At 50.1% G+C, this 57,671-nt stretch carries 53 protein-coding genes (1 of these 53 running past the window's edge); 27 read left to right on the top strand and 26 right to left on the bottom strand.

The genetic code is table 11. The annotated features are described in order from the left end of the window. Nucleotides 1-696, top strand: partial view of a PTS transporter subunit EIIC gene (locus D9738_RS00270; RefSeq protein ID WP_130259297.1) — the 3' portion only. Its footprint begins 804 nt before the window's first position; the window shows 696 of its 1,500 coding nt (coding positions 805-1,500); its start codon lies off the left edge, out of view; its stop codon occupies nt 694-696. Nucleotides 697-783: 87 nt separating this feature from the next. Then, nucleotides 784-1,800, top strand: a complete 1,017-nt coding sequence (malI, locus tag D9738_RS00265; protein ID WP_130259296.1) for a Mal regulon transcriptional regulator MalI — start codon at nt 784-786, stop codon at nt 1,798-1,800. A 73-nt stretch (nt 1,801-1,873) separates the two neighbouring features. Here malI and D9738_RS00260 read toward each other — a convergent pair whose 3' ends face one another. Beyond that, a complete protein-coding gene (locus D9738_RS00260) occupies nt 1,874-3,427 on the bottom strand; it encodes a bifunctional UDP-sugar hydrolase/5'-nucleotidase (protein WP_130259295.1) in 1,554 nt (517 codons plus the stop codon). 132 nt (nt 3,428-3,559) lie between these two features. Here D9738_RS00260 and D9738_RS00255 point away from each other — a divergent pair, with 132 nt between their 5' ends. After that, entirely contained in the window at nt 3,560-4,690 is a 1,131-nt protein-coding gene (locus D9738_RS00255; protein ID WP_130259294.1) for a cytoplasmic protein, read from the top strand. On the opposite strand, the gene metL is transcribed toward D9738_RS00255, so the two are convergent. Then, the gene (gene metL, locus D9738_RS00250; RefSeq protein ID WP_130206588.1) at nt 4,654-7,086 is read right to left on the bottom strand and encodes a bifunctional aspartate kinase/homoserine dehydrogenase II; all 2,433 of its coding nucleotides are present in this window, start codon (nt 7,084-7,086) and stop codon (nt 4,654-4,656) included. The genes D9738_RS00255 and metL overlap by 37 nt on opposite strands. 2 nt (nt 7,087-7,088) lie before the next feature. Continuing rightward, nucleotides 7,089-8,249 carry a cystathionine gamma-synthase gene (gene metB, locus D9738_RS00245; RefSeq protein ID WP_001353720.1) on the bottom strand — a complete coding sequence of 387 codons (1,161 nt, stop codon included), beginning with the start codon at nt 8,247-8,249 and terminating at the stop codon, nt 7,089-7,091. Nucleotides 8,250-8,525: 276 nt separating this feature from the next. Here metB and metJ point away from each other — a divergent pair, with 276 nt between their 5' ends. Both metJ and D9738_RS00235 read left to right on the top strand, forming a co-directional pair. Further along, nucleotides 8,526-8,843, top strand: a complete 318-nt coding sequence (metJ, locus tag D9738_RS00240; protein ID WP_000852812.1) for a met regulon transcriptional regulator MetJ — start codon at nt 8,526-8,528, stop codon at nt 8,841-8,843. 59 nt (nt 8,844-8,902) lie between these two features. Beyond that, the gene (locus D9738_RS00235) at nt 8,903-9,511 is read left to right on the top strand and encodes a YiiX family permuted papain-like enzyme (protein ID WP_130206590.1); all 609 of its coding nucleotides are present in this window, start codon (nt 8,903-8,905) and stop codon (nt 9,509-9,511) included. Between the two features lie 163 nt (nt 9,512-9,674). On the opposite strand, the gene D9738_RS00230 is transcribed toward D9738_RS00235, so the two are convergent. Further along, nucleotides 9,675-11,060: an MFS transporter gene (locus D9738_RS00230; RefSeq protein WP_130206592.1), complete on the bottom strand. Its 1,386-nt coding sequence runs from the start codon at nt 11,058-11,060 to the stop codon at nt 9,675-9,677. Between the two features lie 871 nt (nt 11,061-11,931). On the opposite strand from D9738_RS00230, the gene D9738_RS00220 reads away from it, so the two are divergent. The 3 genes from D9738_RS00220 to D9738_RS00210 are packed head-to-tail and all read left to right on the top strand — an operon-like array spanning nt 11,932 to nt 16,393. Further along, entirely contained in the window at nt 11,932-13,164 is a 1,233-nt protein-coding gene (locus tag D9738_RS00220) for an ABC transporter substrate-binding protein (RefSeq protein ID WP_130259292.1), read from the top strand. Further along, nucleotides 13,161-15,128 (top strand): ATP-binding protein, encoded by a 1,968-nt coding sequence (locus D9738_RS00215; protein ID WP_130259291.1) that lies wholly within the window; start codon nt 13,161-13,163, stop codon nt 15,126-15,128. Before D9738_RS00220 ends, D9738_RS00215 begins: the two co-directional genes overlap by 4 nt. A 2-nt stretch (nt 15,129-15,130) precedes the next feature. Continuing rightward, nucleotides 15,131-16,393, top strand: coding sequence for a sigma-54 dependent transcriptional regulator (locus D9738_RS00210; protein ID WP_130259290.1), 1,263 nt, complete (start codon nt 15,131-15,133; stop codon nt 16,391-16,393). Between the two features lie 81 nt (nt 16,394-16,474). Here the strand turns inward: D9738_RS00210 and rpmE are convergent, their stop codons facing one another. After that, the gene (rpmE, locus tag D9738_RS00205; RefSeq protein ID WP_000710769.1) at nt 16,475-16,687 is read right to left on the bottom strand and encodes a 50S ribosomal protein L31; all 213 of its coding nucleotides are present in this window, start codon (nt 16,685-16,687) and stop codon (nt 16,475-16,477) included. Nucleotides 16,688-16,890: 203 nt separating this feature from the next. On the opposite strand from rpmE, the gene priA reads away from it, so the two are divergent. From priA to D9738_RS00165, 8 genes are all read left to right on the top strand, one after another. Beyond that, nucleotides 16,891-19,089 carry a primosomal protein N' gene (gene priA, locus D9738_RS00200; RefSeq protein ID WP_130259289.1) on the top strand — a complete coding sequence of 733 codons (2,199 nt, stop codon included), beginning with the start codon at nt 16,891-16,893 and terminating at the stop codon, nt 19,087-19,089. A 155-nt stretch (nt 19,090-19,244) separates the two neighbouring features. Next, on the top strand, nt 19,245-20,270 hold the full coding sequence (gene cytR, locus D9738_RS00195) for a DNA-binding transcriptional regulator CytR (protein ID WP_130237791.1): 1,026 nt from the start codon (nt 19,245-19,247) through the stop codon (nt 20,268-20,270). 91 nt (nt 20,271-20,361) lie between these two features. Continuing rightward, complete coding sequence (gene ftsN, locus D9738_RS00190; protein ID WP_130259288.1) at nt 20,362-21,321, top strand: cell division protein FtsN; 960 nt, start codon at nt 20,362-20,364, stop codon at nt 21,319-21,321. Between the two features lie 92 nt (nt 21,322-21,413). Beyond that, complete coding sequence (gene hslV / locus D9738_RS00185; RefSeq protein WP_000208242.1) at nt 21,414-21,944, top strand: ATP-dependent protease subunit HslV; 531 nt, start codon at nt 21,414-21,416, stop codon at nt 21,942-21,944. A 9-nt stretch (nt 21,945-21,953) separates the two neighbouring features. Beyond that, a complete protein-coding gene (gene hslU, locus D9738_RS00180) occupies nt 21,954-23,285 on the top strand; it encodes an HslU--HslV peptidase ATPase subunit (RefSeq protein ID WP_001293348.1) in 1,332 nt (443 codons plus the stop codon). Nucleotides 23,286-23,351: 66 nt separating this feature from the next. After that, complete coding sequence (gene menA, locus D9738_RS00175) at nt 23,352-24,278, top strand: 1,4-dihydroxy-2-naphthoate polyprenyltransferase (RefSeq protein ID WP_130259287.1); 927 nt, start codon at nt 23,352-23,354, stop codon at nt 24,276-24,278. Nucleotides 24,279-24,370: 92 nt separating this feature from the next. Next, a complete protein-coding gene (rraA, locus tag D9738_RS00170) occupies nt 24,371-24,856 on the top strand; it encodes a ribonuclease E activity regulator RraA (protein ID WP_000872908.1) in 486 nt (161 codons plus the stop codon). A 59-nt stretch (nt 24,857-24,915) separates the two neighbouring features. Next, the gene (locus tag D9738_RS00165; RefSeq protein ID WP_130259286.1) at nt 24,916-25,590 is read left to right on the top strand and encodes a hypothetical protein; all 675 of its coding nucleotides are present in this window, start codon (nt 24,916-24,918) and stop codon (nt 25,588-25,590) included. Between the two features lie 251 nt (nt 25,591-25,841). Here D9738_RS00165 and zapB read toward each other — a convergent pair whose 3' ends face one another. Then, the gene (zapB, locus tag D9738_RS00160; RefSeq protein ID WP_001296623.1) at nt 25,842-26,087 is read right to left on the bottom strand and encodes a septal ring assembly protein ZapB; all 246 of its coding nucleotides are present in this window, start codon (nt 26,085-26,087) and stop codon (nt 25,842-25,844) included. A gap of 424 nt (nt 26,088-26,511) precedes the next feature. Between zapB and glpF the strand changes: the two genes are divergently transcribed. From glpF to fpr, 4 genes are all read left to right on the top strand, one after another. Further along, nucleotides 26,512-27,357, top strand: a complete 846-nt coding sequence (gene glpF / locus D9738_RS00155) for a glycerol uptake facilitator protein GlpF (RefSeq protein WP_130206614.1) — start codon at nt 26,512-26,514, stop codon at nt 27,355-27,357. Between the two features lie 22 nt (nt 27,358-27,379). Next, nucleotides 27,380-28,888, top strand: a complete 1,509-nt coding sequence (gene glpK / locus D9738_RS00150) for a glycerol kinase GlpK (RefSeq protein ID WP_130206616.1) — start codon at nt 27,380-27,382, stop codon at nt 28,886-28,888. 198 nt (nt 28,889-29,086) lie between these two features. Further along, the gene (gene glpX / locus D9738_RS00145) at nt 29,087-30,097 is read left to right on the top strand and encodes a class II fructose-bisphosphatase (protein ID WP_130206618.1); all 1,011 of its coding nucleotides are present in this window, start codon (nt 29,087-29,089) and stop codon (nt 30,095-30,097) included. Between the two features lie 96 nt (nt 30,098-30,193). Continuing rightward, complete coding sequence (gene fpr / locus D9738_RS00140; RefSeq protein ID WP_130259285.1) at nt 30,194-30,940, top strand: ferredoxin--NADP(+) reductase; 747 nt, start codon at nt 30,194-30,196, stop codon at nt 30,938-30,940. Nucleotides 30,941-30,944: 4 nt separating this feature from the next. Here fpr and uspD read toward each other — a convergent pair whose 3' ends face one another. The 3 genes from uspD to D9738_RS00125 form a co-directional block, all read right to left on the bottom strand. Continuing rightward, on the bottom strand, nt 30,945-31,373 hold the full coding sequence (gene uspD / locus D9738_RS00135) for a universal stress protein UspD (protein ID WP_130259284.1): 429 nt from the start codon (nt 31,371-31,373) through the stop codon (nt 30,945-30,947). A gap of 26 nt (nt 31,374-31,399) precedes the next feature. Continuing rightward, nucleotides 31,400-31,699: a DUF406 domain-containing protein gene (locus D9738_RS00130; RefSeq protein ID WP_032204720.1), complete on the bottom strand. Its 300-nt coding sequence runs from the start codon at nt 31,697-31,699 to the stop codon at nt 31,400-31,402. A gap of 211 nt (nt 31,700-31,910) precedes the next feature. After that, nucleotides 31,911-32,351, bottom strand: a complete 441-nt coding sequence (locus tag D9738_RS00125) for a DUF805 domain-containing protein (protein ID WP_064530283.1) — start codon at nt 32,349-32,351, stop codon at nt 31,911-31,913. A 100-nt stretch (nt 32,352-32,451) separates the two neighbouring features. Between D9738_RS00125 and D9738_RS00120 the strand changes: the two genes are divergently transcribed. Both D9738_RS00120 and tpiA read left to right on the top strand, forming a co-directional pair. Beyond that, nucleotides 32,452-33,051: a YiiQ family protein gene (locus D9738_RS00120; RefSeq protein WP_130259283.1), complete on the top strand. Its 600-nt coding sequence runs from the start codon at nt 32,452-32,454 to the stop codon at nt 33,049-33,051. Nucleotides 33,052-33,158: 107 nt separating this feature from the next. Continuing rightward, nucleotides 33,159-33,926 (top strand): triose-phosphate isomerase, encoded by a 768-nt coding sequence (gene tpiA, locus D9738_RS00115; RefSeq protein ID WP_130206626.1) that lies wholly within the window; start codon nt 33,159-33,161, stop codon nt 33,924-33,926. 58 nt (nt 33,927-33,984) lie between these two features. Here tpiA and cdh read toward each other — a convergent pair whose 3' ends face one another. The 5 genes from cdh to cpxP form a co-directional block, all read right to left on the bottom strand. Beyond that, complete coding sequence (cdh, locus tag D9738_RS00110; RefSeq protein ID WP_130259282.1) at nt 33,985-34,740, bottom strand: CDP-diacylglycerol diphosphatase; 756 nt, start codon at nt 34,738-34,740, stop codon at nt 33,985-33,987. 104 nt (nt 34,741-34,844) lie between these two features. Beyond that, entirely contained in the window at nt 34,845-35,834 is a 990-nt protein-coding gene (gene sbp / locus D9738_RS00105) for a sulfate/thiosulfate ABC transporter substrate-binding protein Sbp (protein ID WP_130206630.1), read from the bottom strand. A 297-nt stretch (nt 35,835-36,131) separates the two neighbouring features. Continuing rightward, the gene (pfkA, locus tag D9738_RS00100) at nt 36,132-37,094 is read right to left on the bottom strand and encodes a 6-phosphofructokinase (protein WP_032185626.1); all 963 of its coding nucleotides are present in this window, start codon (nt 37,092-37,094) and stop codon (nt 36,132-36,134) included. A gap of 180 nt (nt 37,095-37,274) precedes the next feature. Next, nucleotides 37,275-38,177, bottom strand: a complete 903-nt coding sequence (gene fieF / locus D9738_RS00095) for a CDF family cation-efflux transporter FieF (protein ID WP_064530279.1) — start codon at nt 38,175-38,177, stop codon at nt 37,275-37,277. Nucleotides 38,178-38,325: 148 nt separating this feature from the next. Next, entirely contained in the window at nt 38,326-38,826 is a 501-nt protein-coding gene (cpxP, locus tag D9738_RS00090; protein WP_130206850.1) for a cell-envelope stress modulator CpxP, read from the bottom strand. Nucleotides 38,827-38,974: 148 nt separating this feature from the next. On the opposite strand from cpxP, the gene cpxR reads away from it, so the two are divergent. Both cpxR and cpxA read left to right on the top strand, forming a co-directional pair. After that, nucleotides 38,975-39,673 (top strand): envelope stress response regulator transcription factor CpxR, encoded by a 699-nt coding sequence (gene cpxR, locus D9738_RS00085; RefSeq protein ID WP_130206632.1) that lies wholly within the window; start codon nt 38,975-38,977, stop codon nt 39,671-39,673. Then, entirely contained in the window at nt 39,670-41,043 is a 1,374-nt protein-coding gene (gene cpxA, locus D9738_RS00080) for an envelope stress sensor histidine kinase CpxA (RefSeq protein WP_000580414.1), read from the top strand. The genes cpxR and cpxA overlap by 4 nt, the downstream gene beginning before the upstream one ends. Before the next feature lie 214 nt (nt 41,044-41,257). On the opposite strand, the gene yiiM is transcribed toward cpxA, so the two are convergent. After that, nucleotides 41,258-41,932, bottom strand: a complete 675-nt coding sequence (gene yiiM / locus D9738_RS00075; protein ID WP_130259281.1) for a 6-hydroxyaminopurine reductase — start codon at nt 41,930-41,932, stop codon at nt 41,258-41,260. A gap of 153 nt (nt 41,933-42,085) precedes the next feature. Here yiiM and D9738_RS00070 point away from each other — a divergent pair, with 153 nt between their 5' ends. Further along, nucleotides 42,086-42,976 (top strand): dihydrodipicolinate synthase family protein, encoded by an 891-nt coding sequence (locus tag D9738_RS00070; protein WP_130259280.1) that lies wholly within the window; start codon nt 42,086-42,088, stop codon nt 42,974-42,976. Between the two features lie 55 nt (nt 42,977-43,031). On the opposite strand, the gene kdgT is transcribed toward D9738_RS00070, so the two are convergent. From kdgT to D9738_RS00055, 3 genes are all read right to left on the bottom strand, one after another. After that, nucleotides 43,032-44,015, bottom strand: a complete 984-nt coding sequence (kdgT, locus tag D9738_RS00065) for a 2-keto-3-deoxygluconate transporter (RefSeq protein ID WP_130259279.1) — start codon at nt 44,013-44,015, stop codon at nt 43,032-43,034. Nucleotides 44,016-44,274: 259 nt separating this feature from the next. Then, the gene (gene sodA / locus D9738_RS00060; RefSeq protein WP_001361705.1) at nt 44,275-44,895 is read right to left on the bottom strand and encodes a superoxide dismutase [Mn]; all 621 of its coding nucleotides are present in this window, start codon (nt 44,893-44,895) and stop codon (nt 44,275-44,277) included. A 156-nt stretch (nt 44,896-45,051) separates the two neighbouring features. After that, complete coding sequence (locus tag D9738_RS00055; protein WP_130206640.1) at nt 45,052-45,792, bottom strand: MipA/OmpV family protein; 741 nt, start codon at nt 45,790-45,792, stop codon at nt 45,052-45,054. Nucleotides 45,793-45,916: 124 nt separating this feature from the next. On the opposite strand from D9738_RS00055, the gene D9738_RS00050 reads away from it, so the two are divergent. Next, nucleotides 45,917-46,891, top strand: a complete 975-nt coding sequence (locus D9738_RS00050) for a LysR family transcriptional regulator (RefSeq protein ID WP_130206642.1) — start codon at nt 45,917-45,919, stop codon at nt 46,889-46,891. Here the strand turns inward: D9738_RS00050 and D9738_RS00045 are convergent. Together D9738_RS00045 and D9738_RS00040 are read right to left on the bottom strand one after the other, a co-directional pair. Beyond that, nucleotides 46,888-48,024 (bottom strand): HlyD family secretion protein, encoded by a 1,137-nt coding sequence (locus D9738_RS00045; RefSeq protein WP_130259278.1) that lies wholly within the window; start codon nt 48,022-48,024, stop codon nt 46,888-46,890. The genes D9738_RS00050 and D9738_RS00045 overlap by 4 nt on opposite strands. Nucleotides 48,025-48,029: 5 nt before the next feature. Beyond that, nucleotides 48,030-48,353: a DUF3302 domain-containing protein gene (locus D9738_RS00040; RefSeq protein ID WP_130206646.1), complete on the bottom strand. Its 324-nt coding sequence runs from the start codon at nt 48,351-48,353 to the stop codon at nt 48,030-48,032. Between the two features lie 182 nt (nt 48,354-48,535). Between D9738_RS00040 and D9738_RS00035 the strand changes: the two genes are divergently transcribed. Further along, a complete protein-coding gene (locus tag D9738_RS00035; RefSeq protein ID WP_130259277.1) occupies nt 48,536-48,850 on the top strand; it encodes a hypothetical protein in 315 nt (104 codons plus the stop codon). Between the two features lie 232 nt (nt 48,851-49,082). Here D9738_RS00035 and aldB read toward each other — a convergent pair whose 3' ends face one another. The 6 genes from aldB to D9738_RS00005 form a co-directional block, all read right to left on the bottom strand. Next, entirely contained in the window at nt 49,083-50,621 is a 1,539-nt protein-coding gene (gene aldB / locus D9738_RS00030; protein WP_130259276.1) for an aldehyde dehydrogenase AldB, read from the bottom strand. Between the two features lie 107 nt (nt 50,622-50,728). Further along, nucleotides 50,729-52,024: a Fic family protein gene (locus D9738_RS00025; RefSeq protein ID WP_130259275.1), complete on the bottom strand. Its 1,296-nt coding sequence runs from the start codon at nt 52,022-52,024 to the stop codon at nt 50,729-50,731. Nucleotides 52,025-52,143: 119 nt separating this feature from the next. Then, the gene (yiaY, locus tag D9738_RS00020; RefSeq protein ID WP_130259274.1) at nt 52,144-53,295 is read right to left on the bottom strand and encodes an L-threonine dehydrogenase; all 1,152 of its coding nucleotides are present in this window, start codon (nt 53,293-53,295) and stop codon (nt 52,144-52,146) included. A gap of 189 nt (nt 53,296-53,484) precedes the next feature. After that, a complete protein-coding gene (gene selB / locus D9738_RS00015; RefSeq protein WP_130259273.1) occupies nt 53,485-55,329 on the bottom strand; it encodes a selenocysteine-specific translation elongation factor in 1,845 nt (614 codons plus the stop codon). After that, nucleotides 55,326-56,717 (bottom strand): L-seryl-tRNA(Sec) selenium transferase, encoded by a 1,392-nt coding sequence (selA, locus tag D9738_RS00010; protein WP_130206662.1) that lies wholly within the window; start codon nt 56,715-56,717, stop codon nt 55,326-55,328. The genes selB and selA overlap by 4 nt, the downstream gene beginning before the upstream one ends. A gap of 97 nt (nt 56,718-56,814) precedes the next feature. Then, nucleotides 56,815-57,423 carry a glutathione S-transferase gene (locus tag D9738_RS00005; RefSeq protein ID WP_130206664.1) on the bottom strand — a complete coding sequence of 203 codons (609 nt, stop codon included), beginning with the start codon at nt 57,421-57,423 and terminating at the stop codon, nt 56,815-56,817. Nucleotides 57,424-57,671: the final 248 nt, after the last annotated feature.

Raw genomic sequence — 57,671 nt, 5'->3', positions numbered from 1 at the left:
GAATTCCCCCTGATGCTGTTTGCCCTGCCTGCGGCGTGCCTGGCGATGTACCATGAAGCGCACACAAAGAATAAGAAAATTGCCGCCGGTATTCTGTTCTCAGCCGCATTAACCTGTTTTCTGACCGGTATTACAGAACCCGTTGAATTTACATTTATCTTTGTCGCCCCTGTGCTGTATGTCTTCAATGCCATCATGGCAGGCCTTTCCTATATGGCGATGTATCTGCTGCATGCACATATTGCCAAATCCTTCTCTGCAGGGCTTATTGACTATATTTCGTTTGGCATCCTGCCATCCTTTAACGGCTATGAAACCAACTTCCTGAGCGCCATTATCGTCGGCGTGCCAATGGCGGTGATCTACTACTTCACCTTCCGCTTTGTTATTCGTCGTTTTGATGTGAAAACGCCTGGTCGTACTGAAACTACGGTTAGCGCTAATGATAAAACCGATGACGAGCTGGCAACAGAAATCATCACGCTGCTTGGCGGTCAGCAAAACATTAAATCGGTAGGCTCCTGCATCACGCGTTTACGTCTGGAAGTCTCTGATAAAGAAGCGGTGGATCAGGATGGTCTAAATAATATTGGCGCCCGTGGCGTGGTTTATGTTGGCGATAACGGCATTCAGGTCATTTTTGGCGCGCGAGCGCAATTTATCGCGCAAACCATGTCGACGATGATCGGTAAATAGCCTTAAGATTACTCGATGTCAGAGGTTCTGGTCCCTGACCAGAACCTTCTTGCTATTTAAAGAATCAACGTTGTTCAGGGAGTGAGTTTGAAGAAAGTCAGCATAATTGATGTTGCCAAAAGAGCCGGAGTTTCCGTCTCTACCGTGTCGCTAGTGCTGCGCCAGAAAGGGAAAATCTCAGAGGCGACCATCGGGAAAGTTCATGCTGCTATTGACGAACTGGGCTACGTGCATAATGTTGCCGCCGCCAATTTACGTTCCCACACGTCAAATATTATCGGACTGATTTTACGTGATTTTAGCGATAGCTTTTCCATCAAAGTGATGGCCAGTATTGTTCAGGAACTGGAAGCCAGGGGCTATATGGTATTCCTTGGGCAACCACAGAACGAACATGAACATCTTGAACGTTGTTTACTTTCCTTCAAGCAACAAGGTGTTGCCGGAGTGATTTATCTGGCTTCCGATGCGCATCGTGAAACCCTCCCCACGCTAATCCGCCAGTGTTCGCTTCCCCTTGTTGTCGCGTCACAAACGCCTATCAAAGATGAGTGCAACCTGGTGTTGCGTGACAACCAGCAGGCAGCAAGTCTTGCCACACGTTATTTAATTGAGCGCGGCCATCGTTACATTGCCTATCTCGGTGGCAGAGAAAGTGATCTTATCCGTCAGCAGCGACTGGTTGGTTTTCGCCAGACCCTGGCAAAATTTGGCATTGCTTGTCGTGACGAGTTCACGTCAGCCTGTGACGGTGACACCTGGGCTGCCAGCATGGCAACGCGCCAGTTGCTGGAAAATAACAACGCCATTACCGCCCTGCTCTGCCATTCGCCCGAGGCCATGATTGGCAGCATCAACGGCATACATCAGGTGGGGCGCACCGTCGGGAAAGACGTCTTTCTGACCCAGCAGGTAGCGCTAATTGGTTTTGAAGATATGCTGCATATCAACCTGACCTCTCCTGTTTTCACCTGGGTATCTTCCGCCAGTGAAGAAACCGGACGCCAGGCAGCGACCCTGATGATTCGCAAATTAAAAGACCCGGATTTGCAAACCCAAAGAATTGCGCTTTCCGGGCAACTGGTGGTGCGGGAATCGGCGTAATACACATGCCGAATGAGATGTACGTCGATATCGTCATCCGGCAATAAGGTGTAAACCAACTCAATGCGTATGATTACTTGATATCTTTCACACGCATACCGTTGAGCTGTTCATCCGTGATGGTGTTACCCGCTTTGAAGTAATCAACCACGGCGTGATAAACGTAATAACCGCCCGTTGTGTTGCGTGCTTTTCCTTCGGTAAAGGCGGTAAAACCATCTCCACCATCAGCAAGGAAACTCTGGGTGGCAATAGAATAAACCGTCGCATCTTCAATCGGTTTGCCATTCAGAGCCAGTGAGATAACCCGCTGACCAACCGGCTTGCTGCTGTCGTACTTCATTTCCAGGCCTTTCGATACCTGTAAAACGCCATTACTCAAACTTGCGCCGTGTTCCATCAAACTGCGTAATTGTTTACCCGTGAGTTCCATCGTCACCAGTTCGTTGGGGAACGGGAACGTACTGATGACGCCGCCCATCGTAATCGCCCCTGCGGGGATCTCATTGCGGATACCGCCAGAGTTGGTTAAGGCTATTTGGGTGTTTTTACCTGCCGCTGCCAGTAAAGCGTCAGCCGCCAGGTTCCCGAGGGAAGCCGATTCACCATAGGCACGTTTTAATTCAATCGGCGATTGCGCCACCGTTTGTTGCACCACTTCATCCAGCTTTTTATTCCAGCCGTCGATCACCTGTTTTGTTTGCGGATCGGGCTTCCACTCGTCGGCGTAAATGGTTTTAAGCTCGAAGTTTTTCACCGTAAAATCATGCGGCTTCTCTTTGTAGTCGAGAACCAGTTTGCCCACATCAATCCCGCCGCTGTCAGTAGAGAGGATGAGCGTATTGCCGACTTTAATCGGTTCCGGCGTACCCACATGTGCATGTCCGGTGATCAAAATATCCAGTCCTTTCACCTGACTTGCCGTCTGAATATCTTTATCCAACGCGCGACGCACATCTGTGCCTCCCATACTGGACTGGCGGGCCGGAACACCTTCGTGGATCAGGGCGACGGTCAAATCAACCTTGCCTTTGAGTTCATCGATATAACGTTGTAGCCATTTAATTTCATCGCGCGCCTCAATACCCACTCGCGTGGCAGCGGATACCGTGTCATTAAAGGCAAATACTCCGTGCAAACCTATAACGCCTATTTTCACACCGTCTTTTTCGATGATGGTATAGGGCTTATCCCAGAATGATTTACTGCTGTTCTGATAAAAAACATTGCCCTGCACAATCGGGAATTTTGTCTGACTCAACTGTAATAATGTGTTGTCCCAGCCGTGGTCAAATTCATGGTTGCCTATCGTGACAGCATCGAACGGCATAGTATTCATAATATCGATAATAGCCTTACCTTTGGTCAGGCTGCTGATATATGGCCCGGTAAAATAATCACCCGCATCAAAAAACCATGTCGCTTTATTTTTTGCTTTTTCTTGCTTAACCAGCGTAGTGATATTTGCCCAGCCGCCAATATCCCGTTTACCGTCAGCAAGCCACGGCACTTTATAAGGCTCGACATGCGCATGGAGGTCGTTGGTATAAATGATGGTGACATCTTTGGCGCAAGCCCAGAACGGCAATGTTAATGCGATACCCGCAGCAAGTATTTTAATTTTCATAAATAGTCCCTTTCAGTGATTTAAAGGATTGCTACATTACGTTCTGAAAGAGTTATTTATGTGAGAGTAATCACATCCGCAGGGGAGCGTTGCCGGACAAAATCAACGACCTTGTGAAATCGTTGGTGATATATGTCGACTCTGTTTACGATTAATGCCTGCAAGTCGTTTGGTTGCCGTAATTTAGGACGGTCAACATCGACAGATTACAGCTGGCCTGACTATCGACTGGGTTATGCAGCATTGCACTGCCGGGCATGTGGAAGCTATCCACCGTTGTTTGACGAACAACAATTTCGTGACTGGTTGACAGTTCACTTATCTACGTGGGCCTCTGAAAAGGGCCATTTCTGCCCGGTATGTTATGGCACAGAGACAATTTGTTATGGTCACAATCCACAGGGTTCGCAACGCATTCAATGCCGTAACTGCAAAAAAGTCTGGACACCTAAACAATATCAGAAAGAAATAACGCCTCCCGAAATAATCGAAACGGTTGCTCTTCTGGTGCCATTTCAGGGGGGTAGCAGTGGGCAGAGACTGTATGTTTTAATGAGTTTTGATGCTCTTCGCGGTAATATTCTTCATCTTTCTACTAATTATACGCAGCATCAAGCTGGAGAAAGTCTGCATTATCGATACAGAGGAAATGCAGAACCAGAGTTACACAACAATAATATTGTACAACGCGTTGATATGCGCGAAGCACAATTTCTACGCCGCAGTCAGTTTGATGAAATTCAGTATGGCAGTGCAGCGCTCAAGCGCAATGCTAAAGGCGCTATTCTGCGTCCGGTTATCACAGCGCACGGGCATTTCAGGGTACTGAATATTCTATTCCCGACAGTTAAAACACAGGTTATTTCACACGAGTGTTTTTTAAGAGGCGCCATTATTACGGTTTGGGCTGATCTGTTTCGCCAACAGCAAGGTGAAATTTGGTTTATTGAAGAGGAAATAACTGACTGTACCGAAAATACGTCCTGGAGTTTTCAGGGAACAACTTATCACGGCTGGTGGAAAAATCAGTGGCAACTCTGGGTTCAGGGAAAAAATCGTAAAATGGTATGTGCATTAACGGGCGGAAATAACAGCAAAGCTGAAATGCTCTCATTAGCAACCAGCAGACATTTTATCCACTGGCTACATAAACAGGCAGAATTTACTCACAGCGCCCCGCTTTCCGCAGGGCGCGTAACGAAAATACTGCTTTCTCTGGCTCAGGATTACAACAACTGCGCCAGTCGGTTGATATCCGACTGAATCGCCCCGGCGGTGACGTCGCGCCCTGCGCCAGGCCCACGGATCACCAGCGGATTATCGCGATACCAGCGGCTTTCGATGGCAAAGACGTTATCGCACGGCAGCAATGATGCCAGCGGATGGTCTTCACGTACCGCTTCCACGCCTACACGCGCTTTGCCGTTGGCATCGAAACGCGCTACGTAGCGCAGCACCAGCCCCATTTCACGGGCCGCTTCCAGCCGTTGTACCATCTGCTCGTTAAGTTCATCGCCATTTTCAAAGAAGTGGTCGATGCTGCCGCCTTCGCAATGGGCAGGCACCAGCGACTCCACGCGTACCTGATCCGGTTCGATGTTGTAACCTGCTTCACGCGCCAGAATCACCAGCTTGCGCATCACGTCTTTGCCAGAGAGATCGTCACGCGGGTCAGGCTCGGTTAAGCCCTGCTGCCAGGCCTGATCCACCAGCTCGGTAAACGGCACGCTACCGTCGAATTGCAGGAACAGCCAGGAGAGCGTGCCGGAGAAGATCCCGCTGATCGACAAAATAGTATCGCCGCTGTCGATCAGATCGCGCACGGTATGGTTGATCGGCAAGCCCGCACCGACGGTGGCATTGTACAGCCAGTGACGCCCGGTTTTTTCGAAGGCGTCGTGGATCTGGCGATATTTATTGCTGTCGCTGGCTCCCGCCAGTTTGTTGGCACTGATGACGTGGAAACCGTGGCTGGCGAAATCGAGATATTGATCAGCAAGCTGCTGGCTGGCAGTAACATCCAGCACCACTAAATCATCATACGGATGGGCGCGCATCCACAGGAACAACGACTCTTCATCCTGCTCGACCGCTTCATCGTTGAAGAAGGCTAACGCGCGGCTGGCGTCCAGCCCGTCGTAGCTCAACAGGCTGCGACGGCTGTCCACCACGCCTGCCAGCACAAATTCAAAGCCGGTGCGTGCCGAGAGCGTACTCTGCTCGCGGGCGAACAGTTCCAGCCAGCGGGAGCCGATATTGCCCTTGCCGAACAGCACCAGGCCGATGCGTTTTTCTGCACGGAAGACGGACTGATGCAGCCCCTGAATCAGGCTTTCGGTTGGTCCGGTGCGCAGTACTGCCACCAGGCTGATGCCGTCATCCGACTGCCAGGTAAACTCGACCGGCTGGCCTTTCAATTGCTGCCAAAAGCGGTGGCAATGCAGCGGGTTACGGGTGACGCCCGCCCCAACCATCGCCACCAGTGCCAGCCCCTGACGCAGGCGCAGTTCGCCGGGTAATCCCGCTTCGTCGAGGATTTTCAGCGCACTGTCAGCGACTTCTGCGGTGTAGCAAAATTGCAGCAACTGGCGATCGTTATGCACGCCAACTGCCAGTGGACGCACCTGAGCACGTTTCAGGATTTGGTCGATCTCTTTATGCGCCAGTTTGAAATCCTGGCTGGTGGGCACCTGAAACTCAATCAAGCAGACATCATCATGGCTGGTGACAATACGCGCACCAGTACCGGAGGCCAGCACACGTTCAATACGCGTGGAACCTTGGTCTGGCGTGTAACTACAGCGCAGCTGCAGGTCGATTTCGCTACCGGATACTGGCTGTAAAGTACGGGCGTGAAGAACGGGAGCCGCCAGACGCGCCAGTTCGCTGGCTTCATCCAGACGCAGCAACGGCAGCAGACAGGCATCTTTCACTTTACGCGGGTCGGCGCTGTATACCCCAGCGACGTCGCTCCAGATGGTTACGCGAGAAACGCCCGCCAGCGCACCGATTTGTGTCGCGGAATAGTCGGAACCGTTACGCCCCAGCAGCACCGTTTCACCAGCGTTGTTACGGCTGATAAACCCAGTCACCACCAGACGTTTGCCCGGATGTTGTACCAGTAGCTGTTGCAGCAACGGATAAGAAAGCCCTTCATCAACCTGCGGTTGTGCGGCGCGTTCGGCGCGTAAAAACTCGCGGGCATCAAGCCATGCCGCTGGCAGCCCTTGTTGATTAAGCACCGCAGACATTAAGCGTGCTGACCACACTTCCCCGTGGCCCACCACTTCTGCATACACCGCGTCGTTAATACCGCTGTCGAGCAGCGCCGCCAGACGCTCCAGATCGCTGACAAAGGCGCTAATGAGGCTATCGGCTTGTTCGGCGGGTAACAAGCCGCTAATCAGATCGCACTGATAACGACGCAACGTTTGTTGAACCTGATGCGCAGAGAGACGATCGGTCTGGCTTAGTTTCAACCAGTTAATCAACTGGTTAGTGGTGCTACCGGCGGCGGAAACCACCATCATATCGTCGGGCTGGGAGTACTCAGCCATAATGCCCGCGACACGCAAATAACACTTCACATCAGCCAGACTACTGCCACCAAATTTATGCAGTTGACGACCTTTCGCCCCTGCCTGCGCAATCACACTCATTTTTACCCCTTGTTTGCAGCCCGGAAGCCATTTTCCAGGTCGGCAATTAAATCTTCGCCATCTTCAATACCGGTGGAGATACGCAGCAGCGTCTCGGAGATCCCGGCGGCAGCACGCGCTTCTGGCGCCATGCCTGCATGTGTCATGGTTGCGGCGTGAGAGATTAAACTTTCCACTCCCCCTAACGATTCCGCCAGCGTAAACAACGACAGCCCGCCCAGGAAACGACGCAGCGTCTGCTCATCGCCATCCAGTTCAAAACTCAACATTGCGCCAAAGCCTTTTTGCTGGCGCGCGGCAATTTCATGCCCCTGATTTTCCGGCAGCGACGGGTGATACAGTTTTTTCACCAACGGCTGGGTTTGCAGATATTTCACAATCGCCTGCGCGTTGCGCTGGGCCAGCTCCATACGCGGCACCAGAGTACGCAACCCTCGCAGTAGCAGATAGCTGTCAAACGCGCCGCCCGTCACGCCAATATTGTTTGCCCACCAGGCAAGTTCAGTGACAACGTCCGGGTCTTTAGCAATCACCACGCCGGCCACCACGTCAGAGTGGCCGTTCAGATATTTCGTACATGAATGCAACACCAGATCGGCACCCAATGCCAGCGGATTTTGCAATGCCGGGCTTAAGAAGGTGTTATCCACCACGCTCACCGCCCCGACTTCCCTTGCCAGATGGCAGATTTTCGCAATATCCACGACGCGTAACAATGGATTACTTGGGCTTTCTACCAGCACCAGTTTAGGTTTTTCCGCCAGTGCCGCCTGCAATGCCTGCTCATCACCTTGATCAACAAACAACACGCGATAGCAACCGCGTTTCGCCAGGCTGTCAAACAGGCGATAGCTGCCGCCGTAGCAGTCGTGTGGCGCAACCAGTAGATCGCCGGGTTTCAAAAAGACGGTAGTCACCAGGTGGATCGCGGACATGCCGGTATTAGTAAGCACTGCACCAGCACCGCCTTCCAGTTCTGCCAGCGCACGCTGAACCACATCGCGCGTTGGATTGCCGCGACGCGAGTAATCATGCGCGCGCGGCTCGTTAAATCCGGTAAAGTTATAGGTGCTGGAAAGATGGATTGGAGGGACAACGCAACCATACTGTTCGTCGTCATTTAACCCACTACGCACTGCGATGGTGGCCTGTTTACGCGTCATGTGATGAAGTTCCCTGGGCTTTGTCGGTGAAATGTCAGGCACCAGAGTAAACATTGTGTTAATGGACGTCAATACATCTGGACATCTAAACTTCTTTGCGTATAGATTGAGCAATTCCCCAATAACCGTTAAAATTACATGCATTATCACGCCGACAGGTGCATTACACGATGTCACGGTAGCGCCTGTACGGTAAACTATGCGGGTTTATGGCCATTACCCACATTAATTGTGTGGTCTGGTTTCAATTTATTGACGAAGAGGATTAAGTATCTCATGGCTGAATGGAGCGGCGAATATATCAGCCCATACGCTGAGCACGGCAAGAAGAGTGAACAAGTCAAAAAGATTACGGTTTCCATTCCTCTTAAGGTGTTAAAAATCCTCACCGATGAACGCACGCGTCGTCAGGTGAACAACCTGCGTCACGCTACCAACAGCGAACTGCTGTGCGAAGCGTTTCTGCATGCCTTTACCGGGCAACCTCTGCCGGATGATGCCGACCTGCGTAAAGAGCGCAGCGACGAAATTCCGGAAGCGGCAAAAGAGATCATGCGTGAGATGGGGATTAACCCGGAGACGTGGGAATACTAATGCTGAAAAAAGCGGTCTGGCGTTAACCAGCCGCTTTTTTTATACATGGACGTTTAACTATGAAAAACAGGCTGCTGATCCTCAGCCTGCTGGTTTCTGTACCTGCCTTTGCCTGGCAACCACAAACCGGCGACATCATCTTTCAGATCTCTCCCTCATCGCAAAGTAAAGCGATCCAACTGGCAACTCATTCCGATTACAGCCACACCGGTATGCTGGTGATACGCAACAAAAAGCCCTACGTTTTTGAAGCGGTCGGCCCGGTGAAATACACCCCCCTCAAGCAGTGGATCGCCCACGGTGAAGATGGCAAATACATTGTTCGCCGCGTTGAAGGCGGACTGAATACCGAACAACAGCAAAAACTGGCGCAAACGGCAAAACGTTATCTCGGCAAACCGTATGACTTTAGCTTCTCGTGGAGCGATGATCGTCAGTACTGCTCGGAAGTCGTTTGGAAGGTTTATCAGAACGCGCTGGGAATGCGCATAGGTGAACAGCAAAAGCTGAAAGAATTCGATCTTAGCAACCCGCTGGTCCAGGGAAAGCTTAAAGAACGATACGGTAAAAATATCCCGCTTGAGGAAACGGTGGTTTCGCCACAAGCCGTTTTCGATGCGCCACAACTCACCACGGTTGCCAAAGAATGGCCGCTGTTTTCCTGGTAATGGATTACTGTGAACACGGCTGGCGTTCCCGCCGCAAACGTTAATCGCGTTTTGCCATAACTCGAAATGCGCTTTACGCAACCAAACGGGTACGAAATCGATGATGAAAGGTAATTGTGCGGAGAAGCAAGTGGGCCAATCACATCGTGACTGGCCCTAAAACTTAGCTTTTTTGGGTCTGAAGCTCTGGTTGATACGTCTCAGCATCATTTTGACGTTGTTTTTCCATAGCAATCGCACCAAAGTGCGTTAACGTACAGAAAATGATGCAACAGATAACACCAGCAAGCAGAAGATAAAAACCACCATCCCAACCAACCTCATCGACCATAATACCAAACAGGCTTGTACCAAGCGTCGCTCCAAGAATATAGCTCATGAAACCACGCAAACCGACAGCGGAGCCCACGGCAAAACTGGGAACAATTTCCATTGTCTGAACAGAGGCCAGGAACTGCGGAACATAGATAAGGCAGCCCACGCAAGCAGCGAAAATAGTAATAGAGAGTAGAGAATCGCTTTTCCAGTAGCCCAACAGGCAGAAGAAAATCAATACCATACTGATAATCGCTGGCGGCATACGGCGACCATGAAATAATTTATCACTCAACCAGCCAGCAAATAATGTCGTTGGAATAGCCGCCCATTCGAAGATTAAAAATGCCGTACTCATTTCGGTCTTTGTAAAATGCTTCACGCTTAACAAATAAATAGGTAACCAGCTGATAATTCCGAAACGCACCATATAGACAAAAACATCAACGAAAGAGACAAACCAGGCATTCTTATTTTTAAGCACATAGGTACAAAAAATTTGCCAGGCCGTCATATCTTCCGGCGCACGATCATCTTTTGCTTTAATGCTGACGTCGTCCGGAACGATTTCGTTTAATGGCGGCAAACCTTCACTTACCGGTGAACCTTTACCTGACATCAGTACCACGATAGCAATGACAACAGAGACAATCGCTGGAATAACATATGTTGCTATTTTCCAGTGTTCAGTGCCCAGTACGGCAAATGCGCCGCCGACAATCGGAGCAACAATACCACCACCCACGTTGTGCGAAATATTCCAGACCGCGCCGACAATGCCCCGTTCTTTACGAGGAAACCAGTTGGCGATCGTAATAAATGACGGGCCAACACCCATTCCCTGAAAGAAACCATTCAGAATGACAAGTCCTGCAAACATCCAGAATGCGAAACTAAAACCAAGTGCCACGTTAACGAGAGCACAAAGTATTAAACCCACTGCCATATATACTTTAGGATTAGCTTTATCCGCCAGACTGCTCATTATCCCTTTACTAATACCGTAGGCTATCAGCATACAACTGCTTAACAGCCCTATTTGCGTCGCAGAAAGATTGAGCTCTTGTTTTAAATACGGTGTAGAGAGAACAAAGTTATTCCTGACAATGTAATACGAAAGATAACCGATAAATACGCTGAATAACGCCTGCATACGGTAACGATTATAGGTACTTTTCACTTCACTTTCAGGAACCTTATGTGTTGCCACTTTAGGTTTCAATAAAGAAAGCATATATCACCTTCCAGTTCATAGTGTTGTTTAATCAAATAATAATATTCATAGCAATGCTCATTACTACTCTCTGATGAGTATTTAAAAAGCCTTTGCTTAGTGAGTTTTGAAGATAGTGAAGCAAGAGAGTTTAAGTTACAATACAGGGCAAATGAGTCAAAACTGACTCAAAAAAACAAATTCAATGTTCCATTTCTTTCCCATATTTGATTTTGGAAAATGCAACATGGTTATTATTTAAACCTTAACGTGTTACAACAGGCCCAATTTAAAAAAAATTAGTTTTATTAAAATTTTCATTTTTTGAGTTCAATCACATATTTTGCTTCTATAATCGGGATCATTGAAGATACTTGTTCTTGTTATGCCAGAGAACCATGCTGCACAACATGAAAACCTTCATCACCGCACAACAAAAAGCAGAGTCTGAACACCTTCAGGATATCCGTCGTAACACGCTGATTTGCGCTCAAATTAGGGCCTTTTTTATGGTTTCTGAAGACTGGAACTCCGTCATGATTACTGAGACGCTAAGTCTGCATCAGGCCACCGCAGATGACCCTATTTACGATAGTGCTTGTTATTACCATCCTCAACGAGTAAAAAAATGGGATGAAGCCGCCAACAACAAATTTCATTTTTTACTGCTATACAGTCAGAACCTGAATCTGAGAGCGAAAATGTGGAAATTAATTAATGCGCATTTCCGTAACAGTCACTTGCGGATATAGTAATGCTGGTTGCTTGCCGAATTAATGATAATTTACAAATACAAAAACACATGGCTTGAAGTTCGTTGCTTATGTTAACTAATGGATAACAACATGGATTACAGCCTAGGAATTTATCTCTTATTAATGGGATTTTTGACATGATTCGCATTATACAAAGAGCACTAATCTATTGGATTTTATATATCAGCGTTGCCTCAGCGCATGAATTAGTGATTGCTACAACGCTTTCTTCGGAAGCGACAGAGCACATTATCAGTCAATGGCAAAAGCGACCACAGGCAACCAAAATCCGTACGCTCAACCGAACCAGTGCATCTATTGAGCTCCTGCTGGAAAATCCATTGGGTGAAAATATTGATCTGGTACTGAGTTCATCCCCGATGTTGCTACAGCGGTTACAAAGTAAAAATCTGCTCCAGCCATTTAATAATCAAATAGAAACAAGTAGAAAGTTAGTACCGGAATCCATTCGTTCAACCACCGTTGCTGTTGCCATATCGGGCTACGGCATTCTTATCAATGTGGCGCATCTGGAAGACAAAAAAGAGCCTGTGCCAACGTCATGGCAGGAATTAAGTAAGTCGCGTTATCAAGGAACGCTATTAATGAGCAGTCCTTCTCGTTCAGATACTACTCATCTGATGATTGAAGATCTCCTGCAACAACAAGGATGGAGTAGCGGTTGGAGTACACTACTGAAAATAGGCGGTAATCTCGCCACCATTTCATCACGTAGCTTCGGCGTAGCAAATAAGATCAGTACAGGACTGGGGGACGCTGGTCCGGTAATCGACAATTACGCTAACGTACTGCTTAATAATTCAACTTTACGTTTCAGCTATTTCCCCAACTCGCGCGCAGCGCCTATGTTTATTGCCATTACAGAAGGCAGTAATCATCCACAAGAGGCGGGACGTTTTATTGATTTCTTGTTGAGTCCGGAAGGTCAGCAAGCACTGAGCGATTCTGATTCAGGGAAGTATCCGGTATATCCTCTGCCCTCCGGCACTCCACTCGCTGACCAACAAATGCGGTTATTTGCATCTCCTTCGCTTGATTACCCGTTGATCATGCAACGCCAAAAGCTTGTGCAATTGTTATTTGATTATGCGATTACTTTTCGCCTTACCGAGCTTCAGAAAAGCTGGAAAGCATTATATGCCGCAGAACATCGACTTAAGCGGACATTGCCAGAGGTGCGCGCGCTATTAACCGCGGTTCCCGTTACTCCGCAACAGTCTGTTAATCCTACATATCTACAGCAATTCGAACTGCAATCAGGTTTTCGTGAAGCCCAGATTATGGCATGGCAGCAGTTTTTCCTGCAGCAGCAGCAATTAGTGAATACGCAACTTGAGTCATTAAAGTGAAACAACTACATACTATCGGTACGAGCTTGCGTCTCGCCTTTGTTTTTAGTGCCGTTCTTACGCTATTCGTTAGTGTAGTTAGCCTTTATTCCTGGCATGAACAAAATTCCCAGGTTCGCTACGCACTTGACGATTATTTCCCACGAATTCAGGCTTCATTTCTTTTTGAAGAAAACCTTACGGCATTGGTAAATGAATTCAATGAGCTACAACAGACAACCAACACCGATAGCCGCCTTCAGGTAAGAGAGCAAATTGAACAACGGCTACAAAAAATTCAGTCAATTAATCCCCATCTTGATTCAGTACATCAAAGTGCGCTTAACCAACAGGTCGCCAGTAGTCGCAAATTGCTGAGTAATCTCGATAAAGCATTAAATGAACATAATAAGGAAAACGGAAAACTCGACGTTATATCGTCAAGAGTTAACTGGTTGCATGACGATTTCAATAATGAACTCAACTCCCTGACTCAGGATTTAAGTTGGCAACAATCATCATTGCTCAATCAACTCAGCCAACGGAAAGATCTTCACGAAAACCAGGGGTTGCAAAATGCACTGCAATCTATTCAAAACGAGTTGCAGCTCGTTTTCGAACTCTCACATATAGAAACTCAAATCGTCAGTACCTTAAAGGAGATGCTTAACACGCATAACAATGATACCGAGTCGTTAAGACAACATATTCAATACCTGGATTTTTTGAAGCATAGCATTGACGAAAATGTGCGGTCGTTAGCTTCTTATTCCAGCACTATTACATTACACCAGACAGTTTATTCCCTGTGGGAACTGGGTACACAGCAAAATTATCTACCCGGAACTCTGGCCGCCTGGCGGCAGGCTCAACAGACCCTTATGAATACCATCAGGGATAAAGAGCGTGTATTTACGCAAATACGCGGCCAATTAGAAACGCAACTGGGTAATAGCCATCAACAGCTACAAACTTTCAATCTGCGATTAGAAAAAATAATGCAAATTAGTGGACTACTGATTTTTGCCGCTATGGTGACGGCCTTACTGTTCGTTATTCTGGTGAATTACTTCTACATTCGGCCAAGAATGATCCGCCGTTTTCGCTTACTGAATGATGCCGTCGTCAAATTAAGTAACGGTGAACTCGATGCAGATATTCCAGTCTCCGGCAATGATGAGCTTGGTAGAATTGCCAACCTGCTCCGCCAGACGATAGAGCAAATTAATCAGCAGCAACGTCAACTGGGGCAGGAAATCTGTGATCGAATCGCGACAGAAAAAAATCTGCGAACAGCACAAAGTGAATTGATCCAAACCGCCAAACTGGCCGTAGTCGGGCAGACAATGACAACACTGGCACATGAAATCAATCAACCGCTTAATGCATTATCTATGTACCTGTTCAGCGCCAATCGCGCTATAGAGCAACAAGACGCTGGTTTGGCGAAAAACTATATCGTTACGATGCGATCGCTGGTTGAGCGCATGGATAATATCGTTAAACGACTGCGAAACTTCGCCCGCCGCCGCGATAGTGAACTCGTAGGTGGAGCAATTAATTTACAGCAGGTAATTTATTCATCCTGGGAGCTTCTGGCATTGAAACATCGGCCACTGAAAGCATCTCTTCACTACCCGGATAATTTTCCTGCCGTTTATGGCGATGATGTTTTGATTCAACAAGTTTTAGTTAATTTATTTACGAATGCCCTGGAAGCCAGTCAGGAAAAACCGCCCACAATAACCATTAACTTTGAAGAAGAAGACACCACGTTAACGCTCTATATTGCTGATAATGGAAAAGGCTGGCCAGTGCTTCTGGCTGATCGACTATTAACACCGTTTACGACTGACAAAGCTGTAGGTTTAGGTATTGGTCTTTCGATTAGTCATTCTATTATGCGTCAGTGCCAGGGAGAGCTATATATCGCGTCTACCCTCGACCGCCATGCGTTGGTTATTCTATGTTTCAGGAAACTTTAAGCATGACAGATACAACTCCAACAATACTGCTCATTGATGACGACAATGATGTTCTGCAAGCCTACAGTTCTCTCTTACAGCAAGAGGGTTATGCCGTATGTACCTGTAGCAATCCTTCAGAAGCGCTGCAATTGCTGCAAGATACCTGGGAAGGAATCGTGGTATGCGACGTTTGCATGCCGGATATTTCAGGCATTATGCTGCTGGAAAAAATAATGCTGATTGATCCTAATCTTCCCATTCTGATGATCACCGGCCACGGCGATGTCCCAATGGCCGTTGAAGCGGTAAAAAAAGGAGCGTGGGATTTCCTGCAAAAACCGATCAATCCGGAACAATTTTTATCGCTTATCGAAAAAGCGCTGGCAGAGCGTGAAGATTATCTGGAACAAAAAAAATGGCGACGAGCGCAATTTAATCGGCACTTAATTGGTAACAGTGGCTGGGTTCGTCAGACGCGTCAGCAGCTTGAAACTCTGGCAGAAACCGATCTTCCCGTCTGTTTTTACGGCGAACCTGGAACCGGCAGAACATTAGCCGCCCATTATCTTCACCAATTTAGTTCTCGCAAGGAAAGGCCTTTAATTGAACGCACACTCAGCGCTAATAGTCAGCAACCGCTGGAAGAATGGGTGGAAGAAGCAAAAGGTGGCACGCTGTTATTAAAAGAACTTGAATATTTAACGCAAGAAAATCAGCGTCTCTTGATTCAACTCCAGGAACGCCCACAGGATCGATCGTTTCGTCTGATTGTTGTTAATCAAAGCCCTCTGGCTGCACTTGCCGCCACACAAAAAATTATTCCCGCATTGTATTTTCTTTTTTCACTTACCCACATCGAATGCCCACCGCTAAGTCAACGCCCGGGGGATATTGAGCCTATTTTTCACCATTATCTGACTCTCACCTGTAAACGATTAAATCGCCAACAACCGCTGCTGGGGAAAACGTTTTATAAGCGACTGATGGCGCGAACCTGGCCCGGTAATATCATTGAATTAATAAATGCAGCAGAATTGGTGGCTGTGGGTGTTTTAATGCTGGACGATTCAGTCAGTTTGCAGATGATGGATGCTGATCCAACACCACTTGATGAACGTGTAGAAAGCTATGAAAAACAAATAATTATTGATGCACTCAACTTCTTCCAGGGACGTATCAACGACGTTGCCGATTACTTTCAGATCCCCAGAAAAAAGCTGTATTTGCGCATGAAAAAATACGGTATTGATAAAATGGATTTTCGCGATGTAAAGGAAAGATAACAATCCAATACGTTATCCTGCTAATGAAAGTTTTCAGGCACAAAAAAAGCGCCGTTCGGCGCTTTTTTCGGAAATCCGGTCTTATTTGCTGCCCGGGATGTTGAAACGCTTGTTGAAGCGGTCAACACGGCCACCGGTAGCAACATCACGCTGTTTGCCAGTGAAGAACGGGTGGCACTTGCTGCACACGTCGAGGTTCAGATCATGACCAACGGTGGAGCGGATTTTCATTACGTTACCGCAAGAGCAGCTAGCAGTAATTTCTTCGTATTTCGGGTGAATATCTTTTTTCATGGGAAAACCTCGGTTTAAGGCCGCGTCGCTCTTCCAGCCCTAACGCCAGACACCACGCGATGTTTAAAGTATAGTTTCAATACGATCATTTCGTATCAAAGGCGCCGAATCATACAGAAATTAACCAGCGTATGCAAACTGATCCGCACTCCTCTACCGCAATGTGTATACTGTTCCACCGAATTTCAAGTCAGGATGATGCTATGCCCGTTGCCCACGTTGCCTTGCCCGTTCCGCTTCCCCGCACCTTTGACTATCTCCTGCCAGAAGGCATGACTGTTAAAGCCGGGTGTCGCGTGCGCGTGCCGTTTGGCAAACAGCAGGAGCGCATCGGGATTGTCGTGTCAGTTAGCGACGTCAGCGAGTTGCCGCTCAACGAACTGAAAACCGTAGTAGAAGTGCTGGACAGTGAACCCGTTTTTTCCAGTTCCGTTTGGCGCTTACTGCTTTGGGCGGCGGATTACTATCATCATCCAATTGGCGATGTATTGTTTCATGCCTTGCCGATTTTATTGCGCCAGGGGCGGCCTGCGGCGAACGCGCCCATGTGGTACTGGTTTGCTACCGAACAAGGTCAGGCGGTGGATATCAACAGCCTGAAACGTTCGCCTAAGCAACAACAGGCGCTGGCGGCGTTGCGACAAGGGAAAATCTGGCGTGACCAGGTAGCGGAACTTGAATTCAACGATGCCGCACTACAGGCGCTGCGCAAAAAAGGTCTTTGCGAGCTGGCAAGCGAAACGCCGGAATTTAGCGACTGGCGAACGAACTATGCTGTTACTGGCGAACGTCTACGGCTGAATACCGAACAAGCCACCGCCGTTGGCGCAATTCATAGCGCGGCGGATACTTTTTCTGCCTGGCTGCTGGCGGGCGTTACCGGTTCCGGTAAAACAGAGGTTTATTTGAGCGTGCTGGAAAACGTGCTCGCTCAGGGCAAGCAGGCGCTGGTGATGGTGCCGGAAATCGGCCTGACACCCCAGACGATCGCCCGTTTTCGTGAACGGTTTAATGCGCCAGTGGAAGTTCTGCATTCCGGCCTGAATGACAGTGAGCGCCTTTCGGCCTGGCTGAAAGCGAAAAATGGCGAGGCGGCGATTGTGATTGGCACCCGTTCCGCACTGTTTACACCGTTTAAAAATCTCGGTGTGATTGTTATCGATGAAGAGCACGATAGTTCCTACAAGCAGCAGGAAGGCTGGCGCTATCATGCCCGCGACCTGGCGGTATATCGCGCGCACAGCGAGAAAATCCCGATAATTCTCGGTTCGGCAACACCCGCGCTGGAAACGTTATGCAACGTGCAGCAGAAAAAATACCGCCTGCTGCGTCTGACACGTCGGGCGGGTAATGCGCGTCCGGCAATTCAACATGTACTGGATTTAAAAGGTCAGAAGGTGCAGGCGGGGCTGGCTCCGGCGTTAATCACCCGTATGCGCCAGCATTTGCAGGCCGATAACCAGGTCATTCTCTTTCTTAACCGCCGTGGTTTTGCGCCTGCACTGCTGTGCCACGACTGCGGCTGGATTGCCGAATGTCCACGTTGCGATCACTACTACACGTTGCATCAGGCGCAGCAGCATTTGCGCTGCCATCATTGCGACAGTCAGCGTCCAGTACCGCGCCAGTGTCCGTCCTGCGGCTCTACCCATCTGGTGCCGGTGGGTCTGGGAACAGAACAACTTGAACAGACGTTAGCGCCGCTTTTCCCTGGTGTAGCCATTTCACGTATCGACCGCGATACCACCAGCCGTAAAGGCGCGCTGGAGCAGCAACTGGCAGAAGTGCATCGCGGCGGCGCGCGAATTTTGATTGGCACGCAAATGCTGGCGAAAGGTCACCATTTCCCGGATGTAACGCTGGTTGCATTACTGGACGTGGACGGCGCGCTGTTTTCTGCCGATTTTCGCTCGGCGGAGCGTTTTGCCCAGCTATACACCCAGGTGGCAGGCCGTGCCGGACGCGCAGGTAAACAAGGCGAAGTGGTGCTGCAAACGCACCATCCGGAACATCCTCTCTTACAAACCTTGCTGTATAAAGGTTATGACGCTTTTGCGGAACAGGCGTTGGCCGAGCGGCGAATGATGCAACTGCCGCCGTGGACCAGCCATGTGATTGTGCGCGCGGAGGATCATAACAATCAGCACGCGCCGCTGTTCCTGCAACAGTTGCGTAATCTGCTTCTCTCCAGCCCACTGGCGGATGACAAATTGTGGGTTCTCGGCCCGGTTCCGGCGCTGGCGCCTAAACGCGGCGGTCGCTGGCGCTGGCAAATCTTGTTGCAGCACCCTTCCCGCGTGCGATTACAACACATCATCAATGGCACACTGGCGCTTATCAATACCATACCGGATTCACGCAAAGTGAAATGGGTGCTGGATGTTGATCCCATTGAGGGGTAAACCGCTCACGATGCGAGGCGGATCGAAAAATTAAATATTCATCACACTTTTCATGAAAATTCTGTAACCGTTTTCACGCACTATCTGCTAAAAATGTTGCCGATATGAAGTAAACATGGATGTAGTACGCCTGACGTGCCAGGCGAGGAGTGAGTGTGAAAGCGAAGAAGCAGGAAACTGCCGCAACAATGAAAGACGTTGCCCTGAAGGCAAAAGTCTCTACAGCGACCGTCTCCCGAGCATTAATGAATCCAGATAAAGTCTCCCAGGCCACCCGTAATCGGGTTGAAAAAGCAGCCCGGGAAGTGGGTTATTTTCCGCAGCCAATGGGGCGTAACGCTAAGCGTAATGAATCCCGAACGATTCTGGTGATTGTCCCGGATATCTGCGACCCCTTCTTTAGCGAAATTATTCGCGGTATCGAAGTCACGGCGGCAAGTCATGGATATCTGGTACTGATTGGCGACTGCGCACACCAAAATCAGCAGGAAAAGACCTTTATCGACTTGATCATCACCAAACAAATTGATGGCATGTTGCTGCTGGGTTCAAGGCTGCCGTTTGATGCAAGCATAGAGGAACAACGTAATCTGCCGCCGATGGTGATGGCGAACGAATTCGCACCAGAGCTGGAACTGCCTACGGTTCATATCGACAACCTGACCGCTGCCTTTGATGCCGTAAATTATCTGTATGAACAAGGGCATAAACTGATTGGCTGTATTGCCGGCCCCGAAGAGATGCCATTGTGTCACTACCGTCTACAAGGCTACGTGCAGGCACTGCGTCGCTGCGGCATTATGGTTGATCCGCAATATATCGCCCGGGGCGACTTCACCTTCGAAGCCGGAAGTAAAGCCATGCAACAGCTGCTCGACCTTCCGCAACCGCCAACTGCCGTCTTCTGTCATAGCGATGTCATGGCGCTCGGCGCACTTTCTCAGGCGAAACGCCAGGGGCTGAAAGTCCCTGACGACCTTTCCATAATCGGTTTTGACAACATCGACCTGACACAATTTTGCGATCCGCCGCTGACAACCATTGCACAGCCGCGCTACGAAATTGGTCGGGAAGCTATGCTGTTACTGCTTGATCAAATGCAGGGGCAAACGGTCGGAAGCGGCTCACGTTTAATGGACTGCGAGCTTATTATCCGGGGATCGACGCGCACGTTATCTTAAAGTAAACCTTTAAGGCTTCCGTGACTGGTCAAAGGCCCGCCGCTTAAGTAACATGGCGGGCTGACGAACGAATAAATACAGCGAAACGATAGTGGCACAACGAGATTATGTACGCCGCAGCCAACCGGCACCTTCGCGGCGAAAAAAGAGCACCTCACGGAAAAAGCAACGAAATATGCCTGCGGTTTCTCCCGCAATGGTCGCTATTGCTGCAGCCGTTCTTGTGACCTTTATCGGGGGTCTGTACTTCATTACGCACCACAAGAAAGAAGAGTCTGAGACGCTGCAAAGCCAGAAAGTGACCGGAAACGGGCTACCTCCGAAACCGGAAGAACGTTGGCGCTATATTAAAGAGCTGGAAAGTCGCCAGCCGGGCGTACGTGCGCCAACAGAACCGTCTGCTGGCGGCGAAGTGAAAACGCCGGATCAGCTGACTCCGGAGCAGCGCCAGCTTCTTGAACAAATGCAGGCTGATATGCGTCAGCAACCAACGCAGCTTGCCGAAGTCCCGTGGAATGAGCAGACACCGGCACAGCGCCAGCAAACGCTGCAACGCCAGCGTCAGGCGCAGCAGTTAGTGGAACAGCAACGCCTGGCTCAGCAGTCGCGTACGACCGAGCAAAGCTGGCAGCAACAGACGCGTACGTCGCAAGCCGCGCCGGTACAAGCGCAACCGCGCCAGTCTAAACCGGCTTCTACCCAGCAACCGTACCAGGATCTGCTGCAAACGCCTGCGCATACAACCTCGCAGCCGAAGCCACAGCAGGCCGCACCAGTAGCACGCGCGGCTGAAGCGCCGAAACCAACAGCGGAGAAGAAAGATGAACGTCGCTGGATGGTTCAGTGCGGTTCATTTAAAGGTGCTGAACAGGCTGAGACTGTACGTGCGCAGTTGGCTTTCGAAGGCTTTGACTCGAAAATTACCACCAACAATGGCTGGAATCGTGTGGTCATCGGGCCGGTGAAAGGCAAAGAGAACGCTGACAACACCCTCAATCGTTTGAAGATGGCAGGCCATACAAACTGCATTCGGCTCGCCACCGGGGGTTGAAACCCTCAAAATCTCCCCCATCTATACTTGCATTATGCCCCGCACAATTGTGCGGGGCTTGAATTCTGTATTCCTAACCAAGGGGTCTGCTCGTGACAACTATAGTAAGCGTACGCCGTAATGGCCACGTAGTAATCGCCGGTGATGGTCAGGCCACACTGGGTAACACCGTAATGAAAGGCAACGTTAAAAAAGTTCGCCGCCTGTATAACGATAAAGTGATCGCAGGCTTTGCCGGCGGCACGGCGGATGCCTTCACGCTGTTCGAACTGTTTGAACGTAAACTGGAAATGCATCAGGGCCATCTGGTTAAAGCAGCTGTTGAGCTGGCAAAAGACTGGCGTACCGATCGCATGTTGCGCAAACTTGAAGCACTGCTGGCGGTCGCGGACGAAACTGCATCGCTGATCATCACCGGTAACGGTGACGTGGTGCAGCCAGAAAACGATCTTATTGCTATCGGCTCCGGCGGCCCTTACGCCCAGGCTGCGGCACGCGCTCTGTTAGAAAACACAGAACTTAGCGCCCGTGAAATTGCTGAAAAGGCGTTGGATATTGCAGGCGATATTTGCATCTATACCAACCATTTCCATACCATCGAAGAATTAAGCTACAAAGCGTAAGGATCTCCCATGTCTGAAATGACCCCACGCGAAATCGTCAGCGAACTTGATAAGCACATCATCGGCCAGGATAACGCTAAGCGTTCCGTGGCGATTGCACTGCGTAACCGCTGGCGCCGCATGCAGCTCAACGAAGAGTTGCGCCATGAAGTGACCCCGAAAAACATTCTGATGATCGGCCCGACCGGCGTCGGTAAAACTGAAATCGCCCGTCGTCTGGCTAAGCTGGCGAACGCGCCGTTCATCAAAGTTGAAGCAACCAAATTCACCGAAGTCGGTTATGTAGGTAAAGAAGTCGATTCTATTATTCGCGACCTGACCGATGCCGCAGTGAAAATGGTACGTGTACAAGCTATCGAGAAAAACCGTTATCGCGCTGAAGAACTGGCAGAAGAACGTATTCTCGACGTGCTGATCCCACCGGCTAAAAACAACTGGGGACAGACCGAACAGCAGCAGGAACCTTCCGCTGCCCGTCAGGCATTCCGCAAAAAACTGCGTGAAGGCCAACTCGATGACAAAGAAATCGAGATCGATCTTGCCGCAGCACCGATGGGCGTTGAAATTATGGCGCCTCCGGGAATGGAAGAGATGACCAGTCAGTTGCAGTCTATGTTCCAGAACCTGGGCGGTCAGAAGCAAAAAGCGCGTAAGCTGAAAATCAAAGACGCCATGAAGCTGCTGATTGAAGAAGAAGCGGCGAAACTGGTAAATCCGGAAGAATTGAAGCAAGACGCTATCGACGCCGTAGAACAGCACGGGATCGTGTTCATCGACGAAATCGACAAAATCTGTAAGCGCGGCGAATCCTCCGGCCCGGATGTTTCTCGTGAAGGCGTTCAGCGTGACCTGCTGCCGCTGGTAGAAGGTTGTACTGTTTCCACCAAACACGGGATGGTCAAAACAGACCACATTCTGTTCATCGCTTCTGGCGCATTCCAGGTTGCGAAACCGTCTGACCTGATCCCAGAACTGCAAGGTCGTCTGCCGATCCGCGTTGAGCTGCAGGCCCTGACCACCAGCGACTTTGAGCGTATTCTGACCGAGCCGAATGCCTCTATCACCGTGCAGTACAAAGCACTGATGGCAACCGAAGGCGTGAATATTGAGTTCACCGACTCCGGTATCAAACGCATTGCAGAAGCGGCATGGCAGGTAAACGAATCTACCGAAAACATCGGTGCGCGTCGTTTACATACCGTTCTGGAGCGTTTGATGGAAGAGATTTCCTACGACGCCAGCGATTTAAGCGGTCAAACCATCACTATTGACGCAGATTATGTGAGCAAACATCTGGATGCGTTGGTGGCAGATGAAGATCTGAGCCGTTTTATCCTATAATCGCGTTCAATCATTTTCATCATTGTTTGATGGGGCTGAAAGGCCCCATTTTTATTGGCGCGTATTATGACTGAACAACAAATTAGCCGAACTCAGGCGTGGCTGGAAAGTTTACGACCTAAAACCCTCCCCCTCGCCTTTGCTGCAATTATCGTCGGGACGGCGCTGGCATGGTGGCAAGGTCACTTCGATCCGCTGATCGCTCTGCTGGCACTCATTACCGCCGGGCTATTACAGATCCTCTCTAACCTCGCCAATGACTACGGTGATGCCGTCAAAGGTAGCGACAAACCTGACCGTATTGGACCGCTGCGCGGCATGCAAAAAGGGGTCATTACCCAGCAAGAGATGAAACGGGCGCTCATTATTACCGTCGTGCTCATTTGCCTCTCTGGACTGGCGCTGGTCGCGGTGGCGTGTCATAACCTGGCTGATTTTGTCGGCTTCCTGATTCTTGGTGGGTTATCAATTATCGCCGCTATCACCTATACCGTGGGCAATCGCCCTTATGGTTATATCGGCCTGGGTGATATTTCCGTACTGGTTTTCTTTGGCTGGTTGAGCGTGATGGGCAGCTGGTATTTGCAGGCGCATACGCTGATTCCGGCGCTGATCCTTCCGGCAACGGCCTGTGGTCTGCTGGCAACGGCGGTGCTTAACATTAACAATCTGCGCGATATCAATAGCGACCGCGAGAATGGCAAAAACACACTGGTAGTGCGCTTAGGTGAAGTGAACGCCCGTCGTTACCATGCTTGCCTGCTGATGGGCTCGCTGGTGTGTCTGGCGCTGTTTAATCTCTTTTCACTGCATAGCCTGTGGGGTTGGCTGTTCCTGCTGGCTGCACCGTTGCTGGTGAAGCAAGCCCGTTATGTGATGCGTGAAATGGACCCGGTGGCGATGCGTCCGATGCTGGAACGCACCGTCAAGGGAGCATTATTAACTAACCTGCTGTTTGTTTTGGGAATATTCTTAAGCCAGTGGGCTACATAACTGACAAATATCAATTAACAATTGATGATTTTGCCAACAACCCACATAGCGCGATATACTGAAAATTCTCGCAGCAACTGAATGTTAAGCCTATGAAATACGATACTTCCGAGCTTTGTGACATCTATCAAGAAGATGTCAACGTCGTGGAACCTCTGTTCTCCAACTTTGGTGGACGGGCGTCGTTTGGCGGACAAATCATCACGGTAAAATGTTTCGAGGACAACGGGTTGCTGTACGATCTGCTCGAACAGAATGGCCGTGGTCGTGTCCTTGTCGTCGATGGCGGTGGTTCTGTTCGTCGCGCACTGGTCGATGCTGAACTGGCACGTCTGGCAGTACAAAATGAATGGGAAGGTCTGGTCATTTACGGCGCGGTGCGTCAGGTAGATGATCTGGAAGAGCTGGACATCGGCATCCAGGCGATGGCCGCAATTCCGGTCGGTGCCGCTGGCGAAGGCATTGGCGAAAGCGATGTCCGCGTCAATTTTGGCGGCGTCACTTTCTTCTCCGGCGACCATCTCTATGCCGACAATACCGGGATTATTCTTTCTGAAGATCCGCTGGATATTGAATAAGTATCTGCCATGCGTTAAAAGGGGAATTAAATTCCCCTTTTTTATACATGGACGTATTCATGCAGAATATTATTCTTTTAATTATATATTTATTTCTTATAGCCGTTAACCATTTCCGCTACAAATTCCTTTTATCTGGCAACACCGGTGAAATGATTTTATATTTTGCTAACGTATTTTTTAACCCACTTGCCCTATCATTTATTACCGCCACAATCATCTGTATAACGATAAAAAAAAGAAGCAGCCGCAGCTTTATTCGCGGCACTTGTTGGTTAATGGGATTATTTCTTATCTATAGCAGCTATACGGTGTGGGAACGGCACAGCACATGGGATTATACTTTCCCGGGGCCAGGTATCACCATCACGGTTCCGAGCAAACAGTGGGTTGCCAATATAGTAAAACAAGGGCCAACCCTGGTGACTCGGGATGCCCATGCTATTTTAGCTATTGTTGCCTTCTCACAAAATGAACTCGGTGTACATTCAATCGAGGAACTTACCGCGACTCAAAACGGAACTGCAGAAATGCATGTTTGTGATGTTCAGGGATTTACCTGCGCTTATCAGGAAGGAGTGCAAACAATGAGTGATGGCAAAGTAAGACATGCTATTTTCATGACTCTACTGGATAACACTAATTTGATACAACTGGTCGCAGCCATCGACCCAGATTATTTGGACGAATATCAAGAAGAAGTAATGAAAATGATACTTTCTGCCCGTCAATGATCTGATTGATATATTATTGATACGAGATGCATTATCTTATTAATACTATGGATATTAGTTGTTTTTCTTAGTCACCTTCAGCACAGCAATCTGTGGTCCGGGGTCCCTGGCATGGCTGGAAAATATATCAGTTCAGTCTTTCTGGGGTCACTATTACGTCCCGTGCTTGTGTCAGGTCTTTTATGCGCATTCGCTCAAAAAACACTGAAGTAAAAAATAAGGCGCCTTGCGGCGCCTCTGCGTGGAAGAGATTAAACCTCTTCCATACGACCCAGCAGGGCCTGCAGACGTTCCTGCCAGCCGTTCTGCTGTTCTTTCAGATGGTTGTTCTCACGCTCCAGCTCTTCGCGCTGATGCTGGGCATTTTGAACTTCCTGCGACAGTGAGTTGTTTTTTTCTTTCAGCTCTTCGATTTCCATCTGCAACAGAGTGATGGTATCAATCGCCTGCTGTACTTTTGCTTCCAGTTTCTCAAACACTTCTAATGACATTGTCATACCTCTCCTGAATTGCAAGGCGTTGATGGATAAAAATCCTCGTCCCGATTACCGGTGACGCCTTAATAAATACGAGCGCATTTTAGTTAGCTCCGATTGTATGAAGCCGCGCCATCGCTGTCCAGCGGCACGCCTTGTAGATTACGGTTTGCCACACTTTTCATCCTTCTCCTGGTGACATAATCCACACCAATCGAAAATGTTAATAAAATTGTTACATTAATGATCTAACAAACATACATCATGTATATACAGATGAAAAAAATAGCGCGATAACGCTCATTTTATGACGAAGCACACACATTTTAAGTTCGATATTTCTCGTTTTCGCTCGTTAACGATAAGTTTACAGCATGCCTACAAGCATCGTGGATGTCCGTGACTTTCACGCATACAACAAACATTAACTCTTCAGGATCCGATTATGAGTCAAACATCAACCTTGAAAGGCCAGTGCATCGCTGAATTCCTCGGTACCGGGTTGTTGATTTTTTTCGGTGTCGGTTGCGTTGCTGCACTTAAAGTCGCTGGCGCGTCTTTTGGTCAGTGGGAAATCAGTGTTATTTGGGGACTGGGGGTGGCGATGGCCATCTATCTAACCGCAGGGGTTTCCGGCGCACATCTTAATCCAGCTGTCACCATTGCGCTGTGGCTGTTTGCCTGTTTCGACAAGCGCAAGGTTATTCCTTATATCGTTTCACAAGTCGCCGGAGCTTTCTGCGCTGCGGCATTAGTTTACGGGCTTTACTACAATTTATTCTTCGACTTCGAGCAGACCCATCATATTGTTCGCGGAAGCGTTGAAAGTGTTGATCTGGCGGGTACTTTCTCTACTTATCCTAATCCTCATATCAATTTTGTGCAGGCCTTCGCAGTTGAGATGGTGATTACCGCTATTCTGATGGGGCTGATCCTGGCGTTAACGGACGATGGTAACGGCGTACCGCGCGGCCCTTTGGCTCCCTTGCTGATTGGTCTACTGATTGCGGTCATTGGCGCATCTATGGGGCCATTAACGGGCTTTGCCATGAACCCAGCACGTGATATCGGTCCGAAAGCCTTTGCCTGGCTGGCGGGCTGGGGCAATGTCGCCTTTACCGGCGGCAGAGACATTCCTTACTTCCTGGTGCCGCTTTTTGGCCCTATCGTTGGCGCGATTGTTGGTGCTTTCGCCTACCGCAAACTGATTGGTCGCCATTTGCCTTGCGATATCTGTGTTGTGGAAGAAAAGGAGATCACAACTCCTTCAGAACAAAAAGCTTCGCTGTAATGTGACTACGGGACAATTAAACATGACTGAAAAAAAATATATCGTTGCGCTCGACCAGGGCACCACCAGCTCCCGCGCGGTCGTGATGGATCACGATGCCAATATCATTAGCGTGTCACAGCGCGAATTTGAGCAAATTTACCCAAAACCAGGCTGGGTAGAACACGACCCGATGGAAATCTGGGCCACCCAAAGCTCCACACTGGTAGAAGTGCTGGCGAAAGCAGATATTAATTCCGATCAAATTGCAGCTATCGGTATTACGAACCAGCGTGAAACCACCATCGTCTGGGAAAAAGAAACCGGCAAGCCTATCTATAACGCTATTGTCTGGCAGTGCCGTCGTACCGCCGAGATCTGTGAGCATCTCAAGCGTGACGGCATGGAAGAGTACATTCGTAACAACACCGGTCTGGTGATTGACCCGTACTTCTCTGGCACCAAAGTGAAGTGGATCCTCGACCATGTGGAAGGTTCCCGCGAGCGTGCACGCCGTGGTGAACTGCTGTTTGGTACGGTTGATACCTGGCTTATCTGGAAAATGACTCAGGGCCGCGTTCACGTCACTGATTACACTAATGCGTCTCGTACCATGTTGTTCAACATCCATACTCTGGACTGGGACGACAAAATGCTCGACGCGCTGGATATCCCGCGTGAGATGCTGCCAGAAGTACGTCGTTCTTCCGAAGTGTACGGTCAGACCAACATTGGCGGCAAAGGCGGCACGCGTATTCCAATCGCCGGGATTGCGGGCGACCAGCAGGCGGCACTCTTCGGCCAGTTGTGCGTGAAAGAAGGGATGGCGAAGAATACCTACGGTACCGGCTGCTTTATGCTGATGAACACCGGCGAGAAAGCAGTGAAATCAGAAAACGGCCTGCTGACCACCATCGCCTGTGGCCCGAGCGGAGAAGTAAACTATGCGCTGGAAGGTGCGGTGTTTATGGCGGGCGCCTCCATTCAGTGGCTACGCGATGAAATGAAGTTGATTAACGACGCGTACGATTCCGAATACTTTGCCACCAAAGTGCAAAACACCAATGGTGTGTATGTCGTTCCGGCATTTACCGGGCTGGGTGCGCCGTACTGGGACCCGTATGCGCGCGGGGCCATTTTTGGTCTGACTCGTGGGGTAAACGCCAACCACATTATCCGTGCGACGCTGGAGTCTATTGCTTATCAGACGCGTGACGTGCTGGAAGCAATGCAGGCCGACTCCGGTATTCGTCTGCACGCACTGCGCGTGGACGGCGGCGCGGTGGCGAATAACTTCCTGATGCAGTTCCAGTCCGATATTCTCGGCACGCGCGTTGAGCGCCCGGAAGTTCGCGAAGTGACTGCGTTGGGTGCGGCCTATCTTGCTGGTCTGGCGGTTGGCTTCTGGCAAAATCTCGACGAACTGCAAGAGAAAGCAGTGATTGAACGCGAGTTCCGTCCTGGCATCGAAACTACCGAGCGTAATTACCGTTACGCTGGCTGGAAAAAAGCGGTCAAACGCGCGATGGCCTGGGAAGAACACGACGAGTAATGTCAGGCACCTGAACCGATTGTCTGATGCTGATCGCCTGATGCGACGCTGACGCGTCTTATCAGGCCTACGAGCCGGATACATATCCGGCATCACACAGACTCTGAAATCGTGCGGGGGCAACCCCCGCACACATCAATAATCCGCTCCCTCCCCTGTGCTACACTTCGCGCCATTCCTTACTGCTTAGAGTTTGCTATGAGACGAGAACTTGCCATCGAATTTTCCCGCGTCACTGAATCTGCGGCGCTGGCTGGCTACAAATGGTTAGGACGCGGCGATAAAAATACCGCTGACGGCGCAGCGGTTAACGCCATGCGCATTATGCTCAACCAGGTCAACATTGACGGCACTATCGTCATTGGTGAAGGTGAAATCGACGAAGCACCGATGCTCTACATTGGTGAAAAAGTCGGTACTGGTCGCGGTGATGCAGTGGATATTGCTGTTGATCCGATTGAAGGCACGCGCATGACGGCGATGGGCCAGGCTAACGCGCTGGCGGTGCTGGCAGTAGGCGATAAAGGCTGCTTCCTCAACGCGCCAGATATGTATATGGAAAAGCTGATCGTCGGACCGGGAGCTAAGGGCGCCATTGACCTGAATCTGCCGTTGGCGGATAACCTGCGCAATGTTGCCGCGGCGCTCGGCAAACCATTGAGCGAACTGACGGTAACGATTCTGGCGAAACCGCGCCACGATGCCGTTATCGCAGAAATGCAGCAACTCGGCGTGCGCGTGTTTGCGATTCCGGATGGTGACGTTGCGGCCTCAATTCTCACCTGTATGCCAGACAGCGAAGTTGACGTGCTTTACGGCATTGGCGGCGCGCCGGAAGGCGTGGTTTCTGCGGCGGTGATTCGGGCGTTAGATGGCGATATGAATGGCCGTCTGCTGGCGCGTCATGATGTCAAAGGCGACAACGCAGAAAATCGCCGCATTGGTGAACAGGAACTGGCACGCTGCAAAGCAATGGGCATCGAAGCGGGTAAAGTGTTGCGTCTGGGCGATATGGCGCGCAGCGATAACGTCATCTTTTCCGCAACCGGTATCACTAAGGGCGATCTACTGGAAGGTATTAGCCGCAAAGGCAATATCGCCACTACCGAAACGCTGCTGATCCGTGGTAAATCCCGCACTATTCGTCGCATTCAGTCGATTCACTATCTGGATCGTAAAGACCCGGATATGCAGGTGCACATTCTCTGAGTGATTTGATCGATTGAGCCTTCCAGTCCTTCGGGACTGGAATTTTTTTGTTCGGAGAACGAAGATAAGGCAAGTCAATCAAAACAGGAGAAAAACATGGCTGATTGGGTAACAGGCAAAGTCACTAAAGTGCAGAACTGGACCGACGCCCTGTTTAGTCTCACCGTTCACGCTCCCGTGCTTCCGTTTACCGCCGGGCAATTCACTAAACTTGGCCTTGAAATTGACGGCGAACGCGTCCAGCGCGCTTACTCCTACGTTAACTCGCCCGATAATCCCGATCTGGAGTTTTACCTGGTCACCGTTCCCGATGGCAAATTAAGCCCGCGACTGGCGGCGCTAAAACCGGGTGACGAAGTGCAAGTGGTTAGCGAGGCGGCTGGCTTCTTTGTGCTGGATGAAGTGCCGGACTGCGAAACACTGTGGATGCTGGCAACCGGTACAGCGATTGGCCCTTATTTATCAATTCTGCAATTGGGCAAAGATTTAGATCGCTTCAAAAACCTGGTGCTGGTTCACGCCGCACGATATGCCGCCGACTTAAGCTATCTGCCGCTGATGCAAGAACTGGAAAAACGCTACGAAGGGAAACTGCGCATTCAGACGGTGGTCAGTCGGGAAACGGCTGCGGGTTCGCTCACCGGGCGAATACCGGCGTTAATTGAAAGCGGTGAACTGGAAAACGCGGTTGGCCTACCAATGGATAAAGAAACCAGTCATGTGATGCTCTGTGGTAATCCGCAAATGGTGCGCGATACGCAACAGCTGCTAAAAGAAACCCGGCAGATGACGAAACATTTACGTCGTCGACCGGGCCACATGACAGCGGAGCATTACTGGTAAGCGGTTACTTATCGATAAACGGCACGATGAGCAGGTCCGCATTCAACTTATTGATCATCCCGCGGTATGCCGGCATCAAACGGTTGATAAATGAGTGGTGATGCCCACAGACAAGGAGGTCGCACTGCTCTTGTTGCATAATTTCAAGCAGTGTTTCCGGCATTTCTCCGCGTTCAATACGCAGTTTGGTCTTCGGCCACTGAATATTTTTCGTCAGTTTATACAGCTTGTTATCTGACTTATCTTTCAATAGTTGAAGAATATCTTCTGTTGCAGGGAAGTAAATGCCCGGATACAACTCGCTTAAGCCATCATCAATATGAATCAATGTCAGGTGAGCGTCATTATGTCTGGCGAGATCCAGGGCTTTGTTCACCAGTAAGGCATCTTCTTCATTTCCGGAAATTGCCACGCCAATGTGTTTATAAGCCATGTTTAACTCCTTCTAAAGCGACTCCATCAAGCTAACGAACGCAGGGATAACTCAAAAATAATCATCTCGGCCTGGCATGAGAAGGTGAAGGCCGCATCAAGCTCAACTTGCCCCTCCAGATCCTTAATCTTATAGGCCACGCTGGCCCCTTCATCCGCAGAGGATGCAGTGGCGGCAAGCTCTTTCAGTTTGGTCATAAAGGACTCTGCTTCTTCGCGGGTGGCAAAAAAGCGCGAAAACTTACTGGTACAGTTGTCGTTATCAATCACCGTACCGATATCAATCGCACATCCTTTAGTACTGCATTTATCTACGACATCTTTCATAGGGCACCTCTGTATATTCGCCTCTCTGTCGATTACGACTTAAGAATAATGCGCCGTTAAGAGAAGAACAAACAAGTAATGATCTTATGGATTACCATTTTTTTTGATATTGCTTAAGGTGAGGAAATGAGGAGGATTTTCCGGGCATTGTCATTTCCAGCGTGGAAATAACGATCCCGGAAAAAAATAGCAATAAAAGATATATTAAAGGTTAATTACTTGATTTATTGTCGGCTTTATACTTCACATCCAGAGTATCTTTGCCAAATTTATTTTCGCCCTGCGTACCGACAAATGCGCCAAGATCAATAAGCATCATCACCAGAATCAACGTCGGGACAAAACGCCCCACCGTCCATTGCCAGACGCCCGGTAAAATCGCCCAGTTACCCGCCAGCAGCATCCACGCTACAATCATTAAAAATGCCCATGCGCCGGAACGCCCGCGATCGTGCAGTCGTTTGACCGTTACTGCCGCTGTCGGCCAAAGTAAGCACACCAGGCAAAACGCGGCGGTCTGGATATCGAGTAAGTTTTTACCTGCCAGTGAGAAAAGCACCAGCATGCCAACGAACCAGAGGCCAATCCAAATCCAGAAATCACGGCGCCCAATACGCCCTTTAAACGAGAATAACCATTGCTGTATGGTCATGTAAGTTCCTTGATGGTTGTCTTTTCCAGGATTCTACCCTTTTGACAAGGGAGACAGATATCGTTTTAATCGGAGCCAGTCATAACAAAAGGTACTGTCGATGAAGCCAGGGTTTACGCTGTTTTTTCTCTTATGTTCTGCATCAGCCGTTAGCACAACGGTGCATGCACAAACACCAGGTACGGCGACCACTGCGCCCTATCTGCATGCTGGCGCCCCTACCTTCGATCTCTCCATCAGCCAGTTTCGAGAAAACTTTAACAGCCAGAACCCCAACCTGCCACTGAACGAGTTTCGCGCCATCGACAGCAGCCCCGACAAAGCCAATCTGACTCGCGCCGCCAGTAAAATTAACGAGAACTTGTATGCCTCTACGGCGCTGGAGCGTGGCACTTTAAAAATCAAAAGCATTCAAATTACCTGGCTACCAATCCAGGGACCAGAGCAAAAAGCCGCCAAAGCAAAAGCTCATGAATACATGGCGGCGGTGATCCGCACACTCACCCCGCTGATGACCAAAACACAAAGCCAGAAAAAGCTACAGTCGCTCCTTACTGCGGGGAAAAACAAACGTTATTACACAGAGACAGAAGGCGCACTGCGCTATGTTGTCGCGGACAACGGCGAAAAGGGACTGACCTTCGCTGTTGAACCGATTAAGCTGGCGCTATCTGAATCGCTTGAAGGGTTGAATAAATGACAAAAAGCAAAGCCTTTCCAGTGATGAATCTCTATACTGTTTCACAGACCTGCTGCCCCGCGGGGCGGCCATCTTCCTTTATTCGCTTATAAGCGTGGAGAATTAAAATGCGACATCCTTTAGTGATGGGTAACTGGAAACTGAACGGCAGCCGCCACATGGTTCATGAGCTGGTTTCTAACCTGCGTAAAGAGCTGGCAGGCGTTGATGGCTGTGGCGTTGCAATCGCGCCACCAGAAATGTACATCGATATGGCGAAGCGTGAAGCTGAAGGCAGCCACATCATGCTGGGTGCGCAGAACGTGGATCTGAACCTGTCCGGCGCATTCACTGGTGAAACCTCTGCTGCTATGCTGAAAGACATCGGCGCACAGTACATCATCATCGGTCACTCTGAACGTCGTACTTACCACAAAGAGTCTGACGAACTGATCGCGAAAAAATTCGCGGTGCTGAAAGAGCAGGGTCTGACTCCGGTTCTGTGCATCGGTGAAACCGAAGCTGAAAACGAAGCGGGCAAAACTGAAGAAGTTTGCGCACGTCAGATCGACGCGGTACTGAAAACTCAGGGTGCTGCGGCATTCGAAGGTGCGGTAATCGCTTACGAACCAGTATGGGCAATCGGTACTGGCAAATCTGCAACTCCGGCGCAGGCTCAGGCTGTTCACAAATTTATCCGTGACCACATCGCTAAAGTTGACGCTAACATCGCTGAACAAGTGATCATCCAGTACGGCGGTTCTGTAAACGCGTCTAACGCCGCAGAACTGTTCGCTCAACCGGACATCGACGGTGCGCTGGTTGGCGGTGCTTCTCTGAAAGCTGACGCCTTCGCAGTGATCGTTAAAGCTGCAGAAGCGGCTAAACAGGCTTAAGTCTGACTGGTGCCGGATATCGCATCCGGCACTTAGCTTTCCTCAACAACTCCTCGCTTTAACGCAAAATCTCACACTGATGATCCTGAAGTTCCTCGGCTGAAGCACGATTCAGCGTCAGCAGATTGCGCTGCGTCGCCAGCAATACAAACGAGTTATCACTCTGCCGCACCATCGCCAGCGCGTAACTGCCCATATGTTCCCGTGCCTCTGGCACTTCTTCTGCCAGCATCATAAACGGACTCCGTTTTACCAGCTCGCTTTCAGTTACCCTACGTGCCAGATATTCATGCCCACGCAGCCCACCGGGCAGCGGTAACCAACGGGTGCTGATATTCGCCAGATTATTATCCAGTTGTTCGCGCACATCAGGACGAATACAAGAGATATGAATATGAAAATGGTTTTGCGTGCGCCCGGTACGGGAGTTAATCGCCAGAGATACCGCGCGATCGGGGACTGGCTGGCCGTATTTTTTGCTCATAAAATCACGCGCCTGCCAGGCTAACCAGAAGAAATTAGGCGTTGAAGGATCGGTTAACAATGGACTTTCAGTGCCGTTAATACGATACGTTGGCATCAACAAATATTGCAGAGGACCGTTGAGGTCTTTTAAAACCACATATCCGGCATTGGGTTTGACTTCCGCACATGGCGAAGGGTTTTGGTTTTGCTGCTGGTTGGGTAAACATTGCTCAAGGGCAATCTGGCGCAACGTGTCCGACTCTTCACCGGTCAATTTCCAGTAACCAATGCCTGTAGCAGCAACAGCGATAACCATCATCGCTAAAAAAAGAAGACCTGCTTTTTTCATCTTTTTTTCCCTGTACCTCAAAGAGATGCAAGGGTAACGCAAAATCGTGACAAATAAAAAACCCGGTCGCGAGATGCCACCGGGTCTGATTGCCTTCAACAAAATTAACGTTTGCTGATTTGGTCAAACGTGCCGCCGTTAGAGAAATGCTCTTTTTGCGCTTTCGTCCAGCCACCGAACTCTTCATCAATGGTGAATAACTTCAGCTTCGGAAAGGCATTTTCATATTTTTTCGCTACCTGAGGATCGCGCGGACGATAGTAGTTTTTAGCCGCAATCTCCTGGCCTTCTGGCGAGTAGAGATAGTTCAGGTAAGCTTCCGCCACCTCTTTAGTGCCTTTTTTCTCTACCACTTTATCGACAACTGACACCGTAGGTTCTGCGAGAATAGATTCGCTCGGCGTGACGATTTCGAATTTATCTTTCCCCAGTTCATTCGCCGCCAGCAGAGCTTCGTTTTCCCAGGCAATCAGCACGTCGCCAATGCCGCGCTCAACAAAGGTATTCGTTGAACCGCGCGCACCGGAATCCAGTACTTCGACGTTTTTATACAACGACTGCACGAATTCCTGCGCTTTTGCCTGATCGTTGTTGTTGTGATGCAAGGCGTAGCCCCAGGCGGCCAGGTAGTTCCAGCGAGCACCACCAGAACTTTTCGGGTTCGGGGTGATCACCGAAACACCAGGCTTAATCAAATCGTTCCAGTCGTGAATCTGCTTTGGATTGCCCTTGCGCACCAGGAAGACAATGGTAGAAGTATAAGGTGCGGAGTTATCCGGCAGACGCTTGATCCACGCTTTATCGATACGACCACGTTCAGCAATGGCATCCACGTCATAGGCTAGCGCCAGCGTGACGACATCAGCTTCTATGCCATTGATTACCGACGTCGCCTGTTTACCCGAACCGCCGTGCGACTGGCGAATCACCACGTTATCGCCGGTTTGCTGTTTCCAGTGGGCGCTGAAGGCTTTGTTGTACTGCTCGTACAGTTCGCGCGTTGGATCATACGAAACGTTAAGAAGCTGAATATCCTTTGCCATAACGCTGGTCGCTGCCAGTAATAAAGTTAACCCTACGCCCCACTTGTTCATCGCCCGGCTCTCTTATGTTGTGTTGTGATGAACAAAGCGTGCCAGAAAGGGATTCAAACATTAAAGAATAAAAAAAGATTGGCTATAACTTGCGGGTATATATAGGGGAGTTAAAAAGGCGGAAGAAATCCGCCTCATATTGCTGACAAAGTGCGCTTTGTTCATGCCGGATGCGGCGTGAACGCCTTATCCGGCCTACAAAAGCTTGCAAACTCAATAGATTGAGCGAAGCGCATCAGGCATTTTTGCCTCTGTCATCGGTTTCAGGCTAAAGAAATCTGCCTTTTTCCGAAATCATTAATACAGTTTTTTCGCGCAGTCCAGCCAGTCACCTTTGAACGGACGCTTCATGTTTTCGATAGCATCGATGATGTCATGGTGAACCAGTTGTTCGTTCTGAATACCTACGCAACGACCACCGTAGCCTGCCAGCAGCAGATCGATAGCGTAAGCCCCCATACGGGAAGCCAGAATACGGTCGTAAGGTACCGGGGAACCACCACGCTGGATGTGGCCCAGCACAGTTGCGCGGGTTTCACGGCCAGTTTCTTTTTCGATGAAATGAGCCAGCTCGTCGACGTCACACATATGTTCAGTGATCGCCACAATCGCGTGTTTTTTACCTTTCGCGATACCGGCTTTGATTTCGTTTACCAGATCGTCACGGCTGAATTCAACTTCCGGAACCACAACGAATTCACAGCCACCAGCAATAGCCGCAGCCAGAGTCAGATCGCCACAGTAGCGGCCCATCACTTCCACCACGGAAATACGTTGGTGAGAAGAAGAGGTGTCACGCAGACGGTCGATAGCTTCAACAACGGTGCTCAATGCCGTGAAGAAACCAATGGTGTAGTCAGTACCTTTGATGTCGTTGTCGATGGTGCCCGGCAGGCCGATGCACGGGAAGCCCATTTCGGTCAGACGCATTGCCCCCATGTAGGAACCGTCACCGCCGATAACCACCAGCGCGTCGATACCACGTTTTTTCAGGTTTTCGATAGCCACGGCGCGGATGTTCTCGTCGCGGAATTCCGGGAAGCGCGCAGAACCGAGGAATGTACCACCACGGTTGATCATGTCAGACACGCTGTAACGGTCTAGCTGTACCATACGGTCTTCATACAGACCCAGATAGCCGTCATAAATACCCATTACTTCCAGACCTTCTGTCAGCGCAGAACGAACAACCCCGCGAATTGCGGCGTTCATGCCTGGCGCATCACCGCCGCTTGTCAACACACCGATTTTCTTAATCATGACTACCTCTGAACTTTGGAATGCAAAATGAAATCTGTTGCCGGAAGTCTTCTTGCACATCGAAGTGATCCAACGAATGTACAAATAGTATAACAATCACTTCCTGCTGAATTGATTCAGGTCAGGCCAAATGGCGGTATTTTATACACAAAATGCGGGTCTGGCTCTCTTTTGTACGGATTATGAAAGCGTAGACCGTTTACTCTCCCTGGGTACGACAGAACAAGGATCCTGATGGATAATCACATCTGAACCCGGAAAACGCCGTAAAATAGCCTGCTCTACCTGATCCGCCACCATATGTGCCTGAACCAAAGGCAGAGAGTCTTCCATTTCCAAATGAATCTGAATAAAGCGGGTCGGCCCTGACTGCCGCGTGCGAAGATCGTGAGCGCCGCTAACTCCCGGCCAGGAAGTCACGATATCAATAATTTCCTGTCGTTCGCCATCGGGCAGCGCGCGATCCAATAATGACTGGACCGCCTCATACCCCATGCGTAACGCGCTATATAAAATATAGATGCCGATTCCCAAAGCAAACAGGGCATCAGCACGATGCCAGCCGTACCAGGACAATCCCAGCGCCAGCAAAATCGCGCCGTTCATCATAACATCAGACTGATAATGTAGCATATCTGCCCGCACTGCCTGGCTTTGCGTCCGGCGAACGACCCAACGCTGAAACGAGACAAGAATAATCGTACAAATTAGCGCCACAATAGTCACGATAACCCCAACACCCGGGTCTTTCATCGGTGTCGGAGAAACCAAATGCTGAATACCGGTCAAAAACAGGAACAGCGCGGAGCCGGAGATAAACATACTTTGCGCCAGCGCGGCGAGCGATTCAGCTTTACCGTGACCAAAGGAGTGATTATCGTCGGCAGGTTGCAGTGAGTAACGCACGACCAATAAGTTAGTTAATGACGCACCGATATCCACCAGCGAATCCACCAGCGCAGCGAGAATACTCACTGATCCGGTATACCACCATGCAAAAATTTTAATCAGTAATAACAGCGAAGCCATCGCCGTTGCAGCAATCGCTGCCCGACTGACCAGCTGCCCATAAGATTGATTCATAAATACTCCCGCTATCAACTGACGGTAGTATAACGGATGCAAATCATCTGCAATGCATCAAGTAACAGGCAAATTGCGGATAAAAAAAACCCCCACATCATGTGGGGGAAGACAGGGATGGTGTCTATGGCAAGGAAAACAGGGTTTACTACTGGGAACGTGAGTTGCTACTACTCAATAGCTTCAACGATGAACTTTTTTGCCATTGCGTCACGTCGCGCAACTGTTCCATTCGTTGTTGATGTTTCTTGTTTAAAACCGCTTGCTGCTCCGGCGTTAACAGGCGATACATTTGGTTGCGGACTTTTGCCATCTCAACCTGACGAGCTATTTGCTCGTTCGCCATTTTTTCTGCCTGTGCGCGCACAGCGTTTTCATCAAAATTTTCTGCGGTGACAAGGCGATGCATTGTCTCCAGTTCGCTAACATTAACAGGTGGCTGTTCGTGCCGGGCCTGTTGCATAAGATCTCGCATCTGCTGACGCTGATGTTCGGTTAAACTTATGCCGTCGAACATATGGCTCTGCGTACTGCGCTGCGTAAGTTCTTCTCCCGGATGCCAGTTATCGCCTGAACCGACTTCAGCAGCGTGGCTTAATGAACTGACTGCCAGCGTTGAGGCCATGACGGCAGCGGTAACTATGCGCATCATTTGCTCCCAAATCTTTCTGTCGCGATTCAACGATAGAGAGTTTACGATTCAGGCTGCAAACATGCGTCAGGGGGTGTAAAACAACGTAAAGTCATGGATTAGCGACGTCTGATGACGTAATTTCTGCCTCGGAGGTATTTAAACAATGAATAAAATCCTGTTAGTTGATGATGACCGAGAGCTGACATCCCTGTTAAAGGAGCTGCTCGAGATGGAAGGCTTCAACGTGATTGTTGCCCACGATGGGGAACAGGCGCTTGCTCTTCTGGACGACAGCATTGATTTACTTTTGCTTGATGTGATGATGCCGAAGAAAAATGGTATCGATACGCTGAAAGCGCTTCGCCAGACACACCAGACGCCAGTCATTATGTTGACGGCTCGCGGCAGTGAACTTGATCGCGTCCTCGGCCTTGAGCTGGGTGCGGATGACTATCTCCCGAAACCGTTTAACGATCGTGAATTGGTTGCACGTATTCGCGCGATCCTGCGCCGTTCGCACTGGAGCGAGCAACAGCAGAACAGCGATAACGGTTCGCCAACGCTGGAAGTTGATGCCTTAGTGCTGAATCCAGGCCGTCAGGAAGCCAGCTTCGACGGGCAAACACTGGAGTTAACCGGTACTGAATTTACCCTGCTCTACCTACTGGCGCAGCATCTGGGTCAGGTGGTTTCTCGCGAGCATTTAAGCCAGGAAGTGCTGGGCAAACGCCTGACGCCTTTCGACCGTGCTATCGATATGCATATTTCCAACCTGCGTCGTAAGCTGCCGGATCGTAAAGACGGTCATCCTTGGTTTAAAACATTGCGTGGTCGCGGCTATCTGATGGTTTCCGCTTCATGATAGGCAGCTTAACCGCGCGCATCTTCGCCATCTTCTGGCTGACGCTGGCGCTGGTGTTGATGCTGGTTTTGATGTTACCCAAGCTCGATTCACGCCAGATGACCGAGCTTCTGGATAGCGAACAGCGTCAGGGGCTGATGATTGAGCAGCATGTCGAAGCGGAACTGGCGAACGATCCACCCAACGATTTAATGTGGTGGCGTCGCCTGTTCCGGGCCATTGATAAGTGGGCGCCACCAGGCCAGCGTTTATTACTGGTGACCACTGAAGGCCGCGTGATCGGCGCTGAACGCAGCGAAATGCAGATCATTCGCAACTTTATTGGTCAGGCCGATAACGCCGATCATCCGCAGAAGAAAAAGTATGGTCGCGTGGAACTGGTGGGTCCGTTCTCCGTGCGTGATGGCGAAGATAATTACCAACTGTATCTGATTCGCCCGGCCAGCAGTTCTCAATCCGATTTCATAAACTTACTGTTTGACCGCCCGCTATTACTGCTGATTGTCACCATGCTGGTCAGTACGCCGCTGCTGTTGTGGTTGGCCTGGAGCCTGGCAAAACCGGCGCGTAAGCTGAAAAACGCTGCCGATGAAGTTGCCCAGGGGAACTTACGCCAGCATCCGGAACTGGAAGCGGGGCCACAAGAATTTCTTGCCGCAGGTGCCAGTTTTAACCAGATGGTGACCGCACTGGAACGCATGATGACCTCCCAGCAGCGCCTGCTTTCTGATATCTCTCACGAGCTGCGCACGCCGCTGACGCGTCTGCAACTGGGTACGGCGTTACTGCGTCGTCGTAGTGGTGAAAGCAAGGAACTGGAGCGTATTGAAACCGAAGCCCAGCGTCTGGACAGCATGATCAACGACCTGTTGGTGATGTCACGTAATCAGCAGAAAAACGCGCTGGTGAGCGAGACAATCAAAGCCAACCAGTTATGGAACGAAGTGCTGGATAACGCGGCATTCGAAGCGGAACAGATGGGCAAGTCGTTTACGGTTAACTTCCCGCCAGGGCCGTGGCCGCTGTACGGCAACCCGAACGCCCTGGAAAGTGCGCTGGAAAACATTGTTCGTAATGCTCTGCGTTATTCCCATACGAAGATTGAAGTGGGCTTTGCGGTAGATAAAGACGGTATCACCATTACGGTGGACGACGATGGTCCTGGCGTTAGCCCGGAAGATCGCGAACAGATTTTCCGCCCGTTCTATCGTACAGATGAAGCGCGCGATCGTGAATCTGGCGGTACAGGTTTGGGGCTGGCGATTGTCGAAACCGCCATTCAGCAGCACCGTGGTTGGGTGAAAGCGGAAGACAGCCCGCTGGGCGGTTTACGTCTGGTGATTTGGCTGCCGCTGTATAAGCGGAGTTAAACTCCGCTTTTGTAGATCGGATAAGGCGTTTACGCCGCATCCGGCGTCTGAGCATGATGCCTGATGCGACGCTGATAGCGTCTTATCAGGCCTACTCTCTACTACGCAAAGGGCAGCATTTGTGGCCAGATAAGACGTTTACGCCGCATCCGGCATTTGAGCATGACGCCTGATGCGACGCTGGCCGCGTCTTATCAGGCCTACTCTCCGGGGGCTATTTTCCCCACAACCGCCGTGAATTATCTTCAATCTTGCCGCTAAGTCGGCGTTTCTGCATCGTCCGCGTCCAGCTTTTCGATAGCCCGGCTGCGGAAAGCAAGCGGTGATACTGCTCATCATCAAACGGCATATGCCATGCGATGGCGGCAGCCTCTTGCACGGTCACATCGCTAACGCGGGAAACCAACTCCAGCGGCGCATCAGCAGATACCAGCCCCGACGCAATCACGCTATACAGCCAGCCGACTTTACCCGTGTTTTGCATCAACTGAGCTATATCACTGATATCAAAGTGGTAATTGAGTTTGTAGCACGGAGAGCGCGGCTGGGTGACCTGAATCAACGCCTCTCCCCAGCGGAAAATATCGCCAATATAAACATTACTTTCCGTCAGGCCGTCGGTTGAGAGGTTTTCACCAAAAGCTGGCGCAACAAACAACTCTGCCTGTTCCGGAAATTCCCGCGCCCAGTAGAGATAATGCTCGCGAGGATAATGACACAGCGCCCTGTCCGGCCCACCGTGAATCTTTTTCTCTGCCTGTTCGTCGCCTTCCAGCCCCAGTTCTGTCAACATCAACTCGCCATCGACCTGCATTTTCGCAATTGCACTTGGACGGCTTTCCGGATAATCCCGAATTTTGCCTACGTATACATCAACTGGATATCGCATCTGTTCCCTCTCCACCGAGAAATTTCCCCATTAGACCATATTTATTTTACGTCAGGCGCGCAAAATGAGAGCACGGTTCACATGACAAAACTGTAGACATGTTATCAATGAGATGTTTTTTGAAACACCATTTCATTATGAGGAGTTTACCGCGTGGCTGATAAATTACAGTTTTCTGGCGTCTGGTGTCCTTCCATCACGCCGATGGATAAAGACGGGAATGTAGACCTTAACGGACTGAAGCAGCATCTGCAGCGACTCACTGACGCTAACATCGATGTGATATTGCTAATGGGAAGCATTGGTGAGTTTGCCTCCTTCACCCTGGAAGAGAGGCTCATGCTTATTCGTGAAGCACGAGCCATGAGCAAGCTAAAAATGGTGGCCAACGTCTCGTCCACATGCACGCATGATGTACTGATTATGGCGCAAGAAGCTTATCGCACGGGCTATGATGCAGTGATGATCCTCCCACCTTATTACTACGGCCAGACGGCGAAGCAATTATTAAGCTATTTCCGCCATCTGGGTCGCGAATTACAGGGCAAATGGTTCGCATATAACTTCCCGGCGCGGACCGGTTGTGATTTAACCCCTGACCTGGTCGCCACACTGGCGAGTGAGTTTCCTGAGTTTGCCGGAATTAAAGATACTGTCGATTGCCAGTCACACACCCGCAGCATGATTCAGGCAACTCAGGCTGTGCGTCCTGATTTTGCGGTGCTTTCGGGGTATGACGAGTATTACATTCCTAATTTGCTGGCTGGCGGCGCGGGGATAATCTCTGGCTTAAATAACGTTATGCCGGAGCTGTTTGTCGAAGCCCGCGAAGCCTTCAAACGCGGCGACCTGGCAGCTTTACAAGATATTCAGCAACAGATCGGCACTTATATGTCCATCTACGCCATCGGTGAAGATTTTGTCACCACCATCAAGACGGTGGTATCACGTAAGTTTGGTTACTGCACAGGTGTGTCGCGCAATGCCGGTGGGGAGTTAACAGAAAGCGAATGTCGGACGATTGATGAGGTATTTGTTATTTAAGGTAAAACGCCGGATGAACGTCAATTCATCCGGCGATGATATGGAATAAGAGAGGTTATTTCACCGTACCCAGAATTTCGATCTTCGCCACTCTGGCTTTGGCTTTACGTGACCAGACAGAGGTAAGAATTGGCACCAGAATCGACGTCACAATTACCGCCGTCGCCACCAACGAAGTTGCCGCAGGCGCCATCGGTTTAAAGGCCGGGATCATTTCCGCAATCAGTACCGGCGTTGCCACCGCGGCCCCGGCAGAACTGGAGGCGGCAATTCCGGCAGTGCCATCGCCACCGCCAATCAATTTATCGGCAATAATCAACGGAATACCGGTCACGATAATCACCGCCACACCCAACAGGATCCCCAACAAACCTGTCTGGGCAATCACGGTTAAATCAATGGTATTGCCCAGCGCGAAGGCAAAGAACGGAATCAGCGTCTGCACCGCTTTGCTAAAAAACTCGCGCAATTCAGAATCAAGGTTCCCCAGCGCGAACCCCACCAGGAACGGCAACACTGCGCCAACGAAAACATGCGGTTCAAACGAAGCAATCCCGGCGGTTCCCAGAATAATCATCGTCATTAGCGGACCAGATTCCAGCGACATCAACACAAATGCCCCGGCCTCTTCTTTGGTGCCGTACTGTTGCATGATAGAGGCATACAGACCGCCGTTGGTCATGTCCATTGCCGCCACCAGCGCCAGCGTTGAAAGCCCGGCAAAAAATCCAACTTCGACACCGTGCTCAGGAATAATGCGCGAAGCAATGGCCGCAACCACCCACGCAACGGCAATTTTGGTTACCACCAGCGTACCGGATTTACGCAACACTGTTCCCGTCGCGCTTAATTTGATAGACGCCCCCATGCAGAAAAACCACACCGCCAGGATAGGCACTGTGCCAGTAATCATCCCGTTAGTGAATGATCCAAAATATTTCCCCGCCCCCGGCGAGAAAGTATGACACAGTGCGCCAAGGAACAGCGGGATGAGCATCATCCCCCCCGGGATTTTCTCTATCGTGCGTTTTATCTGCATTTCCATCACCTGTTGGCATATTTTTATAGGCTGATGCGAAGTTCCTTAACGGAGCATCAGTGTTGATGGAAACGAAGATAGACATTCATCATGGCAATAAAAGTGATCAACACCACACCAATTGAAACGTCGTTTTAATTTTATAGGATCATTGTTTTTCTTTTGAAATTGATCACAAAAAAACCACCGTTATGCACGATGGTTTGTTTTTTATGCTGACAAGAGGCGTAAACGCCTCATTGCAGCAGGCAAGATGCGATTATTTTTTCGCCGCGAAACGTGCCGCAGCTTCATCCCAGTTCACTACGTTCCAGAACTCTTTGATGTAGTCCGGACGACGGTTCTGGAATTTCAGGTAGTAAGCGTGTTCCCACACATCCAGGCCCACAATCGGGAAGCCGGAAGCGCCAGAAATGGCTTCGCCCATCAGCGGGGAGTCCTGGTTAGCAGTAGAAACCACCGCCAGTTTATCGCCTTTCAGCACCAGCCATGCCCAGCCGGAACCAAAGCGGGAAGCTGCCGCTTTTTCAAATTCTGCTTTGAAGTTATCAACGGAACCGAAATCACGTTCGATAGCCGCTTTCAGATCGCCCTGCAGGGTGGTGCCTTTTTTCAGACCTTTCCAGAACAGACTGTGGTTAGCGTGACCGCCAGCGTTGTTGCGCAGAACGGTTTTTTTGTCTGCTGGCAGCTGGTCCAGTTTGGTGATCAGTTCTTCAACCGGCAGGTTAGCGAATTCTGGCAGGCTTTCCAGCGCCGCGTTGGCGTTGTTGACGTAGGTCTGATGGTGTTTGGTGTGGTGGATTTCCATGGTCTGCTTATCGAAGTGCGGTTCCAAGGCATCGTAAGCATACGGCAGGGATGGCAGGGTATAGCTCATATTCATCTCCAGTATTGTCGGGCGGCCGATTGTTAATGCCGCGTAAGCAGTTGGTTCATTATAGTTAATTAAATGATATTGAAAATGATTATCAATGCCGTACTTTTCATAGGGGAATGCCCGAGATGATTCCGGTCAGCTTTTCTACCCAGTCAATTAAAAACGCCAACTCACGCCGGTGACAAAAGTAAAACTTTCATTACGGTCAATCATTGGGCTGTTAGTAATCTCTTCTGGCAGCTCACTGTATCCGGCACTCGCCATTAATACGACGTGTTCTCCGATGGGGTATTTTGCCGTCAGGCTGACATAAGGCACCCAGGCATCTTGCGCGGTATAACTCGCCAGACCGCTGCGACGAGACTCGCTCTCTGAAATGCCATAGTAATAGTCACTGAAATTCTCGTCATAATAGAGAACGCCAAGAGCAGGTGTCAGCGACAGGCGACCTATCTGCATTTTGTGGAATAACGATAACTCACCTACCCAACCGTTACTGTTATCCAGAACATCAGCTGCCGCAGAAGCTTTCACGGTCCCCCAACGCTCATGGTGATACCAGGCAACTCCCGCCATTGCCGTACTGTCACGCTTATCGAGTTGTTGCATAGCATGGTCGTCATTATCGGCAGGATCAAATTCCAGCGGCATCCAGGATGCAGTCAGGCTAAGTTCATTTTTTTCACTTTGCGACAGAATAAAACCCAACGTCGTCTGGCGGACATAAAAAGAATCGCCCTCATAACTGATCAGCGGAATTGCTTTGGTATTTTCATTATAACCGCGATAAGGCGATTCATTATAAACTGCGCCAGCACCAACAGATAATTCTGCGGCAGTTGCACTTGCCATAAAAGGCATAAAAAATAACGCCACAATATTGCGGTTAATTAACATGTCCGACATTCCATTTTAAATTAAGATAAAAAAGAGTCGGCATAGTAATACTTACAATTTCTCCGGTGCAAGATTCATATTTATATAGTAATATATAAAATTATATATAAATTGGACTGTTGCGATGACAAAATTACAACTCAAGTACCGGGAGTTAAAAATTATCTCGGTAATCGCTGCCAGTGAAAATATCAGCCATGCTGCCACCGTGCTTGGCATCGCGCAGGCCAATGTCAGTAAATATCTTGCTGATTTTGAATCAAAAGTGGGCTTAAAAGTCTTTGACAGAACCACACGGCAATTGATGCTGACGCCTTTTGGAACCGCGCTATTACCGTACATTAATGATATGCTCGACAGAAACGAGCAGCTTAATAATTTTATTGCAGATTATAAGCATGAGAAACGTGGTCGGGTTACCATCTACGCACCAACTGGCATTATTACCTATTTATCCAAACACGTTATCGACAAAATTAAAGATATCGGTGAAATCACCTTATCGCTAAAAACCTGCAATCTTGAGCGCAACGCCTTTTATGAAGGTGTCGAATTTCCCGATGATTGTGATGTTTTAATCAGCTACGCGCCGCCAAAAGATGAATCGCTGGTTGCCAGTTTTATTACGCAATATGCAGTAACCGCCTATGCCAGCCAAACTTATCTTGAGAAACACCCCATTAGCCGACCAGACGAACTTGAACATCACTCCTGTATTTTGATCGACTCGATGATGATCGATGACGCGAATATCTGGCGCTTCAACGTCGCCGGAAGTAAAGAAGTACGTGATTATCGTGTTAAGGGAAATTACGTCTGTGACAATACTCAGTCGGCGCTGGAGCTGGCGCGAAATCACCTGGGGATAGTGTTTGCGCCAGACAAAAGTGTGCAGAGCGACCTGCAAGACGGCACGCTGATCCCCTGCTTTCAGCAACCGTATGAATGGTGGCTGGATCTGGTGGCTATCTTCCGTAAACGGGAATACCAGCCCTGGCGGGTCCAGTATGTGTTGGACGAGATGCTGCGTGAAATTCGCCACCAGCTTGCCCAGTCGCAGCAACTGCGGCCTGAACAAGCGGCGGAAAACAAAGATTAGTGGTCGAGATAAAGGTAATGCACCCAGCTGGTCATGCGTAACAGCACTTTGCGCATAACCGAAACATGGCTGAAATGATCGGAATAGACCGCCACCTGGGCGTAAATACCGTCTGGTAATGCGCTCAAATCAGTATGCTCATCCAGCTCAATGGTCGCGATAACGCCATCAGAACCTGCTGCTGTATTTAAGGACTGTAAAGTGCCGGTCGACTGATAAGCCCCGCCGGGAACGGCTGGACTAATGGCAGCCAGCTTACCGCTGAAGACCTTACCTGGCAGGGCATTAAACACCACTTCCGCATCGTCGCCAGGAGCCAGTCGCAGCAAGGAGTTCTGGCGGAACTGCGCCACGATTTGTCGTTTCTGATCGGGTATAAACACCATTACCGGACGCAGCGGCAGCGACGCGGCATACGTTCCTGGACGAATCAGTACCTGAGTCACGTAACCGTCGCTCGGCGCACGCACTACCGTCTGCTCAAGGTTATATTTTGCTTCCGCAAGCTGCGCTTTCAGGCTGGCGATTTGAGAATGTTCCCCCAACACCAGGCTATCCAGTTGACTCTGGATCTGTTTTTGTTCCGCCGCCGATGACTTCACTGAGGCTTCCTGCGCCAGATAGTTTTGCCGCGCCACATCGATATCCCGTTCTGAAAACGGATTTACTTTCGCCTGGCTGCCGCGTGCGTAACGCTGGTACTCTTTGGCAAATTTATCCCGTGTGGCCTTTGCCTGCTGGGTATTCGCCGCCATCTCATCTAACTCTGCCCCCAATGCCCGCTGTTTATGTTCTGCGGTGACGATATCCGCCATCAGCCGATCCACCCGCGCCTGATAACGCGTCGGATCCAGTCGAAATAGCACTTCGCCTTTTTTAATCAGCGTATTTTTCTTGTCCGTCACTTCAATTACTACACCCGTCACCTGCGGAACAACCGGAATGGAAATAACCGCTTTTTGCGCTTTAAAGGTGTATGGATGGTTATAGTTCATTAATAGAATTAAGCCGCTGACAATAAATATGCCACCCAGTGCCGCAGTAGGGATGGTCCATTTATTCACGGGAATTTTAAAAATCTTAAACATTGCCCATGCGAAAGCCACATAGGTCAAAATAATCAGTAAATCCATAAATATTACTCGGCAGAAGGAGCTTTCATGTCGGCGAGCTGTTTCTCCAGCCCGGCAATGCGCTGTTGCAGTTGCATAACGGATGAATCATGGCTTTGCATTCCCCATCCCCGCTCCGGGCGGTAAAGCGTGGCCCAAATCCACAAAAAGGGCCAGATAACGTGCAGCGTAAACAAACTCACCCAACCGGCAACATGAATGGCATCGGCATGAGGATGGTTGCGTTTTTTCGCAATCAGGTAGGGAATATCATGTAAAATAATAATCCCATAGAAGATCACCAGAAATACAAAAATAAGCACTCCCAGTGCAAAATAATCCAGGAACATATTTTCCTCAGAGAATATAAAAAAGAACAATTAACGCATATTATGAAATGCCATGATGCAGTGCAATTTCCTTATTTATATAACGACATATTGTTTTTTATATACTTTCTGAAATGTGCTGCCTGGCTTTTAAACAGGTCGAGGCTTATCATATTGAAATAATGGAACTATTGGCCAAACTAATGAATAACTCCAGTAAAACATCCACAGTACAGATTAAGCGTATTAAACCTTCAATTATCTACCGTTTATTATTGATTGGTCTCGGAACACCAATGGTGATTTACGGCCTGGTTTGCGGCGTTTTAGGCATGTTTGGCTACGATCAGGTCAGATGGAACGACACCGTAATCCACGGCCTGCTGGCCCTGCCCGCAGGAATGCTTGCAGGCCTGTCAGTCAGTGTGTTCCTCACCGTGATGATTGGCACTATCGCTTGTTTTGGTTTGTGGTTGTACAGCCTGGTTCGCCCGCTCACCATCGAAACGCGAGATTAAACTCCTGGCAAAACACACCCCAGAAATGCACTTCTGTTGGCGTAGTCTGGGTTATTGCGCACGTAGGTTTAAAACGTAAATTGTAACAACGTGCGCTTTGTTTATGCCGGATGCGGCGTGAAGGCCTTATCCGGCCTACGGTCAGGTGTAAAAATATGCCCCCCCGTAGGCATGATAAGACGCGCAAGCGTCGCATCAGGCAATGAATACCCGATGCGATCAGTTTCTTACATCAGAACAGCCCCAACGGTTTATCCGAGTAGCTCACCAGCAGACACTTGGTTTGCTGATAATGCTCCAGCATCATCTTATGGGTTTCGCGTCCGATGCCCGACTGTTTGTAGCCGCCAAACGCTGCGTGTGCCGGGTAGGCATGATAACAGTTGGTCCACACGCGCCCGGCCTGAATGCCGCGCCCCATCTTATAGGCCAGATTGCCGTTACGACTCCAGACGCCTGCACCCAGGCCATATTGTGTGTCGTTCGCCAGCTCCAGCGCCTCGTCCATCGTTTTAAAGGTGGTTACCGCCAGCACCGGGCCAAATATTTCTTCCTGGAAAACACGCATATTGTTCTGACCAAACAGGATAGTCGGTTCAAGGTAGTAACCATCTTTCAGCTCGCCTTCCAGCAACTTGCGCCGCCCGCCGGTGAGCACATCTGCGCCCTCTTTTTTACCGATATCAATGTAATTGAGGATGGTTTCCAGTTGCCCGTGAGATACCTGCGCGCCCATTTGTGTCACGCTGTCGAGCGGGTTACCGCTACGAATACTTTCAACACGGCGGATGGCACGTTCCATGAAGCGTTCGTAGATAGACTCCTGCACTAAAGCACGGCTTGGGCAGGTACAGACTTCGCCCTGGTTAAAAGCAAACAATGCAAAGCCTTCCAGCGCCTTATCGAAAAAGGCATCTTCTTCATCCATCACGTCAGCAAAGAAGATATTGGGCGATTTACCGCCCAGCTCCAGCGTCACCGGAATAATGTTTTGCGTGGCGTACTGCATAATCTGCTGACCCACTTCTGTTGAGCCAGTAAATGCCACTTTGGCAATACGTTTTGACGTCGCCAGATATTCGCCAATTTCGCCGCCCGCACCGTTGACCACGTTCACCACGCCCGGCGGCAGTAAATCACCGACGATTTCCATTAGCAGCAGTACAGAAAGCGGGGTAAGTCGTGCGGGTTTCAGCACCACGCAGTTGCCCGCCGCCAGCGCGGGAGCCATTTTCCAGCTCGCCATCAGCAGCGGGAAGTTCCACGGGATAATCTGCCCCACCACACCTAACGGTTCGTGGAAGTGATAAGCCACGGTTTCGCTATCAACTTCACTGATCCCGCCTTCCTGCGCCCGAATACACGAGGCGAAATAGCGGAAATGGTCAATCGCCAGCGGCACATCGGCAGCACTGGTTTCGCGAATGGGTTTGCCGTTATCCCAGGTTTCAGCCGTCGCTAACAGCTCGAGGTTCTGCTCCATCCGATCGGCAATCTTAAACAGAATCGCTGCGCGATCCTGCACCGAGGTATGCGCCCATTTATCTTTCACTTTATGCGCAGCATTCAGCGCCAGATCGATATCTCGTTTGCCCGAAGACGCCACTTCGCACAACAACTGCCCGGTTACCGGCGTCAGGTTCTGGTAATACTCGCCATCGGCGGGCGCGACCCATTCGCCGCCAATAAAGTTGTCATAGCGGGTTTTTAACTTGAGGGGAAAACCATACTCGCCGGGCTTAATCTGTGCTGAAGGGGGATTGTTGGTCATGATCGTCTCCTTGCGGTGTGAGGTATAACAAGGGTAGACGTGACTGGCGAAATCTTCGCCAGTCGGTAACAGCTTTACGACGGCTATCACGAATTTACTGGCAAGGACTACAGCGGGTAATGTGCGACGTACACTACTTGCTGGTCATTAATTTTCTTCTCTTGCGCAAATCCTTCTTTAACAATCGTCCGTAAATCAGTTCGCGCTGTATTATCAGAGACGCCCAGACTCACGCTGGTTTCAGAAACTGTGTACTCTTTCCCCGGATTGGCGAGCATCACATTCAGAAGTGTCACCTGACGCGGATTTAGTCGCCTAAGCACACCAGAACTAAACAATAGGCGGTCAAGTTTTGCGCTTCGTTGCATAATTTCATCAATATGCTGCTGCCAGTTTTGCATAGCACGTTTAATGACACCCGCCTGATATTCAAGGAAATAAGTCAGATCCATACCATCTGATTCAGTGTACTGGTAGCTGGAGGCATATTTGACTGGTGCAACATGAAGCAAACGGCTGATGGAAATATATTTAAAGACATCGTAGCCCGATTTCAGCATATACCAGTAAAACAGCGCCCGACTGGTGCGCCCGTTGCCATCGCGAAATGGATGTTCATGGGCCAGCATAAAATGCAGAATGCAGGCGCGGACCAGCGGGTGAATATACCCTTCATGGCTGTTTAACCACTGGCAAACTTTTTCCAGTCGTTCCGGCAACAATGCCGCAGCGGGCGGTTGGTGCACAATATTGCCGTCATAATCGGCGATCACGACATCATCTGTTTCACGAAATTCACCCGGACGATATTTCGCGTCATTTATTCCCCCCATACCAATAGCATGTAACTGACGTATAAGCGCAGGTGTCAGCGGTTCTGTGAGTAATTGCGGAATTTCCGCCATCAGCCGGGCATTTCCCACAATCATATACTCGTCTTCAGTGCGTGGCGCCCGCCCTGTTTCCAGCATTTTTCTCGCCACCAGCGTCGTGGTATTCGCACCTTCCAGTTGGGAACTGGTAATCGGCTCTTCCAGGCGTAACTGGCTTAACTCGGCGCCCGCCCCGCGTAACCGTTCAGTCTGATCTTTCAGCGCCAGCGCGGTTGCATGTTTGTCGACAAGCTCGCACGCTTCTGCAATCACTGGCGTAATGTTGAATCCGGCCTGCTCACCCGCTTCATTGCAATAATTGATTCGCTGGATCGCCGCGTTGCGCGCCAGCCGGGTAAGCGTCCACGCCACTTCAATGTTTTCCCCTTTTTTGATGCGGTACTGCAACTCATCAAAAGGCAGATAACGTCCTTTTTCATCGGTAACCCGGTTAAAGCGTAAGTGGGCCTGGAGTTCCTCACCCGATAAGTGTGATAAAGGAATCAGTCTGGGAGGTGATTTGATAGCCATTTGCTTATCTCAAAAAAGCGCAATATTGAGATAGTGTATAGCAGACTAAAGAAACTATCTCAAAAATCGCAAATTTTGAGATAGCGGCTGACAACACGCCAGCCGCAGGAGAATGGGGATTACATTGCAGCGCGATAAATCGCCACAATTTCTTCCTCAGTTGCCTGAATCGGGTTAGTAAAGCCACAAGCGTCTTTCAGGGCATTGCTTGCCAGCTCCGGGAAATCTTCTTCTTTAACGTTCAGGTCTCGCAGACCTGCCGGGATATCCACTTTCTTCGCCAGGTCGCGAATCGCGTTAATACAGGCTTCTGCCCCTTCAGCATCATTTTTACCTGTGACGTTAACGCCCATCGCCGCGGCGCAGTCACGCAAACGTGATGCGACAACTTTACTGTTATATAACTGCACGTGCGGCAGCAGAATGGCATTACAAACGCCGTGCGGCAGATCGTAAAAGCCACCTAACTGATGCGCCATCGCATGAACATAACCCAGAGAAGCGTTATTGAATGCCATACCTGCGAGGAACTGGGCATAAGCCATTGCTTCACGCGCTTTAGCGTTGCTGCCATCTTCGACGGCTAACGGTAGATTTTCCGCAATCATGGTCATTGCTTTCAGCGCGCAGGCATCAGTAATTGGCGTTGCCGCAATAGACACATACGCTTCGATGGCATGAGTGAGAGCATCCATCCCGGTAGCTGCAGTCAGTGACTTAGGCATACCGATCATCAGCGAGGAATCATTAACCGAAAGCAGCGGGGTAACGTGTTTATCCACAATCGCCATTTTGATATGTCTCACTTCGTCGGTGATGATGCAAAAACGGGTCATTTCAGACGCTGTACCCGCCGTGGTATTAATGGCAATCATCGGCAACTGTGGTTTTGTAGAGCGGTCTACGCCTTCATAATCACGGATATCCCCACCGTTAGCGGCTACCAGTGCAATACCTTTTGCGCAGTCGTGCGGAGAACCGCCGCCTAAGGAGATCACGCTGTCGCAGTTATTTTCCTTCAACATTTTCAAACCTTCTGCGACATTCTTCGTGGTCGGATTAGGTTGGGTACCCTCATAAATAATGCTAAAAATATTGCGGTCATATAAGGCTTTTTGTACCTCTCCCGCCATACCTAATTTCGCTAGCATTCTGTCAGTAACAATTAATATACGGCGAAAACCATATTCCTCCATCATATTCAGCGCATCTTTTAAAGAATCTTCGCCAATGACATTAACAGAAGGAATAAAAAATGTGGAAGCTGCCATAACACACTCCAGAACGAGGGTAAAAGGGCGGGCAGCTTACAGAGGATTTATATTTAAAAAGTTGATCGATATTATTCTTTTTAGAATCGTATATTAAAAAAAGCACATTAGACTCATGTTCTAATGCGCTTTTTCAAAATTTATAAGACTTTTAAAGTAATTCGCATTTAATATGAATTAATCATTATCTTATTTATGCGGAAATAATAATGCGTCACGCAATAAATGATCATTTCCCCGACGACGCGTAAAACCAATGCGGTCAAAATATTCCAGAATTTGAATTGCCAGTTTTCGACCAACACCTAAGCGATCGCGGAAATCCGCCGCACAGGTCGAGCCACACTCCTGATCGAGATCGCGGATCATGTTGGCAAACTCGACAATCCGATCGTTACGGTAATAACGATCTTTAACGATCGCCGTAATTATCCCCTGCTGCGCCGCCTGCCGTAGTGTCAGGCGCATTGCCTGTTCGTCAGTTCCCGTCTCTTTTGCCAGGTCACGCACCCACCACGGCTCGTTGCCAAACAGCGGTTCCACTTTTTGCCAGATTGCTTGCTGCTCTTCGCTAAATCCCGCTTTGTGATCCGGCAGATGCAGCCAACCATGATGGCTGTGAATGTCGCCGCTTTCGCGCATCTTTTCAATCAGCAACAGCACCAGTGCTTCATCTTCCATCGGCAACGCCATGCGCCGCAGACGCTCGCGTCCTGGACCTGGTTCATCGCGATGTTGCTCATGATAAGTTGCTAATGTGTCGAGAATTTTACGTTGCCAGCGGGCGGCAACTGGAGCGCTCAACAAACTGTAACCAGCCTGAATATAGCCCGGCTGTTGCAGTAATTCGCGCATCCCTTCACCATTGAGCTGACGCGCCCAGGCGAAATCGGCAAGGTTAACCGCACCGCGCTCCAGATGAACGGTCAGTGCGTCGGCATCGCTTTGTGTGCGTGCCAGTGACGCCAGCCATTGCAGATATTCCGGCTTACGTTTACCGCGACGCGGCGGGTTAAGCATCACCACCCGCGCCCCCGCCAACGTGTTACGGGCAGAGATATCGCGCAGCACCAGGCGATCGTTATCCGCCAGCCACAGCGGCGTGTCGAACACCAGCTCGGCAAGGTTATCTTCCAGCAGCGAAACGCGCCCCGTAACGTGGCTGGCTGCGTGGTGAATATGCAGCGGCTGCCACTGGGTCAGCGGCGTATGGGTTTGTAACTCGACAATCACTCGTGTGAACGGCTCTGGCGGCACATCGGCAAGCAGCCAGTCGCCACGGTTAATCTGTTCTTTTTCCGCATCACCAGCGATGTTAAGCGCGATACGCTGCCCGGCATGGGCGGTTTCAGTTGGCTGGTTTTGCGCATGCAGCGCACGCACGCGCATCGGTTTATTTACACCTGTCAGCCATAGTGAATCGCCTACCTTCACTTCCCCGCTTAACGCCGTACCAGTGACCACCAGCCCGGCACCTTTTACGGTAAATGCGCGGTCGATAGCGAGTCGGAAACTATGTTGGCTGGCGTGTTCGCGTTCCGGCAACTGAAGCAGATGTTCGCGCAGGGCATCAATTCCCCGTCCTTCGGTCGCTGCGGTGATAAACAGTTTTGCCTCAGCAAAACCGTATTCCCGCAGCACCTCCTTTACCTGGCGTTCAACCTCATCAACACGCGCTTCGTCCACGCGATCGGCTTTAGTCAATGCCACTGTCAGCATCGGGTTACCGGTAAGCTGCAAAATCGCCAGATGCTCACGGGTCTGTGCCATCACGCCGTCATCACACGCCACCACCAGCAGTGCGTGATCGATACCACCAACGCCCGCCAGCATGTTGGAAAGAAACTTTTCATGACCGGGAACGTCGATAAAACCAGGCACGCGTCCATCTGGCTGCGGCCAGTAGGCATAGCCGAGATCGATGGTCATCCCACGCTTCTTTTCTTCCGGCAGACGGTCGGCATTTACGCCCGTAATCGCCTGTAATAACGTCGTTTTGCCGTGGTCAACGTGTCCGGCAGTCGCAATAATCATTTCAACAACATCTCCAAAAACCGTTGCTCATCTTCAAGGCAGCGTAGGTCCAGCCACAGACGCCCGTCGTAAATGCGCCCAATCACCGGAATCGGCAATTCACGCCAGCGAGCAGCTAATGACTCAAGGTGGCTACCGCGTCCGTCATGAGGCGTAAACGTCAATGCCGCGCTCGGCAGACGATCCACCGGCAGCGAACCACTGCCAATCTGCGAAAGGCATGGCATAACCTGTACCGCAAACTCCGCGCCATAGTGAGCGGCAAGGGGTGCCTGCAACCGTTGCGCCTGGATTTGAATGACCTCTGCGCTGCGGGTAAGCAGACGCAGGGTCGGTAATTTTTCACTCAGTGCTTCAGGGTGTAAATAAAGACGCAACGTGGCTTCCAGCGCCGCGAGAGTCATTTTATCTGCACGTAATGCACGTTTCAGCGGGTGACTCTGCAAACGCGCGATCATCTCTTTTTTACCAACGATAATCCCTGCCTGCGGCCCGCCTAATAACTTGTCGCCGGAGAAGCTCACCAGGCTGACGCCCGCCGCAATCAACTCCTGCGGCATAGGCTCTTTTGGCAAACCATACTGACTGAGATCCACCAGCGAACCACTGCCTAAATCAGTCACCACGGGAACATCCAGTTCTTTGCCGAGCGCCACCAGTTCAGCTTCGTCTATCGCTTTGGTGAAGCCTTGAATGCTGTAATTACTGGTATGCACCTTCATCAGCAGCGCGGTATTTTCATTCACTGCCTGACGATAATCATTCGCGTGCGTGCGGTTGGTGGTCCCTACTTCATGTAGGGTGCAGCCTGCCTGACGCATGACATCGGGAATACGAAACGCGCCGCCAATCTCCACCAGTTCGCCGCGAGAAACCACCACTTCTTTACCACTGGCAGTTGCTGCCAACATCAGCAGCACCGCCGCCGCATTGTTATTGACGATACAGGCATCTTCTGCGCCGGTGATGCGACATAACAACTGCGCCAGTGCACGATCGCGATGCCCGCGTCCGGCGTCATCCAGATCATATTCCAGCGTCACCGGCAAACGCATAACTTGCGTAACAGCCTCAACCGCCGCTTCCGCCTGCAATGCCCGCCCAAGGTTCGTATGCAGCACGGTTCCCGTCAGGTTGATCACCGGACGCAGCGCGCTCTGCGCCTCTTTCGCCAGACGAGCATCAACCTCTTGCGCCCAGTTTTCACACCATGCAGGCAGCGACTGGCTGTCGCGAATCATTTCCCGCGCTTCGTCGAGCATTTGACGTAGCAACTCCACGACACGGGTATGGCCATAAGTATCACGCAAAGAAAGGAAAGAGCTATCACGCAATAAGCGATCGATAGCTGGAAGTTGACTATAGAGGGAACGCGTTTCGGTTGTCATAGGAAACCAGGCTCATCAAGGCCCTCTCGCACGGAGAAGGGCGTTTAACATAACCACGGATTGTAACGTGAGATGGGTCAGGAGGACATATCGCGCATCAAGCCTTTGGCGGTTCGGTGCGAGCGAAGCTTTCGCGGCTAAAGAGATTCTCGACCAGTTTGACTAAGTGTGGGCGGTCCACACACCAGCCCGGCGCAACGCGGCGGAAATTGAGATACCCGACGGCACAGGCAATGGCGATAGTCGCCAGATTGACTGTATCAGTTTTGAGCGTGCCATCGACCAGATATCCTTCCAGCACATCCAGGCTGCGGTTGATTTTCTCCCGCTGGCGTAACAATTCATCTTCAGACTGCTGCGCCGCCGGACGCGCCTGTTCACGCACCGACACCAGCCCGGCATCCATAATGCCATCCGCCAGCGCCTCAATTTTGCGCACTCGCAACGACTCCAGCGGATCGCGCGGCAACATCGCCGGAGCGACATTCATTAATTCAATATATTCAGCGATGATCGGCGAATCAAACCAACATTCGCCCTCTTCGGTCACCAGCACCGGCACTTTCCCTAACGGGTTAAATTGCGCCACGCCATTGTCCGCGCTATAGGGCAGTTCATTAATAAATTCGAAAGTTATGCCCTTTTCTAACAACAGAATAGAAAGTTTGCGTACAAACGGGCTGGTGTAGCTACCGACGAGTTTCATGCCGAGTCCTTTGTGCGAGGAAAAATATCAGTATGGCCTGGTGATGGGAAAAAGGGCAGAAAATGTTGATGGTTTGTTACTTCCAAATAAATCACATATTTATCATGGTGATATAAATATTTTCCTAATTGTTCTTATCTGACAGATATCTCACTTAAGGCTTTCTTATAAATCTGTAGGGTTTTGCCCGGAAGCAGACAAATAACCCAATAAAACAAGGATGAGCAGATGAGCGGAAAACCGGCGGC

It is taken from the genome of Escherichia sp. E10V5 (assembly GCF_004212315.1).
GTDB lineage: Bacteria > Pseudomonadota > Gammaproteobacteria > Enterobacterales > Enterobacteriaceae > Escherichia.
Note: the sequence above shows the minus strand (reverse complement) of the source record. Positions and strands in the feature narration are given on the sequence as shown.

Bases quoted from the DNA above. Each gene is read 5' to 3' on its own strand.
- D9738_RS00260 (WP_130259295.1), bottom strand. From the start codon at position 3,427: ATGAAAATTAAAATACTTGCTGCGGGTATCGCATTAACATTGCCGTTC.
- D9738_RS00255 (WP_130259294.1), top strand. From the start codon at position 3,560: ATGTCGACTCTGTTTACGATTAATGCCTGCAAGTCGTTTGGTTGCCGT.
- metL (WP_130206588.1), bottom strand. From the start codon at position 7,086: ATGAGTGTGATTGCGCAGGCAGGGGCGAAAGGTCGTCAACTGCATAAA.
- metB (WP_001353720.1), bottom strand. From the start codon at position 8,249: ATGACGCGTAAACAGGCCACCATCGCAGTGCGTAGTGGGTTAAATGAC.
- metJ (WP_000852812.1), top strand. From the start codon at position 8,526: ATGGCTGAATGGAGCGGCGAATATATCAGCCCATACGCTGAGCACGGC.
- D9738_RS00235 (WP_130206590.1), top strand. From the start codon at position 8,903: ATGAAAAACAGGCTGCTGATCCTCAGCCTGCTGGTTTCTGTACCTGCC.
- D9738_RS00230 (WP_130206592.1), bottom strand. From the start codon at position 11,060: ATGCTTTCTTTATTGAAACCTAAAGTGGCAACACATAAGGTTCCTGAA.
- D9738_RS00220 (WP_130259292.1), top strand. From the start codon at position 11,932: ATGATTCGCATTATACAAAGAGCACTAATCTATTGGATTTTATATATC.
- D9738_RS00210 (WP_130259290.1), top strand. From the start codon at position 15,131: ATGACAGATACAACTCCAACAATACTGCTCATTGATGACGACAATGAT.
- rpmE (WP_000710769.1), bottom strand. From the start codon at position 16,687: ATGAAAAAAGATATTCACCCGAAATACGAAGAAATTACTGCTAGCTGC.
- priA (WP_130259289.1), top strand. From the start codon at position 16,891: ATGCCCGTTGCCCACGTTGCCTTGCCCGTTCCGCTTCCCCGCACCTTT.
- hslU (WP_001293348.1), top strand. From the start codon at position 21,954: ATGTCTGAAATGACCCCACGCGAAATCGTCAGCGAACTTGATAAGCAC.
- menA (WP_130259287.1), top strand. From the start codon at position 23,352: ATGACTGAACAACAAATTAGCCGAACTCAGGCGTGGCTGGAAAGTTTA.
- rraA (WP_000872908.1), top strand. From the start codon at position 24,371: ATGAAATACGATACTTCCGAGCTTTGTGACATCTATCAAGAAGATGTC.
- D9738_RS00165 (WP_130259286.1), top strand. From the start codon at position 24,916: ATGCAGAATATTATTCTTTTAATTATATATTTATTTCTTATAGCCGTT.
- zapB (WP_001296623.1), bottom strand. From the start codon at position 26,087: ATGACAATGTCATTAGAAGTGTTTGAGAAACTGGAAGCAAAAGTACAG.
- glpF (WP_130206614.1), top strand. From the start codon at position 26,512: ATGAGTCAAACATCAACCTTGAAAGGCCAGTGCATCGCTGAATTCCTC.
- glpK (WP_130206616.1), top strand. From the start codon at position 27,380: ATGACTGAAAAAAAATATATCGTTGCGCTCGACCAGGGCACCACCAGC.
- glpX (WP_130206618.1), top strand. From the start codon at position 29,087: ATGAGACGAGAACTTGCCATCGAATTTTCCCGCGTCACTGAATCTGCG.
- fpr (WP_130259285.1), top strand. From the start codon at position 30,194: ATGGCTGATTGGGTAACAGGCAAAGTCACTAAAGTGCAGAACTGGACC.
- uspD (WP_130259284.1), bottom strand. From the start codon at position 31,373: ATGGCTTATAAACACATTGGCGTGGCAATTTCCGGAAATGAAGAAGAT.
- D9738_RS00130 (WP_032204720.1), bottom strand. From the start codon at position 31,699: ATGAAAGATGTCGTAGATAAATGCAGTACTAAAGGATGTGCGATTGAT.
- D9738_RS00125 (WP_064530283.1), bottom strand. From the start codon at position 32,351: ATGACCATACAGCAATGGTTATTCTCGTTTAAAGGGCGTATTGGGCGC.
- D9738_RS00120 (WP_130259283.1), top strand. From the start codon at position 32,452: ATGAAGCCAGGGTTTACGCTGTTTTTTCTCTTATGTTCTGCATCAGCC.
- tpiA (WP_130206626.1), top strand. From the start codon at position 33,159: ATGCGACATCCTTTAGTGATGGGTAACTGGAAACTGAACGGCAGCCGC.
- cdh (WP_130259282.1), bottom strand. From the start codon at position 34,740: ATGAAAAAAGCAGGTCTTCTTTTTTTAGCGATGATGGTTATCGCTGTT.
- sbp (WP_130206630.1), bottom strand. From the start codon at position 35,834: ATGAACAAGTGGGGCGTAGGGTTAACTTTATTACTGGCAGCGACCAGC.
- pfkA (WP_032185626.1), bottom strand. From the start codon at position 37,094: ATGATTAAGAAAATCGGTGTGTTGACAAGCGGCGGTGATGCGCCAGGC.
- fieF (WP_064530279.1), bottom strand. From the start codon at position 38,177: ATGAATCAATCTTATGGGCAGCTGGTCAGTCGGGCAGCGATTGCTGCA.
- cpxP (WP_130206850.1), bottom strand. From the start codon at position 38,826: ATGCGCATAGTTACCGCTGCCGTCATGGCCTCAACGCTGGCAGTCAGT.
- cpxR (WP_130206632.1), top strand. From the start codon at position 38,975: ATGAATAAAATCCTGTTAGTTGATGATGACCGAGAGCTGACATCCCTG.
- cpxA (WP_000580414.1), top strand. From the start codon at position 39,670: ATGATAGGCAGCTTAACCGCGCGCATCTTCGCCATCTTCTGGCTGACG.
- yiiM (WP_130259281.1), bottom strand. From the start codon at position 41,932: ATGCGATATCCAGTTGATGTATACGTAGGCAAAATTCGGGATTATCCG.
- kdgT (WP_130259279.1), bottom strand. From the start codon at position 44,015: ATGCAGATAAAACGCACGATAGAGAAAATCCCGGGGGGGATGATGCTC.
- sodA (WP_001361705.1), bottom strand. From the start codon at position 44,895: ATGAGCTATACCCTGCCATCCCTGCCGTATGCTTACGATGCCTTGGAA.
- D9738_RS00055 (WP_130206640.1), bottom strand. From the start codon at position 45,792: ATGTTAATTAACCGCAATATTGTGGCGTTATTTTTTATGCCTTTTATG.
- D9738_RS00050 (WP_130206642.1), top strand. From the start codon at position 45,917: ATGACAAAATTACAACTCAAGTACCGGGAGTTAAAAATTATCTCGGTA.
- D9738_RS00045 (WP_130259278.1), bottom strand. From the start codon at position 48,024: ATGGATTTACTGATTATTTTGACCTATGTGGCTTTCGCATGGGCAATG.
- D9738_RS00040 (WP_130206646.1), bottom strand. From the start codon at position 48,353: ATGTTCCTGGATTATTTTGCACTGGGAGTGCTTATTTTTGTATTTCTG.
- D9738_RS00035 (WP_130259277.1), top strand. From the start codon at position 48,536: ATGAATAACTCCAGTAAAACATCCACAGTACAGATTAAGCGTATTAAA.
- aldB (WP_130259276.1), bottom strand. From the start codon at position 50,621: ATGACCAACAATCCCCCTTCAGCACAGATTAAGCCCGGCGAGTATGGT.
- D9738_RS00025 (WP_130259275.1), bottom strand. From the start codon at position 52,024: ATGGCTATCAAATCACCTCCCAGACTGATTCCTTTATCACACTTATCG.
- yiaY (WP_130259274.1), bottom strand. From the start codon at position 53,295: ATGGCAGCTTCCACATTTTTTATTCCTTCTGTTAATGTCATTGGCGAA.
- selB (WP_130259273.1), bottom strand. From the start codon at position 55,329: ATGATTATTGCGACTGCCGGACACGTTGACCACGGCAAAACGACGTTA.
- selA (WP_130206662.1), bottom strand. From the start codon at position 56,717: ATGACAACCGAAACGCGTTCCCTCTATAGTCAACTTCCAGCTATCGAT.
- D9738_RS00005 (WP_130206664.1), bottom strand. From the start codon at position 57,423: ATGAAACTCGTCGGTAGCTACACCAGCCCGTTTGTACGCAAACTTTCT.